The following is a 48,408-nucleotide window of genomic DNA, read 5'->3' as shown; positions in this document are numbered from 1 at the left end:
CTGTTCAACAAGCTGAAGAACTGGCGCCGGGTCGCCACTCGCTACGACAAAACCAAAGAATCCTACCTTGGCTTCGTCGCCCTCGCTTCAATCAAACTCTGGATACCCTTTGTCCACGAAACCTAGCAAGGCGCGAGCTGCGGTGCTGAGCGCACGGTAGGCGGGTGAGTTCAAAAGGCGATGATCCAGCCTAGCGAAACGCGAGGTAGGGTTGCGGCCTTTCTGGTTGGGCTTGTTTCTGCTTCGCTTGCGCACGGCAAGACACTCCCGTGTGCGGGATCGATCCGGCGAATGGAAACAGGGCGACCGTTGCCAGCCGCCCTGTCTTCATGCCCCTTGTCAGACCGAAGTGACTTCTATGATGGTCACAGTCGACCGCAAGACGTAGCGGCCATGCTTGCTGCGTTCGTGGGCCTCCCATTTCATCGGGATAGCCAGCCGATGCTTGTGGCGAAGGACCATGACGGAGTGAGAAAGCCGAAAGGCCCAGGAAGCGACTTCAAGTGCAGTCACGCCTGTCGCGCCAGCATTGACCAGAGCGAGAAGCGTCCGGGCTGTCTGGCCTGTCACTGTGAACGGCTAGCCATCTGGTCCCTGTGCCTTGACGAGAAGACCCTTGCGAGGCCTTTTGGGCGAATGGTAAGGGTCTGCCTGTCCAATTGGCTTCGTGGCCTTCGACATTCGCCCCCAGAGCCGATGCAGCGGCGCTGGGGGCATCTTTCTTGCGGTCATCCATCGGAAGCCTTCCCGCCTTGTGTTGGCAGGCTCGAAGCCCACGCTTCCGCGTCAGCAAGTGCGATGCGAGTTGCGCGGCCGATTTTTTTGATAGGTATGCGATTGGCGGCCACCTCGCGGTAGAATGCGGAGTGGCTAATTTTGTAGCGGTCCTTGAATTCCGCCACCGTCAGAAGTCTGGTCATGGTGCTTTCCATGCCCATGCAGGAGCGGAACGAAATGCCGCCGTGCTTCAGGGCATGGCTGGGGATGACGCGAACTCAGCTCCCGAAAAATGGAAAGGATCGCTAGAAGCGGCGGCCTATTTTTCCGGCATCTACGCAGGCGTCAGAGCATCGACATCAAGAGGCGCCGCTTGCTGAAGCAGCCTCAAATTCCTCACCACTCAACAAATGCATAATGATTGTTTGAGAGCTTAAAACTGGTGTGCCAGTCGAATAAGAAACGAGCTGACCGTCAACGAACTGGTGTTGGGTCGCGCCTGCGAAGGCTTCAAGAGGAAGCGGAAATTTTGCCCGTGGATTATGAAAAATCTGCAACTCGTCTGACCAACGCTCTCCATTTTCAGCTTCGACCTCTTCGCTAAACGGAGTCCCAATGACTGCATTCGGGTCGGGATTAAGGCGAAAGCCAATTCGCATATAGCGATGGTCGTCGGGTGCAAAACCGGCATCTACGCCCATACGGTCGAACTTAGATAAGGTGCCAGCATTCGAGAAAACAACCGCCGAAATGTTTTCTGTGCCTTCCAAATCGAAGAAGCCAGTCTCGATGGTTTTTGTCTTGTAGACATGGTCACTCGCTTTGACCGACCGGATTGAAAGGCTGCCGTCTATGAATTCCCATTCGACGCGGTGCCCGTAGAGGTAAAGCCAGAGCGCCTCCTGAGTATAGGTCATCGAACCTATGTCGCCGTCTCCGCCCGGCTTATGGAAGTCAGCAATTGCAAGAACGAATGGCTTTCCGGCTCCAGGCCCACGCTCCCAGTAGCTTTCACCATTTGCACTCTTTCTGTTTAGTTTGGCGGTTAGAGCACCTCCGAATTTCATCGGCATGTAATCCTTGAGAAAGGCTTTGATTTCATCCGTAGTTTTTGGATCAGGATGATCTACAAGGACTCCGCCAGTTGAGGGTGCGCAAGTCGTAGCTTCAACCGTGAACTCGCCGCGCGGGGATGCAATATGGAAATCCGGTGCTTCAGGCTGAGTGACGTCATAGCCAAGCTCCCGAAATACGGCCCAGAGGTAGAGCTCCCAGAGCCGCTGATCGAACTGCTTTGTCTGAAATTCTTTCACGAAGTGCGGGTCGCTTGGAGCCAACCAAGGACCGAGTTCTTTGAAGACCGCCCGAGCCGGTGCGCGCCCGGGTGTTTCCACGAGCAATCTAAAATTGGGGTGGAGGTCTTCGGGTTTAGTCCTCTGAGGTATAGCGAGGAGGTCTGTGGCTTGGTTGGTTTCGTCGCCCTGTGTGCCAAGCTCCGCAAGGTCGTCTTCAGTTACAGCTTTTGAGATGCGCTCACGCAGAGCTACGGTTGCATATCGCGCGGACCTTAGGCTTGCGTCGAAATCGGCTGACCGGAAGCGCCCATTCCGGTCCCGCGCAAGAAGTGACCAATAGTAGTCATCGTCCTGAACATCGCGCGCGATTACGCCGATAACGCGCTCCTCCAAGTCTGCCCAATATGCTACTTCCTCATACAAAAAAGGCGCAGGTGACCTGCGAGTTCCGATAGCTAGGAGGTTGAATCGAGACTGAGAAAGCGGCTTGCTTAATTTTTCTTTTTCTTTCCATGCCTCTTTCTTAGCTTTTGCCTGCCCCATGGATCTGAAACTCCCAGTCTACGCGAGCACAACATGGTGTCTACCGAGGCGGCAAGCAAGTTGGCCAGACTCGCTGGAGCATCGACGAAAATCGCGAAGGTTCTACCTTTTTCGTGGACGACCTCGTTTCGGTATGTCGCTGAGCCTCAAATCAGGCTCTCGCGGATCGACCAAGCTATGTGGTGCATAAGGATCGACATAGCCGCGCTTGCGGGCATTGCGGCGAAAGATGGCGAGAAGCTTCTCAATCCCATCAAGGTCGGGGAGGTCCAGCTTTGGTCGATTGAAGGCTGGGAAGTTGCCGATCTGGGAGTATGACGCGCCGGTTCGGTAGTCCTTTTTGACCGCCTCAATCGCGTCCGACTTCGATTGGCCAGCAGCCATCCGTTCATAAACTTCTTTGCCAATCCTTTGAGCAAGAAATTCGCGCTCAAACTCTCGGTCCCGTTTTCCGCCATCCAACTTTTCGGAGTGCTTCCGCCTACGAATGCTAAGGGTCCAGTCCTGCATCGACTTAGGGGCTGCTAACAGTGTCAGAGTGAATGCATCTAACCTGCCGAAGCGCTTCACGAGAACCCTCAATGCGCGAAGTCTCTCTGAAGGTGTAGCCGCGTCCCAATCTAGTGCGGCATTTGCCACCGCTTCAAAGTCGCGCCGAAAGCTGTCGCCATCAGGATAGTGATCCTGCCGAGATTCTTGAACGAGGCGATGCATCTCTCTGTCTCGGCGAATGGCCTTGAGGTCTTCGCTTTCCTCGACCTTCCCTTTCATTCCCACGGTAGGGCCATTCCCACGGCAGGGTGCATCCTCGCTCACAGCGCCAACTCACCTAGCGCCTTCACCGCTGCATCGCTGGCGAGGTGCCCATAGTGGCGCTCGATCATTTCGGCGCTCGTGCCGGAAATCTGCGCAATGGTAAGTAGCGGCAACCCGGCGCTTACAAGATCCGTAATGGTGCTGTGGCGCAGAGTGTAGGCCGTTGCATCGGCTGGCAGTTCGGCAGCGGTTACGGCGGTTGTAATGGGCCGTTTCCAACTATCCTTGTCCCATGCCTTGCCGTTAGCGCGCATGAAGAGCGGAGCGCCTGGCAGCTTGTTCTTGGCCTGCTTGCCGAGCAATTGCGCTGCCTCTTGCGGCAATTGAATCCGGCGTGGCTTCCCGTTCTTATCCTTGCCGATTGTCAGTTCCGATGTGCGCTTGTCGAAGTCGCCAGCCGTTAGCGCCGCCATAGCGCCGGGACGAAGTGGCAAGAGGCACAGGGCGCGGACAAACGGCGCTGCCCCTACATCGGTGCTTTCGATCAGTTTTTTGCGCTGTGTGCGGTCCAGATAGAGCGTACGGCGCCCATTAGCGTTGGGGATGGCTTTCAACGCTTCCTGCCATGCCGCTTCGCTATTCGGTGCGCCAGGTGACAGAACCTTACTCAATGCTGCTCGCAGCACGGCCATATCGCGATTGACGGTCGACGGTGCCCGCTCGCGCTCGACTGGATCACCCTTTTTGCGTCGGCTCACGAGTGCCGGTTGCGCCTCCAGCCGCTCACGCCATTCTTTGACATGACGGCGGCGCAGCTTGTCCAACTTCACCTTGGCGATTGAATCCTCATAGACGTAGCGCTTGAAGCGCTGCTCGGCCTCTGGGCGGTCCTTGGCATATTCACGGCAGGCATCGGCAACGGTCTCGATCTTGGCACGGATTTCGCCGCCTGATTCCACAAGCTCGGCCAACTTCTCCGCTTCCTTCTTGGCCGCTGCGAACATCTCGTTTCCGGGGAGCGTGCCGAAATCGCCAAGCGACTTCACCTGATAGCGGCTGGCGTCCTCGTCATAGACGCGGGCAATCCATGTGCCCTTGCCCCCGCGCCTGGAGGGCCTGAAGCCAAGAAAGCACCCGGCGCGTAGCCTTTGCCAGTGCGGCTCGCGTTGCACTTTCAACCGCTCCCGGTTGCCGACTTTGCTCAGGTCCAATGCCACTGCCAGTTCCCTCATTCCGTTTCGTATGGAATGCGTATGGAATACATGCAGGGATTATCGGAAACAAGCAGAGATAGGAAATACAGCTATTTCAGAACCTTCACTGTTTCAGCTTGTCCCGGCTTGTTCATAAACTCTGCACTCCGAAGGCAGAGGTCACAGGTTCGAATCCTGTCGGGTGCGCCAGCTTTTCCGTTCTAGGCGCTAGTGGCCGTTTCGCGCTCCTGTGCTTCTGCGGGGAAGCGGGACGGAAGACGACATCTTACGATTTGCCGAGAGCACGGGACGCCTGCTCCCAACCTGTCCTACAGATTATGCTTTTCCCACTTAGCTACCTTCATGGCTCATGCCCCGGGTTGCTGGGGGACCCGGACGGCATGGCCAGATACATGCCTCCTCGTTATGACGGTGCGGCCCAGGCGAGCGCGCCACTTCATCACGTCTCCCCAATGCCAGGATCATGGCGGCTGATGCTGGAGGCGATCATTTCTGTCGCATGGGCCTGTCATGGTTCCGGAATGACAAGACGCCACTCGCCCCGCCGCCATATGCCTGCCCTTCCCTTTGCAGCCATGGACAATTCCCTGTTCGGGGAAACCGCACATCTGGCGGCGACGCTGCACGGTATTGTCTTCCGGATGAACCCGGCACAATTGCGCGAACAGGGGCAGGATCTCCTGCGTGTCTGTCAGGCCCTCCAGGGCGATGCGCTCCCCTTGACGGGTGACGGGAGCGAACCGGCGAGGTGCAATTATCCGGTTTTGCAAGCACCCTTTGCCGTCTTCGACAATCTGGCGGAGCAGCTCGATTGGGCGAGCCGGCGCCGTTTTACCTTGTGTGCCGCCTTCAGGGCTCTGGACGCGGGCCGGGCCGCCCGCCGGTTCCGCAGCTGCTTCGGCAGCGACCTGCCGAGGGGCGGAAACCGTGCACGGACACACTCCTGGCGAATCTGCAATAGTGGCACGGAGCGCGAAACTGCTCGGCGTCGGCGGTTCGGGCGGTATTCTCACTTGGCTGCACGAGGAGAGCGAAGCGCGCGGCGAGAACCGTAAGATGGGATTTGCGGCATGATCTGCACCTTCTGATCATTGGAGCTTGCATTTCCGCCAGCCCAGGCCTCGCAATGCCTTGGTCGTGCCGTCCGAACCCGATGAACTGGCTCGCGGCATCGGACCACGCCAGGGCCGCGTCATGATCGAGAGCGGGTCGCATATGCCGGGATTCGATCCCGCCTGGTTTCAACCCCACCCCTCCACCGCGATGCGGTGGGAGCGCCCGCATCCTTCGCTGGAAGGGCTGATCGGCGATTATTTCGCCTTCGATTCAGAAGGACCGGAGGTAATGGGTGCGATCTCGTGGATGCTGCCGATCTGGCCCGGCATCCGATTCGTTCTGGCCGATAATCCCATGACCATCACCGGACCGGATATAAACTGGGCACCTTTGCCGGAAGCGGGTTTCCATGGCAGTAGCAGCAAGGTACTGCGGCACTCGACCGTTCCTATACCGATGCTTCGCATTTCCTGCGCGATTGCGAAAGGTTTCTCGGAATGACCGCCCGCAGGTTCCTGCAGCTGGACATGCCGTTCCTCGATGCGGTGCTGCGCGCCCGCCGCATGGTGCTCGATACCGCAACTCCGGCGCTCGGGCCGGCCGTCTACCGCACGCAGTAAGTTCCGCCGCTGCAGAATCCGTGCTGCCGGTAAGGTCGTGGATCAGGTGGAGTGACGATGAAGCAGGAGGTTGAGAATACGGGGGCTTCGTTCCGATCTGCGGTTCCAGAATTTCTCGTGAAAGAAGAACACGACCGCGTTTACGCTCGGCTCGATCAAGGCGATCCCGCCGGCCATGGCCAGCGATCCCGTGATGGCATAGGCCACGGCGAAACCCACCAGCAGGTGGAGGATGAGGAACGAAAGGGTCTTGGAAAGATCGCGTGACATGAAAAGGAGGATAGCCAGCTTCGGTTAGCGGTTCTAACAATCAATGGCTCTGGCAACCATCGGTTCCCTCGATCGACGGCGATGCTTCCCTTAACGGCGGACGGGGATAGCCGAAGAGCGACACGCTAACGCGACAGATCCTCCATTTCAATGACCAGACGCGACAGGCGCCTGCTGCCCGTACCCGGTATCTGCCGGGTGAACTCATCCGCCAGCGCGCGATAGTACCACAGGCTGCCGTCGCGGCCGCCGGTGAAGCGGTCCCAGACGCGCTGCCCCTGCATGTGCAGATCCGCAACGATGGCGCTGGCGTTCTGGATCTTGTCGGCGAGGCTTACCTGCAGCGAGGCCACTGGTTTTGCCGCGAGGCCAGCGAGGTAGTCCTCCTTGCGCTCGCGCCATGGCGGCCTCGGTTCCCTGCCTGAATCGGTGCAATCATCGACGATGCGCGCAACGTGGGCGCCGTAAAGTCGCTCTATTTCGGCGAGTCTCTGGGCGCCGCCCTGATCTTTTACCGCATCGTGCAGCAATGCTGCGATCGCCTGATCCTCATCCGCCCCATGCTCCAGCGCAACGGCGCAAGCGCCCAGCAGATGCGATATATAAGGTATCCGCGAGCCCTTGCGAGTCTGCAGACGGTGAATGCGGCTGGCATAGGCCAATGCGTGATCGAACCGGTCGGTCAGGAATGAAGGATGAGATTTCATGGTCACGCTCTGACCGGGCGGTGTGACAGAACCGGTCATTGCAGTGCCCCTTGCGCTTCGGCCAGCCTCTGCCGCATCGTCTCGCGCAATTCGTCCGGTGATTCGATCCGCACGTCACCGCCCCAGGTGAACAGATGTTCGGCGATTTCGCGCAGGCCACCTGATCGGAAGCGAACGATCAACTGGCCCCTCTGGCCATCTTCCACCACCTGCTGCGGATGGAACCGCCACTGCCGCGCGCGCTGTGCTGCGGCTGCGTCGACCCGCAGGACGATATCCTGCGCATCCTCGCGCCAGATGCCGAAGCTGCCGGCCATCCATCTGTCCAGATCCCAATCGTCCGGGACGCATCCCGCTTCGTTGCTCGCCCGGATATCGCTCATCCGGTCGAGACGGTAGGGCACCGGCTCCATCTCCTTGCCGGACAGTTTGCCGATGACGTAAGTAACCGGGCCGTGGATCAGTCCGACAGGGATCACGCGGCGCCAGCTCGTCGCATCCGCACCTTCGCGGCGATATTCGAATTCGAGGCACTGGCCTGCCATGATCGCTCCCTGCACAAAATCGGTGCCTGTGCCGATCCCGAGCGCCGGGCGATCACCTCCGCCATCTCATCCAGCGTCAGCCCTTCGGCGGTATCGTTCAGCGCATTGACCAGCCTCAGTAGCCGGTCGAGCCTTGCCATTCTGGCCAAGATTATCGCCTCCAAAACCACGGTCGCCCGACGATTCGGGCTGCATTACTGCAGCATTTTGGGCCCGAAAGACAGGCTGTTAGTGCAAATACTTCCGTTTCGGATCGATTACTTGTGCGGAATCAGGGATGTCTTTGGCGCGAGATCCTGTTCAGGCTGTCAGCCCGCCCGCGTGCACCGCTTTCTGCCGACCACCCAGTTCGGCGAGATCGGCTTCCAGCTGTTCGGCCCGGCGGCGGGCGCTATGCTGCGCCAGGACGATTGCACGGGCAGCGGCACCGATGTCTTCCGATGAAGCGGACAGAGCGGCGACCACGTCTGCGGTCCGCTCCGCCAGGACGATCGCCGTGCCGGGTTCGAAGATTTCCGCGATACCTTGCCAGATGTCCGAAATGATCGGCGTGCCGCAGGCTCCGGCTTCGAACAGCCTGACCGATGGCGACCAGCCCGCCGCGATCATGTCGGCCCGGGTGACATTCAGCGTGAACCGCGACCTGGCATAGAATTCCGCATGTTCGGCAGGCGGCAGATGCTCGATCCTTTCGACATTCGCCGGCCAGTCGAGGTCATCGGGATATTGCGGTCCGGCAACGACGAAGCGGCGGCCGGGGCATTGCCGCGCCACCTGCAGCAGCAGCCTGTCGAGCGTGGGCTGACGATCGGGGCTGTAGGTGCCGAGGTAGGACAGATCCCAGCGCGGCTCCACTTCCAGCGGACGGTAGGCATCCGTATCGACCGAGCAGTAAAGGGGCAGAGCTTTGGGCGATCCATATTGGCGCTCCAGCCGGGTCAGCGTCGGCCCGCCGGTGAAAGAGAAATAGATCGCATAGAACGGGATTAGTTCGGGCGAGAGATATTCATAATCGCCGCGCTCCAGCTTGGCGAGCGTGACCGGCGTGTCGATGTCATAGAAGCAGGTGCGGCCGGGTGCGGCCCGCTGCGCCCATTTTCCGATTTCGACGCCATCGGGCACATAGGAGCCGACGATCACCGCGTCGGCCGTGCCCATTTCCTCGCGCCACCGCTCCAGATCGCCGATATCATCGTAATAGGCGAGGCGGCAGAAATCGGGATCGGGCAAGTCGCGGTGCTCGGCATACCAGGGCCGGTCGCGTTCCAGGAACAGGATGTCGTGGCCCCGTTCGGCAAAGGCCGACAACAGCGCCCGGAAGGTGGTGGCATGGCCGTTGCCCCAGGAAGACGACAGGCTGAGACCGAGAACCACCAGCTTCATCGCGCATTGCTCCCGGCGGCGGCCCGGACCTGCGCCAATGTGCGGTCCAGCACCGCATCCACTTCGGCGGCGCGCAATTCATAGGTGTGATCCTTGCGGACCCGCTTCAGCGCGGCGGCACCGATGGCCTGCGCCCGCTCCCTTGTCAATGTGGCGAGGTGGTCGGCAACGTCCTGCCCGTCGCGCGCGACGAGGATTTCCTCGTCCGGTTCGAGGAACTGTTCGATCCCCTCCCAGTAATCGGTAATCAGGCAGGCACCGGCACCAGCGGCCTCGAACACGCGGGTGGCGGGGGAAAATCCTACCTCCGCCATGGAATCGCGCGCGACGTTGAGCACGGCAAGCGGCGTACAGTTGAAGGCATTGTGCGAGGCCGTACCGACATGGCCGATGGGCGTCACATTTTCCGGCATCTGCTTGTCGTGCCAACCATTGCCGCCGATCAGGAACTTGCGATCCGGCAGCAGCGACGCGGCTTTCAGAAAGAATTCCTCCACCCGCTCTTCCCGGTCGGGCAGCCGGTTGGCCAGAAATCCCAGGTCGCAATCATAGGCAGGTTCGGGCAGCACAGGGTGATGGGTGCTGGTGTCCAGCGCATTGTAGATCGGCACGCATTGGCGCGCACCGAATTCGCGATAGGCATTCACCACCGGCGGGCCGCCGCCATAGGTGAACACCAGGTCCAGATGCGGAAGCGCGTGGCGAACCGGGTGATCTTCGTCGCCGCGCATTTCGTCCAGCGTGGCGGCGGCATCCACGTCCCAATAGGCGGTCAGCGCGCCGGGCCGCGCCTCGCGCAGGATGCCTTCCAGCAATTCGCGGTCGAACACGCCGACGCCATTCGCCTTGACCACCAGATCGGCCTGCCGCGCCTCGCGCAGCACCGCGTTCATCGCCTCTTCGGTTGCCGGATAGACGACCGATTTTGCCCATTCCGGCGGATCGATATCGCGGTGCTGCTGCCGGTCGAAAGCATCGGGTTCGTAAAAGGTGATGTCGTGTCCGCGCTCCGCCAGAGCACGCAAGATGCCGCGATAATAGGTGGCGGCGCCGTTCCAGTAGGAGGAGAGCAGGCTGGAGCCGTAGAAAGCGATCTTCAAAAGTCTGGTCCCGTTTCGGTTGCGGGGGAAAGCTGCCCCACGATGTGCAGCAATTCGTCGACCCGGTGCGCGCAGCTGTGCCGGGTGCGGATCGTTTCCAGCCCGTGAGAGACGAGCGATGCGCGCAGGTCCGGATCGGCGGCGAGGGCGGTCAGATGGCGTTCCATCTCCGCGCCGTCTTGCGCGACGAGAAAATCGGTGCCGGGGCGGAAAAGGTGCTCGCTGTCCTGCCAGGGCGCGGAAACAAGGGGGATGCCGCAAGCCAGCGCCTCGAAAACGCGGATGGTCGGAATGCCGGGCAGGATGGTGGAATAGAACCGCCGGGGAACATGGATGGTTGCGAGGTGTCTGGCAAGGATGTCAGGTGCCCGCGCATTCGGCGCCCAGCCATGATAGCGGGCGCCATAATGCCGCAGCATGGCTTTCGCCTGTTCGGGATAGCGAACGCCGAATATATCGAGCGACAGGCCGGATGCCTCCGCCGGGGCGAAGAGAAAACGCTCCAGTTCTTCCGTCCGTTCGTCATCGCCCCAATTGCCGATCCATACTAGGCCATCCCGCTCCATCTCCTGCACGGGCGGGTGGAAGCGCGTAAGGTCTGCGGCTTCATGCCAGGTCCAGACGCGACCGGCCCAGCCGCGCTGGCGATAGACTTCGCTCAAGGCTTCACCGAAGGCGAGCACGCCGTCGAAGCCCGACAGGTCGAAAGCGTCCAGTTCGTGCGGCGCGCTGACGGCGCGGTGGTGGGTATCGTGGAACAGCAGCATGAAGGACGCACCGCCGGCGCGCAATTTCCCGATGCGCGCGATCAGTTCCGGCGCGTTCCATTCATGCACGATGACGAGATCCGCACCGTCCACCATGGCCGCGGGATCGTCCTCCGGCGCGAAGGCGGTCGAAGTCAGGCGCGGGTATTTTTCGTCATAGGCGGCCAGGCCCGCTTCGCCGTGATCCTTCAGCAGGTTCTCGAGGCTCCATGCATGGTCCGGCTCGAACGCCGCGACATCGTGGCCACGGGCGATCAATTCGTCCAGCACGCCGCGCAGGAAATGCGCGTTGCCGTGATTCCAGCAGGATTTCAGCGAATGCGTGAAATAGACGATCCTCATGCCGCCTGCCGCGCTCCGCACAGGCTGGCATAAAGCGCAGCGGTGTCCCGCGCCATCCGTTCCACCGTGAACCGCCGCGCGCGCTCGCCTGCCGCCCGGCCCAATTCGGCGCGGCGCGCATCGTCGGACATCAGCAGCGACAGGGTTTCAGCAAATTGTGCCGGATCGGACGGATCGACGAAGATGGCCGCGCCCTCCCATAATTCCCTGAAAATCGCGATATCGGACAATATCAGCGCACAGCCCGCCTGCGCCGCTTCCAGCACTGAAAGCCCGAAAGGCTCGAATGTCGCCGCCGAGACGAAGACCGGGCGTGCGGCGAGCTGCTCTGCCAGATCGTGATCCCCAAGCTGGCCAAGCAGGCGCAGATGCGAGGCTGCGAACAGCTGACCCTGCGGCCCCTGCACCGCACCCGCGGCCAGGAAGGGCACGTCGATCAGGGCGGCAGCGTCATCCAATATCCGCGCGCCCTTTACATCGTCCCACAACCGGCCGACCGTCAGCGCGTGGCGGGCCATGTCATTATTCGCACCCGCCGCAGCGGACGCTTTCCGGCCGTTGTGAATGACATTCGGGATGCTCCTGAGACCGTAGGTCTGTTGCAGAAGCCGTGCATAGCTGTGCGAAGGTGCGGCAACCCGTTCGGCGGCCCGCAATCCCCTGCCAACCAGATCGCGGTGCCAGTGATATGCCGGCGGCAGGGGTTCGTCCCGCGCGGCCTGCCACCAGGTCGTCACACAGCCATGCGCCACGGTGAGTGTCGGAATGCCGAAATGCGCCGCACCTGCGAGGGCCGGAGAGTTGCAATGGATCACGTCCGCGCGGTGGAGGGCGGCCAGTGCAGCGATCCGCTCCGCCGCCTCGCGCACGGGGGCGGCATCTTCGGCCAGCCAGTCGAGAGCGAGGCCGGTTTCGGCGATGCGGATTCCCGCTGCCTCCGCGCCTTGCAACTGTGCGGCGGATGGGGTGGGCCCAAGTACCGCAAGCAGCATGTCATTGCCGAAGCGCACCAGCTCAGCGGCGAGATCGGTGGCATATTGCCACACCCCCCCGATCGCATCGACCGTCATCAGGATACGCAGGTCGCGTCCGGTCACAGAACAGCCACCTGCCGAGGAGCAACGATGCGTTCCTCCTCGGCCGGCGTCCGGTTCTCCATCAGCCATTGCGAAAGGTCGCGGACGCCCTGTTTCCATGGCTTGCGCGGGTTCAGCCCCAGCGCCCTGTCGGCCGCGGATGTATCGGCCACGAACCAGCGCTGGTCGCCGGGACGCGATTCGGCGAAGGCGATCTTCGGCATCTCGCCGGTGATCGTGCCGATCTCCTTCAGCAATGAAAGCAGGCTGATGGCATTGTCCGGCCCGCCGCCCCAGTTGAAGGCCCGCCCCGAAATGGCATCGATCCTGTCATAGGCTGCCAAATAGGCATCGCAGGTATCCGCCACGTCGCAGATATCGCGGACCTGTTCGCCATCGCCGAACAGGGTGATCGTTTCGCCCTTGAGGGCGCGGATCAGGAAATGCGCTACCCATCCCTGGTCTTCGGTGCCGAGCTGGCGCTGGCCATAGATGCAGCTCATCCGCAGGACGGCGGCTCGCAGGCCGTAGCTACGCGCGTAATCGAGGACATATTGGTCGGCCGCGCCCTTGGAGCATCCGTAGGGCGTATGGAAATCGAGCGGCCGGCTTTCCGACACGCCGTCGCGCGCGAGGTCGGCGTCTGCCGGATGGCAACCGCGTTCGGTCGTCTGGAAGGCGATGTCCTCCAGATCGCCATAGACCTTGTTGGTGGACGCGAAGATCACCGGCGCCTGCGGGGTGAGTTCGCGCACCGCTTCGAGCAGGCGGAAGGTGCTGGCGATGTTCACTTCGAAATCAAGCACCGGGTCCGTCATGCTGGTCGTCACTGCGACCTGCGCGGCGAAATGGAAAATGCCTTCACTGCCGCGCACGGCGGAGCGAAGGCGCTGTTCGTCGCGAAGATCGGCTATCTCGACTTCGATGAGATCGCCGTGTCGGTTCGTGAGCCATTCCAGGTTCCGTTCCACGCCATCGCGCGACAATGCATCGAAAATGCGGACCTTGCGCCCCTGCGCCGCCAGCCGGTCGGCAAGGTTCGATCCGATGAAGCCGGCGCCGCCGGTTACCAGCACCGGCTTGTCCGAAACCGCCCTCATGCCACCAATCCGTGCGCTTCCAGCTCGCTGCGGGCCTTGCCCACCCGGTCGTCGGCCTCCTGCCGCGATACCCATTCGGCGAGATCGGCCAGCCCTTCCTGGAAATCCTCCTGCGCTTCGAAGCCGAGCCTGTCGCGCGCGAGGCGCGGGTCGCAATAGCAATGACGGATGTCGCCGGTGCGCGCCTTGCCGACGATCTCGGGCGCGATATCCTCCCGCCCCATGGCGCGGGCGAGTTCGGTGGCTACATCGTTTACAGAACGGTGCTGGCCGGAACCGACATTGAACGTGCCGCCGGCGGCATCGGGATGGACCAGGGCCTCGGCAAAGGCGCGGGCCACGTCGCGCACCTGCACGAAATCGCGCCGCTGCCCCCCGTCCTCGAAGATCATCGGCGGCTGTCCGTTCAGCAGGCGCGAGGCGAAGATCGCCAGCACGCCGGTATAGGGATTGGACAGCGCCTGACCCGGCCCATAGACGTTGAACAGCCGCAGGCAGACCCCTTCCATGCCGTAAGGCGCAGCCATGATATGTGTCGTGCGTTCCTGCACATATTTGTTGAGCGCGTAGATGGAGGAGAGGCTGGGCTGCTTCCATTCGGGCGTGGGCAACGGCGTCAGCGGCCGCCCTTCGGCATCCTTCGGTTCCCAGTTCGCCAGCCCGTCACGCAGGGCGCTGCGCTGCGCGTCCTGCACGATTTCGCCATCGGCGGTCTGATATAGCCCTTCGCCATAGATGCTCATGGAAGATGCCGTGACCACGCGCCGCACCGGCTGCGCGATCAGCTTCTCGAACAGGACTGCGGTGCCGACATCATTGGTGGAGGTGTAGCGTTCCACCTCATACATCGATTGCCCCACGCCGACCTCTGCCGCCAGGTGGATGACGCTGTCGATCCCGCCCAGTGCAGCGGAAACGGCATCGCCATCGCGGACATCGGCTTCGATCAATTCGACATCTGCGGGAAGATCCTGCGGCCGCCCCGCGCCGCCGTGAACCTGGTCGATCAGGCTGTCGAGCACACGCACCCTGTTGCCGCGTTCTAGCAATTCGCGGCAGACCGATCTGCCGATAAATCCTGCGCCACCAGTGACAAGCACGTGTTCGGTCATCCAGACCCCCCTTTTTTCCCATCCGCCCCGGCGCAAGATTTTGCCTGGCGGTTCTGGACATTATAAACAATTGGTAAGGCTACGCATCGCCCGTGCCGGATCGTAGCCGCAAGTGAGTGGACATTTCAATGCATGAACATCATCTAAGTTCCATACCCTCTCTCGCGCGGGCCCTTTCTCGCGTGGGCGACGGAAGATGGAACGATACTGGCGCCCGAGCTTTGTAGCTGCAGGGTTTCGCCAGCTCCATCGAAGCGGCGGAAAGCGGGGGAAAATTCATCATCGACAGTGCAACGATCCTCATGGTCAGACATGCGTCGCATGGGGATATCGGCAGCAGGCTTTCAGGACGTCTGCCGGACCTTCCCCTGACCGCTGATGGACAGGCGCAGGCGCAGGCGCTGGCCCGCGGCATCGCCGCCGAAGCGCCCGATGCGGTTCAGTCCAGCCCCGTCCTTCGCGCGCAGCAGACGGCGGCAGCCATCGCGAATGCCTGCGGCCTGCACGTCGAGACCGTGGACGCGCTGCAGGAATTGGATTTCGGCGACTGGACAGGCCGCGAATTCAAGGCCCTGGACGGCGATCCCGAATGGGAATTCTGGAACACGCACCGGTCGCAGGCCAGCGCGCCATCGGGCGAGAGCATGAAGGCGGCGCAGGACAGGGCCTATGCACATTTCCGGGCGGTGGCCGAAGATTTCCGTGGAAAAACATTGGTGATGGTCACCCATTGCGACATCGTCCGTGCTCTTGTAGCCGCCATTCTCGGGCTGACGCTCGATAATTTGTTGCGTTTCGACGTGGACCCGGCATCGGTGACGCGCGTGGAGGCCGGTGAATGGGGCGCAAGGCTGACGGGATTGAACGAGAGGTTTGCATGAAGACGAATATCGGCCAGGCGCTGAGCGGGGACGCCGAACAGGCCTTGCGGGCCGAAGTGGAGGCACTGTCGCCCTGGTTCCAGAACCTCGACCTGGGGCATGGAATCCGTACCGCTCCCGATCATTTCCTGGGCGACTATCCCGCGTTCAAGTACCGCCGCTTCGCCGATGCGTTACCGACTGACCTGAAGGGCGGTTCGGTGCTCGACATCGGCTGCAATGCAGGCTTCTATTCTATCGAGATGAAGAAGCGCGGGGCCGGGCGGGTGCTGGGTATCGACAGCGACGACCGCTATCTCGATCAGGCGCGGCTCGCCTCGAAAACGCTGGGGTTCGCCGATATCGAATATCGCAACCATTCCGTCTATGATGTGGCTGCACTGGGCGAGAAGTTCGACCTCGTGATCTTCATGGGCGTGCTTTACCATCTGCGGCACCCCTTGCTGGCGCTGGATTTGATCCGCGAGCATGTCGCGGGCGATCTGATGCTGTTCCAGACGATGCAGCAGGGCAGCGACGCTGTCATGGACGTGCCCGAAGATTATCCCTTCCACAAACCCGGCACCTTCGATCCGCCGGAGATGTTCGACGATCCGGCCTATCCGAAGATGCATTTCATCGAACGCAAATATGCGCATGACTGGACGAACTGGTGGGCGCCGAATGCCGCCTGTAGCCAGGCGATGCTCCGTGCGGCGGGCTTCACCATCGAGGCGCAGCCGGAATCCGAGGTCTATCTCTGCCGCACCGCGCCCGTTCCCTACGGCGATCTCGGGCCGGCGGCAGTCTATCCGGCAAAAGGGAAATCCGCATGATCGAAGGGGCGATGATCTGGAACGAACCGAACAACAAGTCGCACTGGAACCCGGAGCTCGACCCCGACTGGTCGATCTATGCCGATACGGTGATCCGCACCGGCAAGGCGATCGCGGATGTGAACCCTGACCTGACGCGCGTTCTTGGCGGAATGTCGCCCATCGACCCGCATTGGGTTGAAAGGATGCGCGGCCATGGTGCGCTGGACGAAGTGGATGTCGTCGCGGTGCACGGCTTCCCCATCGACTGGAACCTGTGGCCGATCCACGCCTGGCCCGACAAGATCGCTGAGATAAAGGCCGTCGTGCCGGACAAGCCGATCTGGGCGACCGAGGTGGGTGTCGGCAGCTTCGGCGCGGAGGAGGTGCAGGCTTTCGGCGTTGACAAGACGGCTGAACTGCTGGTCGGGCTGGTGCCCAACATCTACTGGTATTCGCTGTTCGACCTGCCGCAGAGCTGGGGCGCCGAAACCCGGCACCGCGAGGCGGAGGGATCCAGCTATTTCCGCCATTTCTACATGGGCCTGATCCGCGAGGATGGTTCGCCCAAGCCCGCTCTCGACCATTATGCGAAACATGCCGGCGACATGGGCCTGATGCAGTGGTTCCACTTCCACGATCCCCGCCTTGACGAGGCGGTGAAATGGATGAAGGATCTCGGCGTGAAGAAGCTGCGGACCGGCCTGTCATGGGCCGACAGCTTCCGCCCCGGCGCGACCGAATGGTTCGACCGGCAGATGGAAGCGCTGTCCGATTTCGAGGTGCTGGTCACCTTCTGCTTCACGCCCGAACACCTCGGTGTGGAGGCGCATCACACCAGCTGCGCGAAAGACCCGCAGCAATTCGCCGATTTCTGTGCCTGGGCGGTGGAGCGCTATGCCCCTGCCTCCACTGCGGTGAAGTCGCGCGCATGACGAATACAGGAAGGACGCTTGGATGCTGACCACCAGCCCGAAGACCATCAATGTCGCGCTCGTGGGAGTCGGCAATTGCGCCAGTTCGCTGGTGCAGGGCGTGTCGCATTACCGTGCCGGCACCAATGATCTGACCGGCCTGATGCATCATGATATCGGCGGCTATGCTCCCGGCGACATCCGCTTCGTCGCCGCATGGGACGTGGACCGCCGCAAGGTCGGGCGCGATATTTCCGAGGCGATCTTCGAAGCGCCGAACTGCACCACCGTGTTCTGCGAAACGGTGGAGAATACGGGCGCAAAGGTCCGCATGGGGCGCGTTCTCGACGGCGTGGCCGAACATATGGCCGCCTATCCCGAAGACCGCAGCTTCAGCGTGGCCGATCAGGCGCAGGCCGACAAGGACGCGGTCGTCGCCGCATTGCGCGAGAGCGAGGCCGATGTGCTGATGAACTATCTGCCCGTCGGGTCGCAGGAAGCCAGCGAATTCTATGCCGAATGCGCGCTGGAAGCCGGCGTGGCCTTCGTCAACAACATCCCGGTCTTCATCGCCAGCGATCCGGCATGGGCGGACCGTTTCCGCAAGGCGGGCGTGCCGATCATCGGCGACGATATCAAGGCGCAACTGGGCGCGACCATCGTCCACCGGGTGCTGACCGACCTGTTCCGCAAGCGCGGGGTGAAGCTGGACCGCACCTATCAGCTGAACACCGGCGGCAATACCGACTTCCTCAACATGCTGGAACGCAAGCGGCTCGCCTCGAAGAAGATCTCCAAGACCGAGGCCGTCCAGTCGGTCGCCGCAACGCGCATGGCGGATGAGAACATCCATGTCGGGCCATCGGATTACGTCGCCTGGCAGAATGACAACAAGGTCTGCTTCCTGCGCATGGAGGGGCAGCTGTTCGGCGGCGTTCCCATGAACCTGGAAATGCGCCTGTCGGTGGAGGACAGCCCCAATTCGGCGGGGGTGGCGATCGACATGATCCGCTGCGCCAAGCTGGCCGGCGACCGGGGCCTGGGCGGCCCGATCCTCCCCGCCGCCGCCTATTTCTGCAAGCATCCGCCGGAACAGATGACCGACGATGCGGCCTGGGCGGCGCTCGAAGATTTTATTGAAGAGAGCTGACCCTGTGTCCGAGACGATGCCCAAGCCGATGCCCGAGATGATGCCCGAGACGATGAAAGCGGCCGTGCTCACCGGCCCGCGGCAATTCGCCATCCGCGATGTTGCCGTGCCCAGCCCCGGCGCGGGCGAGGTGCGCCTCAGGCTGGAGGGATGCGGCGTCTGCGCCTCCAACGTGCCCCCCTGGGACGGCCCCGAATGGATGGAATATCCCACCCCGCCCGGCGATCTGGGGCACGAGGGCTGGGGCGTGGTCGAGGAAGTTGGCCCCGGCGTCACCGGCATAGCCAAGGGTGACCGGGTTGCGGCGCTTTCCGGTCGTTCCTATGCCGAAAGGGACATTGCCGAAGCGGGCAGGCTGGTGAAATTGCCGTCTGAACTGGACGGGCAGCCGTTTCCGGGCGAACCGCTGGGCTGCGCCTTCAACATCTTTCGCCGCAGCGACATCAGGGCAGGACAGAATGTAGCCATCATCGGCATTGGCTTCCTGGGGGCGGTCGTCACCCATCTCGCCAGCAAGGCGGGGGCGCGGGTCATCGCCATTTCACGGCGTCGGGAATCGCTCGACCTCGCCCGCTACTATGGCGCGGCGGAAACCATCGTCATGGACGACCACTACGCGATCATCGAACAGGTGAGGGCGCTGACCGGGGACGATCTGTGCGAACGCGTGGTGGAATGTGTGGGCAAGCAGTGGCCGCTGGACCTGGCGGGGGAACTTGTCGGCTTCGGCGGCAGGCTGGTAATCGCCGGCTATCACCAGGACGGGCCGCGGCAGGTGAATATGCAGATGTGGAACTGGAAAGGCATCGACGTCATCAATGCGCATGAGCGGGATGAGGCCGTCCAGTTGCAGGGCGTGCGCGAAGCCGTGGATGCCGTGGCGCAGGGCCGTTTCGATCCTGCGCGGCTTTACACGCATACCTACAGCCTTGGTGAACTGGGCGAAGCACTGGACGCCACGCGCGACAAGCCGGAAGGCTTCGTCAAGGCGCTGGTGACCTACTGACCATGCGGCCGCGAATCGGGTTTCTCGGCACCGGATGGATCGGGCGTCACCGCATGCAGGCGATGCTGGATACCGGCCTGGTCGAGGCGGCGGCTCTGGTCGACCCATCCGAAGAATGCGTGGCCGAAGCGCGCCGGATCGCTCCCGAGGCGAAGGTGCTGCCTTCCTTCGAAGCGATGCTGGAAAGCGATCTCGACGCCGTGGCCATCGCCACGCCCAGCGCCCTGCATGCCGAACAGGCTGTCGCGGCGCTAGAGCGGGGCATGGCGGTGTTCTGCCAGAAACCGCTCGGCAGGAATCTTGCCGAAGCGAAGGGGGCGATCGAAGCTGCACGTCAGGCCGACCGGCTGCTGGCTGTCGATTTGTCCTATCGCCGTAGCGCTTTCGCGCAGGCCATGGTCCAGCGTATCCGCAGCGGAACTTTAGGTCATATCTTCGCAGCCGATCTTCATTTCCATAATGCCTATGGTCCGGACAAGCCTTGGTTCTACGACGCGGAACTGTCCGGCGGCGGCTGTCTCATCGACCTCGGCGTACATCTGATCGATCTTGCGCTCTGGGGGCTTGACTGGCCGGAGATCGAAACCGTGTCAGGGCGTCTGTTCTCCAAAGGGCAGCCGCTGGCGAACAGCGGCACGGCGGTGGAGGATTACGCCCTCGCACGGATCGACGTGGCCGGAGGGCGGACGATCACCATCACCTGTTCCTGGCATCTGCACGCCGGGCAGGATGCATCGATCGGCGGCGCGTTTCACGGAACGGACGGCGGCACGGCATTCCGCAATGTGGATGGCAGCTTCTACGATTTTAAAGCGCAGGCCCAAGCCGGCACATCGCGTGAAATTCTGTGCGATCCGCCCGACGATTGGGGCAGGCGCGAGGCAGCGCATTTCGCCGAAAGCCTCGTCAAGGGAGCGCGCTTCGATCCCGAGTGGGAACGGCATCTGCAGGTCTTCCATGTCATCGACCGGATTTATCGCGGCGAAAGGCAGGCGCGCACAGATGAATGCGGGGCCAGTGCGGGTGCATAATGCAAAAGGAGGCCAGGGTTTTTCGGGGCTTCCTTTCAGAGATACGGACCGTGATCCACCGCTGGTGCAGATGAATGAATTCGAGGAACTTCTTGCATCCGTGCGCGCCTGCCGCGCCTGCGCGGGCCTGTTGCCGGTCGACCCCCGGCCGGTGGTGCAGGTCTCGCCCACGGCGCGCCTGATCGTTGCCAGTCAGGCACCGGGCAGCAAGGTGCATGCCTCGGGCGTTCCGTTCTCGGATGCATCGGGCGACCGGCTGCGCGAGTGGATGGGAGTGACCGACAAGGAATTTTACGACGCGGCGAAAGTGGCCATTCTGCCCATGGGCTTCTGTTACCCGGGCAAGGCGAGCGGCGGCGATGCTCCGCCGCGCCCGGAATGCGCGGAATTGTGGCGCGACGGCCTGCTGGCGCAGATGCCGCAGGCGCGCCTTACCCTGCTGGTCGGCTCCCATGCGCAGAACCATGTTCTTGGCCGGGGAAGGATGCTGGACAGGGTCAGGGACTATGGCGATTTCCTGCCCGGATATTTCCCGCTGCCGCACCCTTCCTGGCGCTCCACCATCTGGATGCGGCATAACCCCTGGTTCGTGGCCGATGTCCTTCCTGTCCTGCGCGACGCCGTTCGCCGCGCCCTGGAAGGAAGCTGGATATGAACCTACAGCACTGCTCCATCACCCTTGACATGAGCATGGCCGGAGCAGGCCTTCTCAGGACCCTCTCATTTTCTCCGCCGCGATGCCTGCGGCGATGAAGCGGTTGGCGCGGGCGGCGAGGTCTTCCGGATCGCCGTCGCTGCCCCAGACGAAATAGCGCAGGCCCAGGAACACATTCATACCCATGATGGCCCAGGCGTGCATTTCGCCGACGTCATCCCGCAGTTCCCCGGAATTCGCGCCTGCACGCAGGCGCCCCTCGATCCGGCTGGCAATGGTTTCGTAATGATGCCGGTAGCTCGCCGGATCGACGAATTCGGCCTCGTCGATGATGCGGTATATCTCCTTGTGCTCCCGCGCGAATTCCAGAAAACTTTCAAGGGCCAGCCGCTCGATTGCAAGCGCACCTGTCTCCCCTCCGATCGTTGCCAGCGCCTTGCGCCCCACCTGCCGCGACATGTCGCGCACCAGCGCCCGGAAGATCGCGTCCTTGGTATCGAAATAGGTGTAGAATGTGCCCAGCGCGGTTCCCGCAAGACGGGTGATCGAACTGATCGAGGCTTCGTGAAATCCTTTTTCGGCGAATTCCTGCGCCGCCGCGTCCAGCAGCTTGCGCTTCGTGCGACGGCCACGTTCGGTCCGCGGCTGTTTCGCCGATTCGGCACCGGCTTCGGCAGCGTCCCCGGTTTCTTCCATGTTCATCCCCTTGAGACCTGCCGGCTCTGCAGCGTGTCTTTCCAGTGACGCCTCCCGACGACTTGCTGCCTAACAGGAGTTGAAAGATGGTTCAACTCTCATTATGAGCGAATTGCAGAGGCGTAATACATTCGCCCGATCATATCGCAGAGGGGAATTTCGATGGCACTTTCGACAGCACAATGGCGCGCGGTCCTGCTGACCGGCGCGGGTATCAGCGCTCTTTCGGCTACGCCCGCCGCAGCGCAGGTGCTGCCGGATGACGATCTGACCGAAGTGGTATCGGCATCCTCGGACCCCGTTGCAGACCCTGAACTCCGTGTCGCGAGCGACGCCGGCAGCGTTATCGTCGTGACCGCCCGCCGCCGCGAGGAGCAGCTGCAGGACGTGCCGATCGCCATCACCGCTTTTTCCGGCGAACAGCTGGAGCAGTCCGGCGCTCTCGACATCACCGACATCGCGCAGACGACGCCGAGCGTCACGCTGGAAGCATCGCGCGGTACCAACTCCACCCTGACCGCGTTCATCCGCGGTGTCGGCCAGCAGGACCCCGTCGCCGGGTTCGAGGCAGGGGTCGGCATCTATCTGGACGATGTCTATCTCAACCGCCCGCAGGCTGCCGTGCTCGAAATCTACGATCTCGAACGGATCGAGGTGCTGCGCGGGCCGCAGGGAACGCTGTACGGGCGCAACACCATCGGCGGCGCGATCAAATATGTCAGCCGGCGGCTTGGCGATACGCCCCGGCTGAATCTGCGCGCGACTTACGGCACCTATGACCAGGCCGATCTTACCGCCAGCTTCGCCCTGCCCATCGGTGACAGCGGCCTTGCCATCGGTGGCGGCGGCGCGGTCCTGTCCCGCGAAGGCTTCGGCACCAATCTTACCACGGGGGAGGAAAATTACGACAAGCAGATCCGCGCGATACGCGGCACGGTCGAATATGACCGCGGCCCCGTCTTCGTCCGGCTGTCGGGCGATTACACCGACGACAACAGCAATGCGCGGGGCGGTCACCGGCTGATAGCCGGCCTCGCCAGCGGTATCCCGCCGCTGGACGATGTCTTCGATACGCGCGGCGGCTTGCAGGAACCCGAACAGGACGTCGTCGCCTACGGCGGATCGCTGTTTGCCGAATTGCAGGCGAGCGACTTCGTCACGCTGCGTTCCATTACCGGCTTCCGCAAGGACGACAGCGGCACGCCGATCGATTTCGACGCGCTGCCCGCTGTCGATGTCGATGTGCCCGCCTTCTACAACAATGAACAGTTCAGCCAGGAAGTGCAGGCATTGTTCGAATATGGTGCGCTGAACGGGTTGATCGGCGCCTATTACCTCAACGCCAATGCGCGCACGGTGTTTGACGTGCGCCTGCCGGGCGGCGTCACTGCCCTGACAGCCGGCGATGTGGATACAGAAACCTACGCGATCTTCGCCGATGCAACCTATGATTTCACTTCGCAGTTCAGCCTGTCGCTTGGTGCGCGTTATACCTGGGATGAACGCACATCGCAGGTTAACCGCGCCCTGTATCTGGGCGGCGCGTCGCCTTTCTTCGGCGGCAATGGCACCTTGTTCGTGCAGCAGACCGACTTTGAAGGGACCCGCGATTTCAAGCGGTTCACGCCGCGCGCATCGCTCAGCTACGAACCGACCGAGGATCAGCTGTTCTATGCAAGCTATTCCAAGGGCTTCAAGGGCGGCGGCTTCGACCCGCGCGGTGTCGGCATCGCCGCGCCCGATCTCGATGGTGACGGCGTCGGCGGGGCCGGGGGGGATTACGACGATATCTTCCAGTTCTTCACCTTCGAGCCGGAAACCGTCGATTCCTACGAGGTGGGCTACAAGGCATCGCTGTTCGCCGACCGGGTGAATGTGGCACTGGCAGCGTTCCGGTCGGACTATACCGACGTGCAGATTCCGGGTTCGGTCGGCACGGTGGTGAATGGGCAGCAGACCTTCGCCGGCATCACCACCAATGCGGGCGAGGCGCGCATCCAGGGCATCGAACTGGAAGCGAACGCCGTGGTCGCGCGGAATTTCGCGGGACCATCGAGCCGGTTCAGCCTGTCCGGATCAGCAGGCTATCTCGACGCCGAATATCTGCAGTTCATCGATGCACGGGGCATCGACGTTGCCGACGACCGCGCCTTCCAGAACACGCCGGAATGGACCACCAGCGGCACGGCGCTGGTGTCGCTGCCGGTGGGCGAAGGCTATGTCGATACCAGCGCCACGGTATCGTACCGCAGCAGCACGCAGCAGTTCGAACTACGCAATCCGCTGCTCGACCAGCCGGGCTATGCGCTGGTCAATGCCAATATCGTCTGGCACGCGCCGGGCGATCAGTTCACGCTGGGCCTGCATGGGCGCAATCTGTTCGACAAGGAATACATCGTATCGGGCTACAGCTTCCTGGCGCAGAACCCCGACACGGGTGAATTCATTCCCAATCCGCGCACGGGCAGCCCCTATACCTCGACTTTGGGAGCAGAGGGCATCCTGACCGCCTATTACGGCAGTCCGCGCCAGGTGTTTGTGACTGCGGGCATCAAGTTCTGAACCGACAGATAAAGGGGCCGCGCCGAGTGGATGCGGCCCCTGCTTCAAGGAAATTTGCTATGGCCAGTGCCGCCCTTCCATCGTCCGGCCGCCGCGCTGGCGTCCTGGCGATGCTGCTGCTCGTCTATATCTTCAATTTTCTCGACCGGCAGATCCTCTCCATCCTGGCGGTGCCGATCAAGGCGGATCTCGGCCTCAGCGATACCGAACTCGGCGCGCTGGGCGGGATTGCCTTTGCGTTCCTCTATTCGACCCTCGCGATTCCGCTGTCCCTGCTCGCCGACCGGACCAGCCGAAGCTGGGTCATTACCCTGTCGCTCGCGGTCTGGAGCGGGTTCACGGCCCTGTGCGGCATCGCCGGCAATTTCTGGCAGATGTTCCTGTTCCGCCTCGGTGTCGGCGTCGGCGAAGCGGGCGGGGTCGCGCCAAGTTATGCCATGATTGCGGATTATTTCCCGCAAAGCCAGCGGGCACGGGCGCTGTCGATCTATTCGCTCGGTATCCCGCTCGGATCGGCGGCGGGCGTCTTGTTCGGCGGCTATATCGCCACGGCGGTGGAATGGCGGACGGCCTTCATCGCTGTCGGCCTCGCTGGTGTGCTGATCGCAATTCCCTTCAAGATGATCGTGAAAGACGCGCCGCGCGGCGGGTTCGGCGATGCTGCCACCGATCCGGCGCGCCCCGCCTTTGGAACGGTGTTCGGGATCGTATCGCGTAAAGCCAGTTTCTGGCTCCTCGCCTTCGGAGCATCGTTCAGTTCCATCTGCGGGTATGGTCTCGCCTTCTGGCTGCCCAGCCTGATGCAGCGCAGTTTCGGGCTGACGCTGATCGAGACGTCGCAATTCATCGGCGCCGTGCTGCTGATCGGCGGCAGCGCGGGCGTGCTGGCTGGCGGATGGCTGGGCGACCGGATGGGTGGGCGCGACAGGGCAGCCTATGCGCGCGTGCCCGCCATCGCCTTCGTGCTGGCCGTACCGCTGTTTGCTGCGGGCCTGATGACCACGTCGGTTCCCCTTGCCCTCGCGCTGTTCCTGGTGCCTCAGGCGCTGGCCTATGTCTGGCTGGGGCCGGTCCTGTCGGCCGTGCAGCACCTGGTGCCCGCGACCATGCGGGCGACGGCTTCGGCGAGTTTCCTGTTCATCAACAATCTGATCGGCCTGGGTTTCGGGTCGCTGATCCTCGGCGCGGTTTCCGATGCGATGACGGCGGAGTATGGTGCGGAAGCGCTGCGTTATTCGATGATCGGCGCGCTCGGCTTCTATCTGCTTGCCGCGCTGTTGATGGCACTTGCCGCGAAGCATCTGCGGGAAGATTGGGTCGACTGAAGCGGGCCGCATCGCTGCCATCCGCCATGTTGCCCTTTGTCGCGGCGGTGCTAGACAGCGCGCATAGCTCTCCACCGCTGACAGAACGAAAGACCCGATGGCCGATATCGACCAGCTTCGCGCCGACGCCATGGCGCAGATCGCCGCATCCGACAGCCTTGAAGCGCTGGACCAATTGCGCGTTGCGTTCCTTGGCAAGCAGGGCAGCATCTCGCTGCTGATGAAGACGCTGGGCAAGATGAGCCCCGAGGAACGGCAGAGCGAAGGGCCGCGGCTGAACGGCCTTCGCGGCGATGTGGCCGAGGCGGTCGCCGCGCGAAAGGATGCGCTGGAACAGGCGGCGCTGGACGTGCGGCTGGCCAGCGAGCGGCTGGATCTGTCGCTGCCCGCGCCCGAAACCCCGCAGGGCAGCGTGCATCCGGTATCGCAGGTGATGGATGAACTCGCGGAGATCTTCGCCGACCTCGGTTTCGCCGTGAAGACCGGCCCTGAGATCGAGGACGACTGGCACAATTTCACCGCGCTCAACATGCCGGAAAGCCATCCGGCGCGGGCGATGCACGACACGTTCTATTTCCCCGACCGGCTCGAGGCAGGCGACGGCGAATCTCGCCGCATGGTGCTGCGCACGCATACCTCGCCCGTGCAGATCCGCACGATGATGGCCGAAGGCCCGCCCCTGCGGATCATCGCGCCGGGGCGGGTCTATCGCAGCGACAGCGATGCGACGCACACCCCCATGTTCCACCAGATCGAAGGGCTGGTGATCGACCGCGACATTCACCTCGGCCATCTGAAATGGACGCTGGAAACCTTTCTCAAGGCGTTTTTCGAACGCGACGACATCGTCCTGCGTCTGCGCCCCTCCTATTTCCCCTTTACCGAACCGAGCGTCGAGGTCGATATCGGCTGGACCATGGAAAACGGCCGCCGCGTCGTCGGCGGGTCGCCTGACCCTGACGGCGGGGATGCCGGGGTGAACGGGGGCGCGAGCGGCTGGATGGAAGTGCTCGGCAGCGGCATGGTGAATGCGCGCGTGCTGGAAGCTGCAGGCCTCGACCCGGCGGAATGGCAGGGCTTCGCCTTCGGCACCGGCGTCGACCGGCTGGCGATGCTGAAATACGGGATGAACGATCTGCGCGCCTTTTTCGACGGGGATGCTCGCTGGCTGCATCATTACGGCTTCAGCGCCTTCGACCAGCCCACCCTTTCCGGCGGCGTGGGAGCAAGGGCATGAAATTTTCTCTCGAATGGCTGAAGGATCACCTTGAAACCGACGCCGACACCCCCACCATCGCGGCGAAGCTGAACGCCATCGGCATCGAGGTCGAAGGCATCGAGGATCCGTCCGAAAGGCTTTCCGGCTTCCGCGTGGCCGAAGTCCTGACCGCCGCCCCGCACCCTGATGCGGACAAGTTGCAGGTGCTGACGGTAGATGCCGGTTCCGGCGATCCGCTGACGGTGGTCTGCGGCGCACCTAACGCGCGTGCGGGCATGAAGGGCGTGCTGGGCCTGCCTGGCGCCGTGGTGCCGGCAAACGGCATGGAACTGCGCCGCAGCGCGATACGCGGCGTGGAATCGAACGGCATGATGTGTTCGGTGCGCGAACTGGAACTGGGTGACGAGCATGACGGCATCATCGAATTGCCGCAGGATGCGCCGGTCGGCACCAGCTTTGCCGATTATCGCGGCGCGAGCCCCGTTTTCGACGTGGCGATCACGCCCAACCGTCCCGATTGCATGGGCGTATATGGCATCGCCCGCGATTTGGCGGCAGCTGGGCTGGGGCGGTTGAAGCCCCTTGCCGTGCCCGAAGTGACAGCCAGCGGCGAATGCGCCATCGGGATCGAGATTGCCGATACGGAAGGCTGCCCCGCCTTCTACGGGCGGACGATCAGGGGCGTCAGCAACGGTTCCTCGCCCGAATGGATGCAGCAGCGCCTGCTTTCGGCCGGCCAGCGCCCGATTTCCGCCGTCGTGGACATCACCAATTACCTGATGCTCGCTTACGGGCGTCCGGCTCACGCCTATGATCTGGCGAAGCTGTCCGGCCCGATGGTCGCCCGCCGCGCAGACGAGGGCGAGACGGTCGAGGCGCTGAACGAGAAGACCTATACGCTCGACAAATCCATGACCGTCATCGCCGATCAGCGGACCGTTCACGACATCGCCGGCATCATGGGCGGCGAGGAGTCGGGCGTCACGGCGGATACGAGTGATCTCCTGCTGGAAATTGCTTATTTCGATCCCGAGACGATCGGGCGAACGGGGCGGCGACTTGGCCTCACCTCGGATGCGCGCACCCGCTTCGAGCGGGGCGTCGACCCTGCCTTTCTGGACGAGGGGATGGCGCTGCTCACCGGATTGATCGTGGACAGCTGCGGCGGGGTGCCCTCGCAGGTGACGCGGGCAGGCGAGGCTCCGGCAACGCCGATGCAGCTGGCATTCGACCCCGATCTGACCCGGCGGCTGGGCGGCGTGACCGTGGCTGCCGATGAGCAGGCCCGCATTTTGCAGAGCCTCGATTTCGGTGTGACACGCGGCGATGCCGGCTGGACCGTCACCGTTCCGCCGCGCCGCCACGATGTCGAAGGACCAGCCGATCTGGTCGAGGAAGTGGTTCGCATCCACGGGATCGACCGGGTGGGAAGCGTCGCGCTGCCTCGTGCAGAGGGTGTGGCCAGGCCGGTCGCGACTCCGCAGCAGAAGATGGAGCGCCGCCTCCGCCGCGCCGCCGCTGCAAGGGGGCTGCACGAGGCCATTACGTGGTCCTTCCTGCCCGAAGAACAGGCGGCGCTGTTTGCCGAAGACGGTCAGGCGCTCTGGGTACTCGACAATCCCATCAGCGAGGAACTGAAGGCCATGCGCCCCTCACTGTTGCCCGGCCTGATCGCTGCGGCGAAGCGGAATGCCGATCGCGGCGCTGCGGGAACGCGGCTCTTCGAACTGGGCCGGCGCTACTTCCGCGCTGCGGACGGATCGAGCGATGAACGCCAGGCCCTGGGCGTGGTGCTTGCGGGCGAGAAATCCTCGCGCGACTGGGCGGCGGGCAGGGCGCAGCCATTCGATGCTTTCGACGCCAAGGCAGCGGCGATGGAACTGCTGGCCGAAGCGGGGGCGCCCGTCGACAAATTGATGGTGATGGGCGATGCGGGCGCTCAGTTCCACCCCGGCCAGTCCGCCACCCTGCGGCTCGGCCCCAGGAATGTCCTGGCGCGCTTCGGTGCGCTTCACCCCGCGCTGCTCGGGCAGTTCGACTTGAACGGCCCGGCCGCGGCGGCGGAGATTTTCCTCGATGCCATACCTGCCCGCAAGGGTGCGGCGACTTTCGCGCGAAGTGTTTTCGAACCTCCGGCCCTGCAGGCGATCAGTCGCGATTTCGCGTTCCTCCTGCCGGAAAATGTCGCTGCGCGCGATCTGCTGCGCGCTGTACGCGGGGCCGACAAGGCGGCGATCGTGAATGCGCGCATCTTCGATCAGTTTACCGGGCAAGGCGTGCCGGAAGGACAAAAGTCGCTGGCAGTGGAGATCACCCTGCAACCGGGAGCGAAAAGCTTTACCGATGCCGAGATCAAGGCCACTTCGGACCGCGTGGTGAAGGCAGCGGAGAAGATCGGTGCCCGGTTGCGCGGCTAGAGGTGGGCGGACTCAGGTCGGCATCGTCGCTGACGCTGGACGCATGGGCGGGCGCATAGTAATCGCCCGCCACCATGTCCGATAACACGTCCCACTCGCCCGCTGCCTCCGGCAACGCGTCGCGCCGCACCTTTGCCATTATCTCCCATCCCGACGCGGGCAAGACCACGCTGACGGAAAAGCTGCTGCTGACCGGCGGTGCCATCCATCTTGCGGGCGAGGTCAAGGCACGGGGCCAGGCAAGGCGCGCCCGGTCTGACTGGATGAAGATCGAACAGCAGCGCGGCATTTCCGTCACCAGTTCGGTCATGACCTTCGAACGGAAGGATGCCGGCGGCAATTCCGTCATCTTCAACCTGCTCGACACGCCGGGGCACGAGGATTTCTCCGAGGATACCTATCGCACGCTGACGGCGGTAGATTCGGCGATCATGGTGATCGATGCCGCGAAGGGTATCGAGCCGCAGACGCGTAAATTGTTCGAGGTCTGCCGGTTGCGCTCGGTGCCGATCATCACCTTCATCAACAAGGTGGACCGCGAAGGGCGGCCCGGCTTTGAACTGATGGACGAGGTGGCCGACATGCTGGCGCTGGATGTCAGCCCGCAGAACTGGCCGGTCGGAATGGGCGGCCAGTTCGAAGGCATTCTCGATTTCGCGACCGGCGCCATTGCCCGCCCCGAGGGACCGAGCCGCGAATTTCTGGGCAGGCGCGATGCCGATGCCGCCTTGCCGGAACAATGGGCGGAGGAAGCCGAACTGGCGCAGGTCGGCTATCCCGAATTCGACGTGGACGCCTATCGCAATGGCGATCTTACTCCCGTCTATTTCGGATCGGCGCTGAAGAATTTCGGCGTGACCGATTTGATCGAGGCGATCTCTCAATTCGCGCCCCCGCCGCGCGCGCAGCCTGCGGGTGAGGAAAATGTCACCCCCGAACGGGACGAGGTCACCGGCTTCATCTTCAAGGTGCAGGCCAATATGGACCCCAATCACCGCGACCGCATCGCTTTCATGCGGCAGGTTTCCGGCACATTCAAACGCGGGATGAAGCTGACTCCCTCGGGCCTCGGCAAGCCGATCGCCATCCATTCCCCCATCCTGTTCTTTGCGCAGGACCGCGAGATTGCCGATACGGCCGAAGCGGGCGACATCATCGGCATTCCCAATCACGGCACCCTGCGCGTGGGCGATACCCTATCGGAAAAGAACGGCATCCGCTTTACCGGACTGCCCAATTTCGCGCCGGAAATCCTGCGCCGCGTGGTTCTGAAAGATCCCACCAAGACCAAGCAATTGCGGAAAGCGCTGGACGATCTTTCGGAAGAAGGCGTGATCCAGGTGTTCTACCCGGAGATCGGCGGCCAGTGGATCGTCGGCGTCGTGGGGCAATTGCAGCTCGAGGTGCTGATCTCCCGCCTGTCCGCCGAATACAAGGTGGAAGCCGTTCTGGAGCCTGCTCCCTTTGCCACCGCACGCTGGGTCACCGGCCCGGAAGAACCCTTGCGCGATTTCGAGAATTTCAACCGGGCCAACCTCGCCAAGGACAGGGATGGCGATCTGGTCTTCATGGCGAAATCCGAGTGGGACGTGGGTTATCAGGCGGAAAAGCATAAGGATCTGAAATTCGGCAGTACCAAGGAACGTTGAAGAAGCGATGACAAGCGGCGTCGCACCGCGTAGCATCGCTCCATGGCCGATTTCACCGAACGCCTGACCGCAGACCACATCGCGATGATCGCAGGCCAGCCGGTCTTCTTCACCGCGACCGCCGCAAAATCCGGTCGCATCAACCTGTCCCCCAAGGGATATGACACGTTCCGCATCCTGGCGCCGGGCCGAGTCGCCTATCTCGATCTCGGCGGATCGGGGAACGAAACCAACGCCCACCTGCTGGCCGACGGGCGCATCACCATCATGTTCTGCAATTTCCAGCAGCCCGCGTTGATCCTGCGAATTTACGGCACGGGCACTCCCGTCCTGCCGCAGGACGATGCATGGGACGCGCTGGCGGTGCATTTTACGCTGCTGCCCGGCACGCGGCAGATATTCGATATCAAGGTGGAGAGCGTCCAGACGAGTTGCGGCTGGGGCGTTCCGGTCATGACGCTTGAGAAGGAGCGCACCACGCTGCTGAAATTTCATGCAAGGCAGGACCCCGCCGAATGGGCCGGTCAGGAAGCAGGCCCGGCCACCAGTATCGACGGCCTGCCGATCCGCCAGACCGATCGATTTATTGCCGGGACTTCGCCGCCGGGGACCGAAACACGGTAAACGCCGTTAAGCCTGGTGACGTGATGATCAAATTCGCCAGCTACAACATCCACAAGGCCGTGGGCACCGACCGCCGCCGCGACCCCGAACGCATCATCGCCGTCCTGCGCGAGATCGATGCCGATGTGATCGCGTTGCAGGAAGCCGATCTGCGCCTGGGCGACAGGGCCAGCGTCCTTCCCCGCGCCGCACTGGACGATACGAAATGGCGCGCGGCATCCGTCGCGCGGCGTCACCGCAGCATCGGCTGGCACGGCAATGCCCTGCTGGTGCGGCGCGATTTCGAGCTAGGTGCAGCACGCGCTCTCGAACTGCCGACGCTGGAGCCGAGAGGCGCGATCTGCTGCGACATCACGGTGGGGGGCAGCTCCTTGCGCGTCGTCGGCACGCATCTCGATCTATCGGGCCTGAGGCGCCGCGACCAGGTGCGTTCCATCATGGATCAACTGATCGGCTGCGAAGGCGATCTGCCTGCCGTCATCATGGGCGATTTCAACCAGTGGGGCACCAGGCGCGGGGCCATGAAGGAATTTGGCGACGACTGGCATGCGGTGGATTGCGGGCGCAGCTTCCCCAGCCGCCAGCCGATTGCGACGCTGGACCGCATCGTGGCGAGCGCAGGCTGGCACTGCAGGGACAAGGGCGTGCATCACAGCGCACTGGCTGCCGTCGCCTCGGACCATCTGCCGGTCTGGGCGCATCTGGAGATGCCTAAAAACTAGGCAGCAGCACAGCGCTTGGGCAGCTTTCTTTCGCGGCAGCAGCATGAATCTTCTGCAATGATGCATCGCCTTCCCTATCAGCGCAATCTGGCACAGTCATTGCAGTGATACCCTCTGCCGGTTTGCCCGGCCAGAAAAGAGGGGGACCGATGAACTACATCATCGCCATCATCAAACCGTTCAAGCTGGACGAAGTGCGCGAGGCGCTGGGCGTCGTCGGAGTGGCCGTCATGACCGTGACGGAGGTCAAGGGGTTCGGAGACCCGAAAGGGCAGACGGAAATCTATGGCGGTGCGGAATACACCATGAACATGCTGCCCAATTTAAAGCTGGAAATTGCGGCGAGTGCGGCGCTGACGCCGCAGATCGTCGAAACGATCGAGCAGGTGGGCAGCACGGGCAGCATTGGCGACGGCAAGATCTTCGTTCGGCCGCTGAGCGCCGCGACCCGCATACGCACCGGCGAAAAAAGGGAAACCGCGCTATGAAATCCGCCCTTTCGACAGGCACCGTCTCCGGGTTCACGGCATCGCGCGGCAGGTGGGTGGCGGCTGCCGTGGTTTCCTGCCTCCCATTCACCTTCGCAGCCCGGGCTGGCGCACAAACGCTGCCCGACAACGCGGTCGGCAGCCCCATTGCGGGTGCGACGACCGACCCGCTGGTGCCGCCTGCGGCCGACATCGTCGTGGCCGTCGCCGATTCGGGCAACAATGCCTGGATGATGACCGCGACGATCCTCGTCCTGCTGATGATCCTGCCGGGCCTTGCCCTGTTCTATGGCGGGCTGACACGGTCGAAAAACATGCTGTCGACGATGACGCAGGTGGGCGGCGCGGCGACGCTGGCGATGCTGATCTGGGTCATGTGGGGCTATTCCACCGCGTTCGGGCCGGACGGAAATGCGTTCTTCAGCTGGGGCAATCCGTTCCTGTCGGGCGTGACGCCGGACTCCACGGCTGCGACCTTCAGCGACGCGGTTATCAGCGAATATGTCTTCATCAGCTTCCAGATGACCTTTGCTGCAATCACCGCTGCGCTGGTGGCAGGTGCGACGGTGGAGCGGCTGAAATTCTCGGCCCTGATGCTGTTCACCGCGATCTGGCTGACCATCGTCTATCTTCCCATCGCTCACATGGTCTGGGCCGAAGGAGGCCTGCTGTTTGCCGATGGCGCGCTCGATTTTGCAGGCGGCACCGTGGTGCATATCAACGCCGGCGTATCCGCGCTGATCCTCGCCATTTTCCTGGGCAAACGGCGCGGCTATCCGACCGAACCCATGCCGCCGCACAGCCTGACGCTGACGATGGTCGGCACGGGCCTGCTGTGGGTCGGCTGGTTCGGCTTCAACGCAGGGTCCGAACTGGAGGCCGACGGCATTGCCGGCCTCGCCATGATCAACACTTTCGTCGCCACGGCGGCAGGCGCGCTGACGTGGATGCTGATGGAGCGTTTCGCCGGACACAAGGGCAGCGCGCTGGGCTTCTGTTCCGGCGTGATTGCGGGTTTGGTGGCGGTCACTCCGGCGGCCGGCAACAGTGGTCCGTTCGGGGCGATCGTGCTTGGCATCGTCGCATCGGTGATCGCCTATTTCGTGGTGGCGAAGCTGAAAGCGCGCCTGGGCTATGACGATTCGCTGGACGTATTCGGCATCCACGGCATCGCCGGAATCGTCGGCGCAATCGGTACCGGCATCGTCTACCAGCCGCATTTCGGCGGGCCGGGTGACGGGTCGGTCGCTCTGCTCGAACAGGTCGGTATCCAGATCTGGGCGGTGGCCGTTGCGATTGTCTGGGCGGCGATCGGCACCATCATCACGGCCCTGATCGTGAAAGCCACCATCGGGCTGCGCGTCACCGAGGATGTCGAACGCGAAGGCCTCGACATCGGCGAACATGGCGAGCGCGCCTATAATTGATCCCTGAATTTACAGGGCCGGAAGCTCTCCCTCCGCCCCTGTCGATGCTGTTCCTCCCGCGAACAACGCCTTGACGGGCCAGGGCTTGCCGCTCCGGCCCTTTTTCATGCGCCGGTAACTACGCGTTCAGTGCAGCCTTGACGAAATCGGCGCAGCGTTCACCGATCATGATGCTGGGGGCATTGGTGTTGCCGCTGACGAGGCGGGGCATGATGCTGGCATCGGCCACCCACAAACCGTCGATTCCGCGCGCCTTCAACAGCGGATCGACGACGCTGTCACTGTCGGCACCCATGCGGCAGGTGCCGACCGGGTGATAGACGGTATCGGCCCGGCTGCGGATCAGGTCGTCCAGTTCGTCGTCATTGCTCAGATTCACCGGATGCCGGTCGCGCGGTTCGTGCCGGGCAAGCGGCGGAGCATCGACGATCCGGTGTGACAGGCGCACGCCGGCGCGCAGCACCGCCATGTCGCGGTCATCGTCGAGGAAATTGGGATCGATCAGCGGGGCGTCGGCCGCATCGGTGGAGGCGAGCCGCACGGTGCCGCGGCTTTCCGGCCGCAACACGCAGGCATGGAGGGAAAAACCGTGCCCCTTTACGCCGGTGCGGCCGTGGTCATCCAGCATGGCGGGAACGAAATGCCACTGCACGTCGGGCGCGGGCGCGTCCGGCTGCACCGTCCAGAACCCGCCGGCCTCGGCATAGGGCGTGGTCATCACCCCGGTCCTCTTGCGGCGGTGCTCGATCATCCCCTTCACCATGTTCAGCGTGCCTTCCAGCGAATTGCCGATGAAGGAGCGGCTCTCCGTCTCCCAGCTCGACACGTAATCGATATGGTCCTGCAGATCGCTCCCCACTGCCGGACGGTCGGCCACCACAAGGATGCCATGATCCCGCAGGTGATCCGCCGGGCCGATGCCCGACAGCATCAGCAATTGCGGCGAATTGAACGTGCCCGCACTCAGGATCACGCCGCCGCGCGCGGTGACGGTGCGGCGGCGATTGCCGGCGCGATAGGTTACGCCGGTGACCCGCCCGTCCGTGATCTCGAGCTTCTCGACCGTTACGCCGATCCGCACGTCGAGACTGCGCTGTTTGCGAAGCGGTTCGACATAGGCGCGGCTGGCGGACCAGCGTTCGCCATCCTTCTGCGTGACCTGGAACAGGCCGAAGCCCGCCTGATCGCCATCGTTGAAATCATCGGTGACCGGCAATTGCAGGGCGGCGGCGCTGTCGATGAATTCGCGGCTGCCGGGGTTGGGCCAATGCTGATCGGATACGTAAAGCGGGCCATCGCCGCCGTGGTAGCGACTGGAGCCGCGCTCATTATGTTCGCTGCGGCGGAACCAGGGCAGCACATCGTCATAGGCCCAGCCGGTGCAGCCCAGCGCCGCCCAATTGTCGTAATCCCATTTATTGCCGCGAATGTAGATCATGGCGTTGATCGCGCTCGACCCGCCGAGTCCCTTGCCGCGCGGCTGATACCCGATGCGCCCGTTCAGCCCCTTCTGCGGCACGGTATCGTAGCGATAGTTCTGGCTGCCGCGCAGGAAAGGCATGAAGCCCGGCGTCTTGACCAGCATGTCGTTGTTGCGTCCGCCCGCTTCGAGCAGGCAGACCTTCCGCGTGCCGTCCTCCGCCAGCCGGCCAGCCGCCGCACTACCGGCGCTGCCGCCGCCCACGACCACGATGTCGAATTCGTCCATGTCTCTCTCCCGCCCCACTCTGTGATGCTGGCTGGTTGTCCCGGCCTTTGCGGGTGAGGTTAGGGTGGTGGCGGGCGCGCTGCAATCGCCTTCTGCATCGTAGGCAGCCCGGATTGTGCTGACAGCGAGCAGTCGCAGGGTTCATCCGGGGGTTGCGGCTGCTTTTGCCGGGCGAGCCATTCCTCGCGGATGACCGCGCTGCTCTTGCGCGAACCGTCGTGGCTCCAGCCGGGTTCGCGCCACAGATAGGATAGTTTGTGGCGCCAGGGCGCCGCGTAAACATCGCGCGCCATGCCGATCCATTCATGCAGCACGGCCCAGATCAGGTTGAAGCTGCCCAGTTGCGTGACGATGCCGTAACGCGGTCGCTCCGCATCGTCCTCCCGTTCGAAAGTGCCGAACATCCGGTCCCAGATGATGAAGGTGCCGGCGAAGTTCCGGTCGAGATAGACGGGGTTGGTCGCATGGTGGACGCGGTGGTGGCTGGGGGTGTTCATCACCGCCTCGAACCAGCGTGGCAGCCTGTCGATGGCTTCGGTATGGATCCAGAACTGGTAGATCAGGTTCAGCCCGCCGCAGAAGATTATCATGGCCGGATGGAACCCCGCCAGCGCCAGCGGCAGGCGGAAGACGAAGCTCATCGCGATAAAGCCGGTCCAGCTTTGCCTGAGCGCCGTCGACAGATTGTAATGCTGGCTGGAATGATGGTTCACATGACTGGCCCAGAACCAGCGGATGCGGTGCGCGCTTCGGTGAAAGCAATAATAGGCGAGATCGTCCAGCACGAAGCACAGCGGCCAGACCCACCAGTCCCAGCCGATCGTCATCAGGCGGACATCATAGGCCAGGAACAGCAGGGCAAGGACCAGACTGCCCGTCAGCGCGCCCGCCACCGTGCTGCCGAGGCCAAAGGCGAGGCTGACCGCCATATCGCGCGATTCGTAAGCATGACGGGCCTGCCGACGCGCCCAGATCATCTCAATAAGCACGAGCAGAACGAAGGCGGGTACGGCATAATCGACAGGGGAGAAATCGGGCATGGTGATCAGTCCGCTCCGCCGATCCGGCGTTCCCATGATGCGGCGTCCTCGCCAAGATCCAGCGCGACCTTGCCGAACCGCCTGTCCGCCGGATCGACGGTGAGCAACCCGTCCCGCCTTTCGGCAGCGGCCCCGGCGGCAAGCACGCGCGCGGCATGGTGCGTTCCGTGAGTTCGTAGCAGCATGATCCTGCCGTCATCGTCGGCAAGGAGAGCCGCGTGGCCGGTCCTGTCCAGCGCGGTGTCGACAGGCTGAAAGGAATGGTCGGCCTCCTGTGCCAGGCGGCGGGCATCGTCCGCATCCCGAATAGCGCGGTCGCGGCCAAGATCCAGCCTGCGAACGAGCCAGACGAGCAGCACCACGGACAACAGCGATCCACCAAATTGCAGAAGCTGGTCGGGCATCGCGCGGCTTTCCTTCCCTCTCCCACTGGCGTTTCATGCCGGGCTGGGCATATTAACGCGCATCGAGGGGGAAATGCCATGAAAACAGCCATCCGAACAACTTCGTCCTTCACTGCGCTCCTGCCTGCGCTCGCGCTCGCCGCCGGTTCGGCGAATGCGCAGACGCCGACTGCCGCTTTCGATCCCATTGCCGCGGTCGAGGCGCAGGCGAATCGCACCGCGCAGGTCGCGCGCGACATCTGGGAGTTCGCCGAGGTCGGCTATCAGGAAGAACGCTCCAGCGCCTTGTTGCAGAGCCAGTTGGCCGAGGAAGGCTTCTCCATCCGCAAGGGCGTGGCAGGCATCCCGACCGCTTTCGTCGCGGAATATGGCAGCGGCGGCCCGGTCATCGCCATTCTCGCCGAATTCGATGCCCTGCCCGGTCTCAGCCAGTCGGACGATCCGGTCCGCACCGAAGTCGCAGGGCGCCATGCCGCCCACGCCTGCGGCCACAATCTGTTCGGCGCAGGGTCGCTGACGGCGGCGATCGCCGTGCGTCGATGGCTGGAGGCGACGGGAACGCCGGGCCGTGTGCGCCTGTACGGCGCCCCGGCAGAGGAAGGCGGATCGGGCAAGGTCTACATGGTGCGCGAAGGCCTGTTCGACGATGTGGACGTGGCGCTGCACTGGCATGCCGACGACCGGAACAGCGCCGCCGCGCGCACGACCCTGGCCAATCGCAGCGCCAAGTTCCGGTTCCGGGGCCAGTCCGCTCATGCCGCCGGCGCGCCCGACCGCGGGCGTTCCGCGCTGGACGGCGTGGAAGCCTTCAACATGATGGCGAACATGATGCGCGAACATGTGCCGCAGGATTCGCGCATCCATTACGTCATCACCGAAGGCGGGAACGCACCCAATGTCGTGCCCGATTTCGCCGAGGTATTCTATTACGTGCGCCATCCCGATCCCGCCGGCGTCGAAGCGATCTGGAGCCGTCTGGAACAGGCGGCGCGGGGTGCGGCGATGGGCACCGGTGTCGAGGTCGATTGGGAGATCATCCACGGCAACAATCCGCTGCTGGTGAACGAGGCACTGGCGCGGATGATGGACGACAAGCTGCGGCAGGTGGGCGGGGTGACCTATACGCCGGAAGAACGCGCCTTTGCCGAACGCCTGGCGGTCAGCCTGGGCGATGCGGCGCAGCCGCTGGAACAGGCACAGCGTATTGAACCCTATTCGAAATCGCTGGGCTACGGTTCGACCGATGTGGGGGATGTGTCCTACGCCGCGCCGACCGTGGGCCTCAGGACCGCCACCTGGGTGCCGGGGACCAGCGCGCATAGCTGGCAATCGGCGGCAGCCAGCGGTTCGTCCATCGGCTTCAAGGGCGCGCAGGTCGCCGCCAAGACACTGGCCTTGGCAGCGGTCGAACTGTTCACCAATCCGCAATTGCGCGCAGCGGCGAAAGCGGAATTCGAAGCAGCGCGGGGCGAGGGTTACGAGTACAGATCGCTGCTTGGCGACCGCGATCCACCCCTCGATTACCGCGAGTGACGGATTAGTCGGTGCTGCGGGCGGCGAGCGTTTCCATGGCGGAGCGGACCGGCGCGACGTCGTAGCCCGCCTCTGCCGCGCTTTGCGCGATGGCGGCAGGGTCATCGCCTTCCGCCGCGCGGGCGAGCGCCCATAGCAGGGTCGAACGCGTCCCGCTCCGGCAATAGGCCAGAACCTTGCCTTCCGCCTCGTTCAGCGCCGCCGCCATCCTTTCGACAGCCTCGGCTCCGAAGCCGGCCTGACCAATGGGTATCGCGCAATAATCGATGCCGGCGGCTCGGGCGGCTTCGGCTATGCTCGCGCCGGTCGGCTGCCCGGGTTCTTCCCCGTCGGGACGATTGTTGACAATCAGCGTCACGCCGCGCTCGACTGCTTCGGCAACGGCGTCGCAATCAATCTGCGGACTTGCAAGAACCCGCTCCGACAATGTCCGGAAATCGCTCATGTCGCAGATACCTCACCCGCTTCGTCTGCGGCCGCTGCGCGCTCTTTCGCACGCCGGTCACGCTGGACCATGTTGAGCAATTCGACCCCGACCGAAAAGCCCATCGCAGCGTATATATAGCCTTTCGGAACGTGGAAGCCGAAGCCATCCGCAATCAGCACCAGGCCGATCATGACCAGGAAGGCCAGGGCCAGCATCACCAGCGTGGGGTTCCGGTCGATGAAGCGCGACAGCGGATTGGCGGCCACCAGCATGATGCCGACCGTAATGACCACGGCCGTGACCATGATGGGTATCTCGTCGGTCATGCCGACCGCGGTGAGGATCGAATCGATGGAGAAGACCATATCGATGGCGATGATCTGTGCGATGGCTGCTGTGAAGGTGATCTCCGCTGCTCCCGCAGTCTTGTCCAGCAGGTCGCCCGATTTGTCTTCCGGCTCCATCGAATGATGGATTTCCTTGGTCGCCTTCCAGAGCAGGAACAATCCGCCGACCAGCAGGATGAGATCGCGTCCGGAAAAGGCGGTTTCAAATGTCGGCGCGCCATATTCGTTGGGCGTTCCCTCGATGCCGAGGTCGAACAGCGGCGTCTGCAATGTGACCAGCCAGCCGATCAGCATCAGCATTCCGATTCGCATGACGAGGGCAAGGAGCAGGCCGATACGGCGGGCCTTTTCCTGCTGATGCGCGGGCAATTTGTTCGACAGGATCGCGATAAAGATCAGATTGTCGATGCCCAGTACCACTTCCAGCACGATCAGGGTCAGCAGGGCGGCCCAGGCGGCCGGGTCCGACAGAAGAGCGACAATGTCCATGCTGCCGCTCCTGCCCAGTCCCGCATCATCACGCAAGTGCGTGGTGCTGCCACCATGCCAAAATGTCACAATTACAGTTCAGCAGGGATGCATGACTTAAATAATTCGCATGACCGGCTATTGTGGGCTATGGTAATGGTTTCAGAGGCGGGGATACGAACCTAATCGTGTTTCGCCAGCTCCGGCGCGGTCCGTCCACGCAGCCGGTTCGGGGAAGAGGGCGGCGAGACGAAGGTACGTTCTGGACTATGGGTTACGATAAAGGCCGCCGTGGCCGCGGCAGGGACAAGCGCGACGGATTCGGGGAAGACAGCTTCGACCCCTTCGGTGGCGGCGGAGACAATTTCGGTGGCGGCGGCGACCGGTTCGGCGGAGGTGGCGATCGCTTCGGCGGCGGCGGCGATCGCTTCGGCGGTGGCGGCGATCGTTTCGGTGGTGGCGGTGACCGTTTCGGCGGTGGCGGAAATCGCGGTGGCGGCTTCGGCGGCGGCGCTGGCGGCGGACGTCCCGCTGGGGGCGGCGGCGGCTTCAACCGCATGCCCGCACAGGTCGTCGGGACCGGTAAGGGAACCGTGAAGTTCTTCAATTCGCAGAAGGGCTTCGGCTTCGTTGCACAGGAAGGCGGCGGCGAAGATGTCTTCGTGCACATCAGCGCTGTCGAACGTGCCGGTCTCGAAGGCCTTGCCGAAGGGCAGGAACTCGAATTCAACCTCGTTGATCGGGGCGGCAAGATTTCGGCTCAGGATTTGCAGGTCGTTGGCGACGTGATCCCCGTTTCGGGCGGCGCAGGCGGCGACCGGGCGGAGCGCGGTGCCCCGCAGCGGGAACTGACTGGCGAGAAGGCAACCGGCACGGTCAAGTTCTTCAACGCCATGAAGGGATTCGGCTTCATCGTTCGTGACGATGGCCAGCCTGACGCTTTCGTGCATATCAGCGCGGTCGAGCGTTCGGGTCTGCGCGAGATCAATGAAGGCGACAAGTTCGAATTCGATCTCGAAGTCGACCGCCGCGGCAAGCATTCCGCGGTCAATCTGGTCCCAATCCAGAACTGACGACGAGGGAGGATTCGGGCGGTTGCCGTCCAGTCCTCCCGCCAGGCTTTGGCCGCTGACGATGTTCTGCAAATGGCGGCTTCCTTGACGGGCGCCGCCATTTGCCGTTTCAGGCGGCAATCTGTGCCGATCGCCCTCACTTGCCGCGGTCGCGCACGAAAATACTGTTAACCCAAAGGATCATGCCGCATGTCGATCACTCCGCTGATGCCCGTCTATCCTCGTTGCGACGTGCGACCGGTGCGTGGGGAAAACTGTCATCTGATCGATGAGGACGGCACCCGCTATCTGGATTTTGCCAGCGGTATCGCGGTCAATCTGCTCGGCCATTCGCATCCGGGCCTGATCGGTGCCATCCAGCGTCAGGCGGAAACGCTGATGCATGTGTCCAATCTGTATGGCAGCCCGCAGGGTGAACGGCTGGCGCAGCAACTGGTTGACAAGACTTTCGCGGATACGGTGTTCTTCACGAACTCGGGCGCTGAAGCGGTCGAGACCGCCATCAAGACCGCTCGTGCCTATCACCAGTCGGGGGGTGACGAGAAACGGACGGAACTGATCACCTTTGCGAATGCGTTCCACGGCCGCACGATGGCGACGATCAGCGCATCGAATCAGGAAAAGATGCACAAGGGCTTTCAGCCGCTGCTTCCCGGCTTTCGCTATGCGGAATGGAACGATCTGGAATCGGCGAAGGCGTTGATGGGGCCGAACACCGCAGGCTTTCTCGTCGAACCGATCCAGGGAGAAGGGGGTATCCGTCCCGCCAGCCAGGAATTCCTGGCCGGATTGCGGGCTTTGGCCGACAAGCATGATTTGATGCTGGTTCTGGACGAAGTGCAATGCGGCGTTGCCCGCACCGGCAGACTTTATGCACATGAACTGTATGGCATTACACCGGACATCATGGCTACCGCCAAGGGCATCGGCGGCGGGTTCCCGCTCGGTGCCTGTCTCGCCACGGAAAAAGCCGCGCGCGGGATGACCTTCGGCACGCATGGATCGACCTATGGCGGCAATCCGCTGGCGATGGCCGCCGGCAGCGCCGTCATCGACGCGGTTGCAAACGAGGAATTTCTCGCAAGCGTGCGGGAGAAGGGCGATCGGATACGCAGCGGGCTCGAGCAGTTCATCGGCAATTATCCGCATCTATTCGAATCGGTGCGCGGCGCAGGCCTCATGCTGGGTCTCAAGATGAAGGTCGAAAGCCGCCCCTTCTTCGTTCACCTGCGCGACAATCACCAGCTTCTTACGGTGGCGGCGGGCGACAACACGCTGCGGCTGCTTCCCCCCCTGGTAGTGGGTGAGGCGGAGATAGAGGAGTTCTTCGGCAAACTTTCCGCCGGAGCCGACGATTACATCGTGCCGGACGCTGTCTGATGAATGTCCGGCATTTTCTCGCTCTGTCTGCCGCCGGGCCGGATGCGCTGAATGCGATGATCGACGATGCCCTGACACGCAAAGCGGCGCGAGAGGGATTGCGAAAAGGTGCGCGCGATGCCGATGCGCCGCTGGATGGCTACCTTCTGGCGATGATCTTCGAGAAGAACTCCACACGTACCCGCGTCAGTTTCGACGTTGCCATGCGCCAGCTGGGGGGCAGTGCACTCATCATGGAAGCCGGGTCGACGCAGATCGGGCGCGGCGAAAGCGTCGCCGACACGGCTCGCGTGCTGAGCCGCATGGTCGACGCCATCATGATCCGCACCGACGATCATGCCAAGATCGAGGAACTGGCCCATCATGCGACAGTGCCGATCATCAACGGTTTGACGGACCGGTCGCATCCCTGTCAGATCGTCGCCGATCTGCTGACCCTGGCGGAAAATGGCAAGACGCTTGAGGGGCTAGAACTCGCCTGGTTCGGCGATGGGAACAACGTGCTGAATTCTATTCTCGAAGCAGCCGGTTTGTTGAAGTTCAATGTGCGCATAGCCGTCCCGCAAGGGTATGATCCCGATGCCGCCTTTCTGGCGCAGGCGCGCAGCAACGGTGCTCGGGTGACGATCACCCGTGACCCGGCAGAAGCAGCTGACTCTGCCGATGTGATCGTGACCGATACCTGGGTTTCCATGGGGCAGGATCATGCCGCGCCGAAGCTGGCTGCCATGGCTCCGTACCAGGTGAACGATGGCCTGCTGGCGAAAGCGAAACCGGGTGCGGTGTTCCTGCACTGCCTGCCGGCCCATGTGGGCGAAGAAGTCAGCGAATCGGTTTTCGAAGGATCACGATCGCTCGTGTTTGACGAGGCTGAGAATCGCGTCCATGCGCAGAAATCGATCCTGCTGTGGTGCTTCGGCAAACTCTGACCTGCAAGTTGCGGTCTGGGGCGTCTGTCTTGCAGCGTCTGGCAGGTCTTTGAATCGGCCGCCCGCTTCCCATATGGGGGCGAATGACACAAAGCAGCTCCCTTGTCTCCCGCAGTTCCGAGGAAACCTATGCCGACCAGGTGATGGGGTTTACCATCGCATCGCGGAATGTACGCGGCCGCGTTGCAAGGCTTGACAAGTCGATAGACGCGATCCTCGCTGCCCATGACTATCCGCCGGCAATCACCCACTGCCTGGCGGAGGCGCTGGTCCTGTCTGCACTGATCGGCAGCCTGGTAAAGGAAGAAGGCAGTCAGATGACGATGCAGGCGCAAACGCAGGGTGGCGTGATCCGGCTGCTCGCCTGCGACTACAAGGGCGGCGAATTGCGCGGATATGTCGATTTTGACGCGGATCGGCTGAATGAGCTTGGGGCAAATCCGTCGCTCAGGGCGCTGTTTGGTGAAGGCTATCTGGCTTTGACCTTTGATCGGACGGGTGGAAAAGGCAGATATCAGGGAATCGTGCCACTCGAAGGCGAGACGCTGGGTGAGGCATGCGAATCCTACTTCGTGCAATCGGAGCAGGTGCCGACGCTGATTCGGGTCGCCGTGCAGAAAGGTCCGAACGGCTGCATCGCCGGCGGCCTTCTGGTGCAGCATCTTGCCGATGGAGAAGAGGGCAGGGAGCGATTGCACGTGCGCCTCGATCATCCCGAATGGGATCATGTCGCGATCCTGGCGAGCAGCATTCGTCATGACGAACTGGCGGATGCGGATCTTTCTCTGGAGGCTCTCGTCTGGCGGCTGTTTCATGAAGAAGACCAGGTGAGGATCCAGTCCGGCGCGAAGCTCGTGCGAGGCTGCCGTTGCTCGGTCGATCACTACCGATCGATCATCTCTCGTTTCGCGCCCGCAGAACAGGACGAGATGAGGGACGATGATGGGAAAATAATGGTCGATTGTGCGTTCTGTTCAAAGACGTTCGAGATTCTATGAGACGCCTCTGCGCTGCAGTTGCGTCTCTCATCCGAACGCAACCTCCCTGTCTCGGTTGGAAGTAGAATGATGATCCAGAAATGGCCGGAGCATTTTCGCTCACTCGGAAAGTTGCACCTGTCGGCAGCCCTGCTTGCCGTGCCCCTCGCCGTGGCCGGCTACCCGGCGATCGCCCAGGCGCCCGAACTGCATATGTTGAACAATGTCGATCGCGGGGTTTGGCAACTGCGTTATCGTAGTGGTAGCGGCCCGAAGAACATCTGCGTGAGGAACGGGCAGGAACTGATCAAGCTGAAGCACGCCGCAAACGACTGCAACCGGTTCGTGGTCGAGAATGGTTCGAAGCAAGTGACTGTGCAGTACACCTGCCAGGGAAATGGCTATGGCCGAACCAGCATCCGCAGGGAAACCGCACGTCTCGTGCAGATCGACAGTCAGGGGATTTCCGGCGGTATGCCGTTCGAGCTTTCAGCGGAAGCGCGCCGGACAGGGGCTTGCCGCTAGCAGCCGCGAATCGGGAAAAACTCGTTGAAGGCTGCAGGCCTACGCCCTAGCGCAGGACACATGAAATCGATACAGGACAGCATCGCCGTCGTGCTGCTTTCGGGCGGACTGGATTCCATGGTTTCTGCGGCAATTGCTGCCGAGCAGGGTTTCAAGGTCCATGCCCTCACGGTAAATTATGGGCAGCGCCACGCCTGCGAGATTGCAGCGGCGGAAAAGATCGCGACAAAGCTGGGCGTGGCGCGCCACGTCGTCACCTCGCTCGATATGCGTCCTTTCGGCGGATCGGCCCTGACCGCTGACATCGCTGTGCCGAAAGCGGGCCTGTCCGAAGGGATACCGGTCACTTATGTACCGGCGCGTAATCTGGTGTTTCTTGCGCTCACCACCGCGTTTGCGGAGGCGAGCGGATCGTCGGACATCTTCATTGGCGTAAATGCTCTCGATTATTCCGGATATCCCGACTGCCGCCCAGATTTCATAGCTTCTTTCGAAGAAACCGCGCGTCTGGCCACCAAGGCCGGCGTAGAAGGCAGCGGGATCAATGTTCATGCTCCATTACAGCATATGAGCAAGGCGGACATCGCGCGTGAAACGGCGCGCCTGTCGCTGGATCCTGCCTGGAGCTGGTCGTGCTACGATCCGACAACCCAAGGCCTGGCCTGCGGCACCTGCGACAGCTGCCGCCTGCGGCGAAAGGGCTTTACCGAAGCAGGATTGATCGACAATACTGCTTATGCCGGGGAATAGGCTGGCGAAAAATCGTTTCAGGAGAGATCGGTTGAACGCAGAGCAGGCTCCACCGGTCAGGGTGGACGCGAATCAACCGGTAGCGGGCTATAGCTGGTACGCCCTCAGCGTATTGGTGCTGATCTACGTCCTTAACTTCGTCGATCGGCAGATCCTGTCGATTCTGGCAAACGACATCAAGGCCGACCTGGGGGTAGAAGACGACTATCTCGGGTTCCTATACGGCACGGCCTTTGCGGTCTTCTATGCTCTTTTCGGCATTCCGCTCGGCAAATTGGCGGATAGCTGGAAGCGGGTGCGACTGATGAGCATCGGCCTGGCGCTCTGGTCGACAATGACGGCATTGTCGGGCTTCGCCAAGAATGGCGCCGTGCTGACCTTCGCGCGCGCAGGGGTCGGAATCGGCGAGGCAACGGCAAGCCCCTCTGCCTATTCGCTGATTTCCGACTGGTTTCCGGCGCGCCTGCGGGCCACGGCCCTCGCCATCTATTCATCTGGCCTCTATATCGGCGGCGGCATTTCGCTGCTCATCGGCGGGTTGATCGTCGAGGAATGGAACTCGGCCTATCCCAAAGGTGGGCCATTCGACCTAGCCGGCTGGCAGGTTGCCTTCATCGCTGTGGGCCTGCCGGGATTGCTGCTGGCGCTTTGGGTGCTGACCCTGCGCGAACCTGTCCGCGGAGCAATAGATGGAATGCCGACCAGGCACGATCCGCACCCGTTTCGTGGCTTCTTTGCCGAATTGCTGCAGATCATCCCGCCATTCACCCTGATCGGCGCCGGATTGCGCGGAATGGGTGCTCTCGCAATCAACATCGCCGGGGCGATCGTCATAGCTCTTGTTGCCTGGGCCCTCATCATACTCACCGGCGTTCGTGACCAGTGGGTTTTCCTCGGCGTTGGCTATTATGCTATCTTCAGCTGGGTCGTGGCGCTGCATTCACGTGATCTGCCAACTTTTCGGCTGACATGGGCGTCGCCGGCATTTCTTTGCACGATTCTGGGATATGGGATGGTGGCGTTCACCGCCTACACGATGTCCTATTGGACTGCGCCTTACGCCGAACGGGTTTTCCTGGTCCCAAAAACCGAATTGGGTCTCGCCATCGGCGCTCCTGCTGCTGTAGCGGGTTTCCTGGGAGTGATCCTGGGCGGCAGAGTCGCCGATTATCTGTTCGAACGCTATGCGGCCGGGCGGGTCTTCGTCATCATGTTCGGCCTGCTCACACCCGTGCCCGTGGCCTATTTCATGTACAACACCGGCAATCTGACGCTGTTCTACATACTTGCGTTCATGGCACAGATGTTATCCGCATCGGCGCTGGGGGCCGCAGCCGCGACCAGCCAGGCACTCGTTCTGCCAAGAATGCGCGGTATTGCCACCGCCACATTCTTCCTGGCCACCACTTTGGTGGGTCTCGCGCTCGGTCCGTTCACGGCCGGCTACGTGTCGGCGATGAATGGCGACGATCTTGGCAAGGGAGTGCTCGCTACCCTATGGGCAGCCCCCATCGGTTTCGTATTGCTTGTCGCGGCCATCAGATTGGTCCCGGCGGCAAGTGCAAACATGGTCCGTATTGCACAGGACGCCGGGGAAGAGAGCATCACGACCGCATAAGAACGCCGCATGCAATCCGTGATCCAGCGGCTCCTGCGGGCTCGGTGCGGTAATCATCCGGCCCGCTGTGAATCATTACTGCCGTGCCGTCGCTGTCGAAGAGCCATTCCATGACCTGCTGATGGGTTCCGCTGAGATCCGCCGTCAGCGAACCGCGACCGGAAGGCTCCACTCGCAGGTTGGGCAGATCCCCAAAATGCGCACCGGCAGGGTTCAAGGTTCCATGCTCCTGATCCGTAGGGTTGAGGTGCCCACCGGCTGAGGTAAAGTCCGGTGCCGTACATTGTCCGGTCGTGTGCAGATGGAACCCGTGCACGCCCGAAGGAGCGGCCGTAGTGGTAACCGCAACAGACAGGGTGTTGCCGCGCTCCAGCACTTGTGCGGTACCCACTTGCACGCCGTCCGCGCGCATGAGGTTTGCGGTTGCGAGCGTCTGCTCGCCCATTGCGTCCATTGTAGAACAGCCCGCCAGCATCAGGGACGCAGCAGTCAAGCTCGTTGCTAAATAAGGGGTCATGATCTTTCCTGTTTTGCCTGAAACTACTTGACCAACGCAAAAGGGGCCGGATTTCTCCGGCCCCTTTCCAGTATCTTTTCGCGTGTGGCGAAAATTACATGCCCGAACCCGGACCGTACGTGATTTCCACGCGACGGTTCTGCAGTTCGCGAACGCCATCGGCGGTCGGGACACGGGGATTGGCTTCACCAAAAGCTTCGCTGTTGATGCTGCTGGTCGGGAGACCGCGACCGGTGAGGTAAGCACGGACCGAAGCATTACGACGCTCAGCCAGGCCGAGGTTGTAAGCGACGGTGCCCGAGCGGTCGGTGTAACCTGCCAGCATGACCGAGGCATTACCGCAGTTACGATAAGCCGTTGCCGCATTGTCCAGGATCGAAGCCGCTTCCGGCGTGATCGTCGATTCATCCCAGTTGAAGAAGACGATATACGGACCCGTGTTGCACTGCACCTGAGTAGGCGGCGGCGGGGGCGGCGGCGGCGGGGGCGGCACAGCGGGAGCCGGGAACTGACCGCGCTGAACGCGATCCATCCGAATGCCTGCCCTGC

At 62.7% G+C, this 48,408-nt stretch carries 49 protein-coding genes and 1 pseudogene; 27 read left to right on the top strand and 23 right to left on the bottom strand.

Going from position 1 to position 48,408, the window contains the following annotated elements:
* Positions 1-126: pseudogene (locus HG250_RS01120) on the top strand (IS5 family transposase); the annotation flags it as partial.
* Positions 127-339: 213 nt separating this feature from the next.
* Here HG250_RS01120 and HG250_RS13100 read toward each other — a convergent pair.
* From HG250_RS13100 to HG250_RS01100, 5 genes are all read right to left on the bottom strand, one after another.
* Positions 340-570 carry a winged helix domain-containing protein gene (locus HG250_RS13100; protein ID WP_420821300.1) on the bottom strand — a complete coding sequence of 77 codons (231 nt, stop codon included), beginning with the start codon at positions 568-570 and terminating at the stop codon, positions 340-342.
* A 158-nt stretch (positions 571-728) separates the two neighbouring features.
* Positions 729-920, bottom strand: a complete 192-nt coding sequence (locus HG250_RS01115) for a helix-turn-helix transcriptional regulator (protein ID WP_170001996.1) — start codon at positions 918-920, stop codon at positions 729-731.
* A 156-nt stretch (positions 921-1,076) separates the two neighbouring features.
* Entirely contained in the window at positions 1,077-2,555 is a 1,479-nt protein-coding gene (locus HG250_RS01110) for a hypothetical protein (RefSeq protein WP_170001994.1), read from the bottom strand.
* A 102-nt stretch (positions 2,556-2,657) separates the two neighbouring features.
* Complete coding sequence (locus HG250_RS01105; protein WP_170001992.1) at positions 2,658-3,326, bottom strand: hypothetical protein; 669 nt, start codon at positions 3,324-3,326, stop codon at positions 2,658-2,660.
* 41 nt (positions 3,327-3,367) lie between these two features.
* Positions 3,368-4,543 (bottom strand): tyrosine-type recombinase/integrase, encoded by a 1,176-nt coding sequence (locus HG250_RS01100; RefSeq protein ID WP_170001990.1) that lies wholly within the window; start codon positions 4,541-4,543, stop codon positions 3,368-3,370.
* 1,119 nt (positions 4,544-5,662) lie between these two features.
* On the opposite strand from HG250_RS01100, the gene HG250_RS01095 reads away from it, so the two are divergent.
* Both HG250_RS01095 and HG250_RS13020 read left to right on the top strand, forming a co-directional pair.
* Positions 5,663-6,082 carry a hypothetical protein gene (locus HG250_RS01095; protein ID WP_170001988.1) on the top strand — a complete coding sequence of 140 codons (420 nt, stop codon included), beginning with the start codon at positions 5,663-5,665 and terminating at the stop codon, positions 6,080-6,082.
* Positions 6,079-6,201 (top strand): hypothetical protein, encoded by a 123-nt coding sequence (locus HG250_RS13020; RefSeq protein WP_277348053.1) that lies wholly within the window; start codon positions 6,079-6,081, stop codon positions 6,199-6,201. The genes HG250_RS01095 and HG250_RS13020 overlap by 4 nt, the downstream gene beginning before the upstream one ends.
* A gap of 42 nt (positions 6,202-6,243) precedes the next feature.
* Here the strand turns inward: HG250_RS13020 and HG250_RS01090 are convergent, their stop codons facing one another.
* The 10 genes from HG250_RS01090 to HG250_RS01045 form a co-directional block, all read right to left on the bottom strand.
* Positions 6,244-6,471: a DUF2061 domain-containing protein gene (locus HG250_RS01090; protein ID WP_170001986.1), complete on the bottom strand. Its 228-nt coding sequence runs from the start codon at positions 6,469-6,471 to the stop codon at positions 6,244-6,246.
* A 125-nt stretch (positions 6,472-6,596) separates the two neighbouring features.
* Positions 6,597-7,217: an HD domain-containing protein gene (locus tag HG250_RS01085; protein ID WP_240956835.1), complete on the bottom strand. Its 621-nt coding sequence runs from the start codon at positions 7,215-7,217 to the stop codon at positions 6,597-6,599.
* Positions 7,214-7,723: a WYL domain-containing protein gene (locus tag HG250_RS01080; protein WP_170001984.1), complete on the bottom strand. Its 510-nt coding sequence runs from the start codon at positions 7,721-7,723 to the stop codon at positions 7,214-7,216. The genes HG250_RS01085 and HG250_RS01080 overlap by 4 nt, the downstream gene beginning before the upstream one ends.
* Entirely contained in the window at positions 7,654-7,872 is a 219-nt protein-coding gene (locus tag HG250_RS01075) for a hypothetical protein (RefSeq protein ID WP_170001982.1), read from the bottom strand. The genes HG250_RS01080 and HG250_RS01075 overlap by 70 nt, the downstream gene beginning before the upstream one ends.
* A gap of 151 nt (positions 7,873-8,023) precedes the next feature.
* Positions 8,024-9,106, bottom strand: coding sequence for a CgeB family protein (locus HG250_RS01070; protein ID WP_170001980.1), 1,083 nt, complete (start codon positions 9,104-9,106; stop codon positions 8,024-8,026).
* Positions 9,103-10,206 (bottom strand): CgeB family protein, encoded by a 1,104-nt coding sequence (locus HG250_RS01065; protein WP_170001978.1) that lies wholly within the window; start codon positions 10,204-10,206, stop codon positions 9,103-9,105. Before HG250_RS01065 ends, HG250_RS01070 begins: the two co-directional genes overlap by 4 nt.
* Positions 10,203-11,315 (bottom strand): CgeB family protein, encoded by a 1,113-nt coding sequence (locus tag HG250_RS01060; RefSeq protein ID WP_170001977.1) that lies wholly within the window; start codon positions 11,313-11,315, stop codon positions 10,203-10,205. Before HG250_RS01060 ends, HG250_RS01065 begins: the two co-directional genes overlap by 4 nt.
* The gene (locus tag HG250_RS01055; protein ID WP_338103814.1) at positions 11,312-12,412 is read right to left on the bottom strand and encodes a glycosyltransferase family 4 protein; all 1,101 of its coding nucleotides are present in this window, start codon (positions 12,410-12,412) and stop codon (positions 11,312-11,314) included. The genes HG250_RS01060 and HG250_RS01055 overlap by 4 nt, the downstream gene beginning before the upstream one ends.
* Positions 12,409-13,491: an NAD-dependent epimerase/dehydratase family protein gene (locus tag HG250_RS01050; RefSeq protein ID WP_170001973.1), complete on the bottom strand. Its 1,083-nt coding sequence runs from the start codon at positions 13,489-13,491 to the stop codon at positions 12,409-12,411. Before HG250_RS01050 ends, HG250_RS01055 begins: the two co-directional genes overlap by 4 nt.
* Positions 13,488-14,603: an NAD-dependent epimerase/dehydratase family protein gene (locus HG250_RS01045; RefSeq protein WP_170001971.1), complete on the bottom strand. Its 1,116-nt coding sequence runs from the start codon at positions 14,601-14,603 to the stop codon at positions 13,488-13,490. The genes HG250_RS01050 and HG250_RS01045 overlap by 4 nt, the downstream gene beginning before the upstream one ends.
* A 302-nt stretch (positions 14,604-14,905) precedes the next feature.
* On the opposite strand from HG250_RS01045, the gene HG250_RS01040 reads away from it, so the two are divergent.
* The 7 genes from HG250_RS01040 (at position 14,906) to HG250_RS01010 (ending at position 21,034) form a co-directional block, all read left to right on the top strand.
* The gene (locus HG250_RS01040) at positions 14,906-15,484 is read left to right on the top strand and encodes a histidine phosphatase family protein (RefSeq protein ID WP_170001969.1); all 579 of its coding nucleotides are present in this window, start codon (positions 14,906-14,908) and stop codon (positions 15,482-15,484) included.
* On the top strand, positions 15,481-16,299 hold the full coding sequence (locus HG250_RS01035; RefSeq protein ID WP_240956834.1) for a TIGR04290 family methyltransferase: 819 nt from the start codon (positions 15,481-15,483) through the stop codon (positions 16,297-16,299). Before HG250_RS01040 ends, HG250_RS01035 begins: the two co-directional genes overlap by 4 nt.
* Positions 16,296-17,213, top strand: a complete 918-nt coding sequence (locus tag HG250_RS01030) for a beta-xylosidase (RefSeq protein ID WP_170001965.1) — start codon at positions 16,296-16,298, stop codon at positions 17,211-17,213. Before HG250_RS01035 ends, HG250_RS01030 begins: the two co-directional genes overlap by 4 nt.
* Before the next feature lie 22 nt (positions 17,214-17,235).
* Positions 17,236-18,342, top strand: coding sequence for an inositol-3-phosphate synthase (locus tag HG250_RS01025; RefSeq protein ID WP_170001963.1), 1,107 nt, complete (start codon positions 17,236-17,238; stop codon positions 18,340-18,342).
* A gap of 16 nt (positions 18,343-18,358) precedes the next feature.
* Complete coding sequence (locus HG250_RS01020; protein ID WP_205763480.1) at positions 18,359-19,348, top strand: MDR/zinc-dependent alcohol dehydrogenase-like family protein; 990 nt, start codon at positions 18,359-18,361, stop codon at positions 19,346-19,348.
* A 2-nt stretch (positions 19,349-19,350) separates the two neighbouring features.
* Positions 19,351-20,379, top strand: a complete 1,029-nt coding sequence (locus tag HG250_RS01015) for a Gfo/Idh/MocA family protein (protein WP_170001961.1) — start codon at positions 19,351-19,353, stop codon at positions 20,377-20,379.
* Positions 20,380-20,449: 70 nt separating this feature from the next.
* Complete coding sequence (locus HG250_RS01010; RefSeq protein WP_170001959.1) at positions 20,450-21,034, top strand: uracil-DNA glycosylase family protein; 585 nt, start codon at positions 20,450-20,452, stop codon at positions 21,032-21,034.
* A 54-nt stretch (positions 21,035-21,088) separates the two neighbouring features.
* On the opposite strand, the gene HG250_RS01005 is transcribed toward HG250_RS01010, so the two are convergent.
* The gene (locus HG250_RS01005) at positions 21,089-21,730 is read right to left on the bottom strand and encodes a TetR/AcrR family transcriptional regulator (protein ID WP_170001957.1); all 642 of its coding nucleotides are present in this window, start codon (positions 21,728-21,730) and stop codon (positions 21,089-21,091) included.
* A 162-nt stretch (positions 21,731-21,892) separates the two neighbouring features.
* On the opposite strand from HG250_RS01005, the gene HG250_RS01000 reads away from it, so the two are divergent.
* From HG250_RS01000 to HG250_RS00960, 9 genes are all read left to right on the top strand, one after another.
* Positions 21,893-24,292, top strand: a complete 2,400-nt coding sequence (locus tag HG250_RS01000) for a TonB-dependent receptor (RefSeq protein ID WP_170001955.1) — start codon at positions 21,893-21,895, stop codon at positions 24,290-24,292.
* A gap of 59 nt (positions 24,293-24,351) precedes the next feature.
* On the top strand, positions 24,352-25,617 hold the full coding sequence (locus tag HG250_RS00995) for a spinster family MFS transporter (protein ID WP_170001953.1): 1,266 nt from the start codon (positions 24,352-24,354) through the stop codon (positions 25,615-25,617).
* 97 nt (positions 25,618-25,714) lie between these two features.
* On the top strand, positions 25,715-26,854 hold the full coding sequence (pheS, locus tag HG250_RS00990) for a phenylalanine--tRNA ligase subunit alpha (protein ID WP_170001951.1): 1,140 nt from the start codon (positions 25,715-25,717) through the stop codon (positions 26,852-26,854).
* Positions 26,851-29,253, top strand: a complete 2,403-nt coding sequence (gene pheT, locus HG250_RS00985; RefSeq protein WP_170001948.1) for a phenylalanine--tRNA ligase subunit beta — start codon at positions 26,851-26,853, stop codon at positions 29,251-29,253. Before pheS ends, pheT begins: the two co-directional genes overlap by 4 nt.
* 74 nt (positions 29,254-29,327) lie before the next feature.
* Positions 29,328-30,902: a peptide chain release factor 3 gene (locus HG250_RS00980; RefSeq protein WP_170001946.1), complete on the top strand. Its 1,575-nt coding sequence runs from the start codon at positions 29,328-29,330 to the stop codon at positions 30,900-30,902.
* A 42-nt stretch (positions 30,903-30,944) separates the two neighbouring features.
* Positions 30,945-31,526 carry a pyridoxamine 5'-phosphate oxidase family protein gene (locus HG250_RS00975; protein WP_170001944.1) on the top strand — a complete coding sequence of 194 codons (582 nt, stop codon included), beginning with the start codon at positions 30,945-30,947 and terminating at the stop codon, positions 31,524-31,526.
* A 23-nt stretch (positions 31,527-31,549) separates the two neighbouring features.
* Positions 31,550-32,248: an endonuclease/exonuclease/phosphatase family protein gene (locus HG250_RS00970; protein ID WP_170001942.1), complete on the top strand. Its 699-nt coding sequence runs from the start codon at positions 31,550-31,552 to the stop codon at positions 32,246-32,248.
* 149 nt (positions 32,249-32,397) lie between these two features.
* Complete coding sequence (locus HG250_RS00965) at positions 32,398-32,736, top strand: P-II family nitrogen regulator (RefSeq protein WP_170001940.1); 339 nt, start codon at positions 32,398-32,400, stop codon at positions 32,734-32,736.
* Positions 32,733-34,163: an ammonium transporter gene (locus HG250_RS00960; protein ID WP_240956833.1), complete on the top strand. Its 1,431-nt coding sequence runs from the start codon at positions 32,733-32,735 to the stop codon at positions 34,161-34,163. The genes HG250_RS00965 and HG250_RS00960 overlap by 4 nt, the downstream gene beginning before the upstream one ends.
* A gap of 118 nt (positions 34,164-34,281) precedes the next feature.
* Here the strand turns inward: HG250_RS00960 and HG250_RS00955 are convergent, their stop codons facing one another.
* The 3 genes from HG250_RS00955 to HG250_RS00945 are packed head-to-tail and all read right to left on the bottom strand — an operon-like array spanning position 34,282 to position 37,315.
* Positions 34,282-35,871, bottom strand: a complete 1,590-nt coding sequence (locus HG250_RS00955) for a GMC family oxidoreductase (RefSeq protein ID WP_170001938.1) — start codon at positions 35,869-35,871, stop codon at positions 34,282-34,284.
* A 59-nt stretch (positions 35,872-35,930) separates the two neighbouring features.
* Positions 35,931-36,911: a sterol desaturase family protein gene (locus tag HG250_RS00950; protein ID WP_170002004.1), complete on the bottom strand. Its 981-nt coding sequence runs from the start codon at positions 36,909-36,911 to the stop codon at positions 35,931-35,933.
* A 5-nt stretch (positions 36,912-36,916) separates the two neighbouring features.
* A complete protein-coding gene (locus tag HG250_RS00945; RefSeq protein ID WP_170001936.1) occupies positions 36,917-37,315 on the bottom strand; it encodes a hypothetical protein in 399 nt (132 codons plus the stop codon).
* Between the two features lie 78 nt (positions 37,316-37,393).
* On the opposite strand from HG250_RS00945, the gene HG250_RS00940 reads away from it, so the two are divergent.
* A complete protein-coding gene (locus tag HG250_RS00940) occupies positions 37,394-38,848 on the top strand; it encodes an amidohydrolase (protein ID WP_170001934.1) in 1,455 nt (484 codons plus the stop codon).
* 4 nt (positions 38,849-38,852) lie between these two features.
* Here the strand turns inward: HG250_RS00940 and HG250_RS00935 are convergent, their stop codons facing one another.
* Positions 38,853-39,293, bottom strand: a complete 441-nt coding sequence (locus HG250_RS00935) for a protein tyrosine phosphatase family protein (RefSeq protein ID WP_170001932.1) — start codon at positions 39,291-39,293, stop codon at positions 38,853-38,855.
* Positions 39,290-40,111, bottom strand: a complete 822-nt coding sequence (locus HG250_RS00930) for a TerC family protein (protein WP_170001930.1) — start codon at positions 40,109-40,111, stop codon at positions 39,290-39,292. Before HG250_RS00930 ends, HG250_RS00935 begins: the two co-directional genes overlap by 4 nt.
* Before the next feature lie 248 nt (positions 40,112-40,359).
* Here HG250_RS00930 and HG250_RS13015 point away from each other — a divergent pair, with 248 nt between their 5' ends.
* From HG250_RS13015 to HG250_RS00895, 7 genes are all read left to right on the top strand, one after another.
* Entirely contained in the window at positions 40,360-41,163 is an 804-nt protein-coding gene (locus tag HG250_RS13015) for a cold-shock protein (RefSeq protein ID WP_170001928.1), read from the top strand.
* 189 nt (positions 41,164-41,352) lie between these two features.
* Positions 41,353-42,543 carry an aspartate aminotransferase family protein gene (locus HG250_RS00920; RefSeq protein ID WP_170001926.1) on the top strand — a complete coding sequence of 397 codons (1,191 nt, stop codon included), beginning with the start codon at positions 41,353-41,355 and terminating at the stop codon, positions 42,541-42,543.
* Positions 42,543-43,472 (top strand): ornithine carbamoyltransferase, encoded by a 930-nt coding sequence (gene argF, locus HG250_RS00915; protein WP_170001925.1) that lies wholly within the window; start codon positions 42,543-42,545, stop codon positions 43,470-43,472. Before HG250_RS00920 ends, argF begins: the two co-directional genes overlap by 1 nt.
* 83 nt (positions 43,473-43,555) lie before the next feature.
* On the top strand, positions 43,556-44,470 hold the full coding sequence (gene hslO / locus HG250_RS00910) for an Hsp33 family molecular chaperone HslO (RefSeq protein ID WP_170001923.1): 915 nt from the start codon (positions 43,556-43,558) through the stop codon (positions 44,468-44,470).
* Positions 44,471-44,536: 66 nt separating this feature from the next.
* On the top strand, positions 44,537-44,974 hold the full coding sequence (locus HG250_RS00905; RefSeq protein WP_240956832.1) for a DUF3617 domain-containing protein: 438 nt from the start codon (positions 44,537-44,539) through the stop codon (positions 44,972-44,974).
* Positions 44,975-45,034: 60 nt separating this feature from the next.
* The gene (gene queC, locus HG250_RS00900) at positions 45,035-45,724 is read left to right on the top strand and encodes a 7-cyano-7-deazaguanine synthase QueC (protein WP_170001921.1); all 690 of its coding nucleotides are present in this window, start codon (positions 45,035-45,037) and stop codon (positions 45,722-45,724) included.
* Positions 45,711-47,342, top strand: coding sequence for an MFS transporter (locus HG250_RS00895; RefSeq protein WP_170001919.1), 1,632 nt, complete (start codon positions 45,711-45,713; stop codon positions 47,340-47,342). The genes queC and HG250_RS00895 overlap by 14 nt, the downstream gene beginning before the upstream one ends.
* Here the strand turns inward: HG250_RS00895 and HG250_RS00890 are convergent.
* Complete coding sequence (locus tag HG250_RS00890; protein ID WP_240956831.1) at positions 47,329-47,796, bottom strand: superoxide dismutase family protein; 468 nt, start codon at positions 47,794-47,796, stop codon at positions 47,329-47,331. The two genes, HG250_RS00895 and HG250_RS00890, sit on opposite strands and share 14 nt — an antisense overlap.
* Positions 47,797-47,953: 157 nt before the next feature.
* On the bottom strand, positions 47,954-48,408 hold a 455-nt coding region (locus HG250_RS00885; RefSeq protein WP_170001917.1), incomplete at its 5' end, for an OmpA family protein.

The sequence above is a fragment of the Pseudopontixanthobacter vadosimaris genome (genome assembly GCF_012979275.1).
Classification (GTDB): Bacteria; Pseudomonadota; Alphaproteobacteria; order Sphingomonadales; family Sphingomonadaceae; genus Pseudopontixanthobacter; species Pseudopontixanthobacter vadosimaris.
The sequence above is the reverse complement of the archived record's forward strand: the minus strand, read 5'-3'. Positions and strand labels throughout refer to the sequence as shown.

Excerpts from the sequence above, each read along its gene's own strand:
- HG250_RS01115 (WP_170001996.1), bottom strand. The coding sequence starts at position 920 with ATGACCAGACTTCTGACGGTGGCGGAATTCAAGGACCGCTACAAAATT.
- HG250_RS01110 (WP_170001994.1), bottom strand. The coding sequence starts at position 2,555 with ATGGGGCAGGCAAAAGCTAAGAAAGAGGCATGGAAAGAAAAAGAAAAA.
- HG250_RS01105 (WP_170001992.1), bottom strand. The coding sequence starts at position 3,326 with ATGAAAGGGAAGGTCGAGGAAAGCGAAGACCTCAAGGCCATTCGCCGA.
- HG250_RS01100 (WP_170001990.1), bottom strand. The coding sequence starts at position 4,543 with ATGAGGGAACTGGCAGTGGCATTGGACCTGAGCAAAGTCGGCAACCGG.
- HG250_RS13020 (WP_277348053.1), top strand. The coding sequence starts at position 6,079 with ATGACCGCCCGCAGGTTCCTGCAGCTGGACATGCCGTTCCTCGATGCG.
- HG250_RS01090 (WP_170001986.1), bottom strand. The coding sequence starts at position 6,471 with ATGTCACGCGATCTTTCCAAGACCCTTTCGTTCCTCATCCTCCACCTG.
- HG250_RS01085 (WP_240956835.1), bottom strand. The coding sequence starts at position 7,217 with ATGACCGGTTCTGTCACACCGCCCGGTCAGAGCGTGACCATGAAATCT.
- HG250_RS01080 (WP_170001984.1), bottom strand. The coding sequence starts at position 7,723 with ATGGCAGGCCAGTGCCTCGAATTCGAATATCGCCGCGAAGGTGCGGAT.
- HG250_RS01070 (WP_170001980.1), bottom strand. The coding sequence starts at position 9,106 with ATGAAGCTGGTGGTTCTCGGTCTCAGCCTGTCGTCTTCCTGGGGCAAC.
- HG250_RS01060 (WP_170001977.1), bottom strand. The coding sequence starts at position 11,315 with ATGAGGATCGTCTATTTCACGCATTCGCTGAAATCCTGCTGGAATCAC.
- HG250_RS01050 (WP_170001973.1), bottom strand. The coding sequence starts at position 13,491 with ATGAGGGCGGTTTCGGACAAGCCGGTGCTGGTAACCGGCGGCGCCGGC.
- HG250_RS01045 (WP_170001971.1), bottom strand. The coding sequence starts at position 14,603 with ATGACCGAACACGTGCTTGTCACTGGTGGCGCAGGATTTATCGGCAGA.
- HG250_RS01040 (WP_170001969.1), top strand. The coding sequence starts at position 14,906 with ATGGTCAGACATGCGTCGCATGGGGATATCGGCAGCAGGCTTTCAGGA.
- HG250_RS01035 (WP_240956834.1), top strand. The coding sequence starts at position 15,481 with ATGAAGACGAATATCGGCCAGGCGCTGAGCGGGGACGCCGAACAGGCC.
- HG250_RS01030 (WP_170001965.1), top strand. The coding sequence starts at position 16,296 with ATGATCGAAGGGGCGATGATCTGGAACGAACCGAACAACAAGTCGCAC.
- HG250_RS01025 (WP_170001963.1), top strand. The coding sequence starts at position 17,236 with ATGCTGACCACCAGCCCGAAGACCATCAATGTCGCGCTCGTGGGAGTC.
- HG250_RS01020 (WP_205763480.1), top strand. The coding sequence starts at position 18,359 with ATGCCCAAGCCGATGCCCGAGATGATGCCCGAGACGATGAAAGCGGCC.
- HG250_RS01015 (WP_170001961.1), top strand. The coding sequence starts at position 19,351 with ATGCGGCCGCGAATCGGGTTTCTCGGCACCGGATGGATCGGGCGTCAC.
- HG250_RS01010 (WP_170001959.1), top strand. The coding sequence starts at position 20,450 with ATGAATGAATTCGAGGAACTTCTTGCATCCGTGCGCGCCTGCCGCGCC.
- HG250_RS01005 (WP_170001957.1), bottom strand. The coding sequence starts at position 21,730 with ATGGAAGAAACCGGGGACGCTGCCGAAGCCGGTGCCGAATCGGCGAAA.
- HG250_RS01000 (WP_170001955.1), top strand. The coding sequence starts at position 21,893 with ATGGCACTTTCGACAGCACAATGGCGCGCGGTCCTGCTGACCGGCGCG.
- HG250_RS00995 (WP_170001953.1), top strand. The coding sequence starts at position 24,352 with ATGGCCAGTGCCGCCCTTCCATCGTCCGGCCGCCGCGCTGGCGTCCTG.
- pheS (WP_170001951.1), top strand. The coding sequence starts at position 25,715 with ATGGCCGATATCGACCAGCTTCGCGCCGACGCCATGGCGCAGATCGCC.
- pheT (WP_170001948.1), top strand. The coding sequence starts at position 26,851 with ATGAAATTTTCTCTCGAATGGCTGAAGGATCACCTTGAAACCGACGCC.
- HG250_RS00980 (WP_170001946.1), top strand. The coding sequence starts at position 29,328 with ATGTCCGATAACACGTCCCACTCGCCCGCTGCCTCCGGCAACGCGTCG.
- HG250_RS00975 (WP_170001944.1), top strand. The coding sequence starts at position 30,945 with ATGGCCGATTTCACCGAACGCCTGACCGCAGACCACATCGCGATGATC.
- HG250_RS00970 (WP_170001942.1), top strand. The coding sequence starts at position 31,550 with ATGATCAAATTCGCCAGCTACAACATCCACAAGGCCGTGGGCACCGAC.
- HG250_RS00965 (WP_170001940.1), top strand. The coding sequence starts at position 32,398 with ATGAACTACATCATCGCCATCATCAAACCGTTCAAGCTGGACGAAGTG.
- HG250_RS00960 (WP_240956833.1), top strand. The coding sequence starts at position 32,733 with ATGAAATCCGCCCTTTCGACAGGCACCGTCTCCGGGTTCACGGCATCG.
- HG250_RS00955 (WP_170001938.1), bottom strand. The coding sequence starts at position 35,871 with ATGGACGAATTCGACATCGTGGTCGTGGGCGGCGGCAGCGCCGGTAGT.
- HG250_RS00950 (WP_170002004.1), bottom strand. The coding sequence starts at position 36,911 with ATGCCCGATTTCTCCCCTGTCGATTATGCCGTACCCGCCTTCGTTCTG.
- HG250_RS00945 (WP_170001936.1), bottom strand. The coding sequence starts at position 37,315 with ATGCCCGACCAGCTTCTGCAATTTGGTGGATCGCTGTTGTCCGTGGTG.
- HG250_RS00940 (WP_170001934.1), top strand. The coding sequence starts at position 37,394 with ATGAAAACAGCCATCCGAACAACTTCGTCCTTCACTGCGCTCCTGCCT.
- HG250_RS00935 (WP_170001932.1), bottom strand. The coding sequence starts at position 39,293 with ATGAGCGATTTCCGGACATTGTCGGAGCGGGTTCTTGCAAGTCCGCAG.
- HG250_RS00930 (WP_170001930.1), bottom strand. The coding sequence starts at position 40,111 with ATGGACATTGTCGCTCTTCTGTCGGACCCGGCCGCCTGGGCCGCCCTG.
- HG250_RS13015 (WP_170001928.1), top strand. The coding sequence starts at position 40,360 with ATGGGTTACGATAAAGGCCGCCGTGGCCGCGGCAGGGACAAGCGCGAC.
- HG250_RS00920 (WP_170001926.1), top strand. The coding sequence starts at position 41,353 with ATGTCGATCACTCCGCTGATGCCCGTCTATCCTCGTTGCGACGTGCGA.
- argF (WP_170001925.1), top strand. The coding sequence starts at position 42,543 with ATGAATGTCCGGCATTTTCTCGCTCTGTCTGCCGCCGGGCCGGATGCG.
- hslO (WP_170001923.1), top strand. The coding sequence starts at position 43,556 with ATGACACAAAGCAGCTCCCTTGTCTCCCGCAGTTCCGAGGAAACCTAT.
- HG250_RS00905 (WP_240956832.1), top strand. The coding sequence starts at position 44,537 with ATGATGATCCAGAAATGGCCGGAGCATTTTCGCTCACTCGGAAAGTTG.
- queC (WP_170001921.1), top strand. The coding sequence starts at position 45,035 with ATGAAATCGATACAGGACAGCATCGCCGTCGTGCTGCTTTCGGGCGGA.
- HG250_RS00895 (WP_170001919.1), top strand. The coding sequence starts at position 45,711 with ATGCCGGGGAATAGGCTGGCGAAAAATCGTTTCAGGAGAGATCGGTTG.
- HG250_RS00890 (WP_240956831.1), bottom strand. The coding sequence starts at position 47,796 with ATGGACGCAATGGGCGAGCAGACGCTCGCAACCGCAAACCTCATGCGC.